Origin of the sequence: Paenibacillus sp. JCM 10914, from assembly GCF_001315105.1 — a bacterium.
Taxonomy (GTDB): domain Bacteria; phylum Bacillota; class Bacilli; order Paenibacillales; family Paenibacillaceae; genus Paenibacillus_AQ.
Window position 1 is genome coordinate 1 of the sequence record NZ_BAZR01000034.1, and the last position, 56,352, is coordinate 56,352.

Consider the following 56,352-nt stretch of genomic DNA (forward strand, 5'->3'; position numbering starts at 1 on the left):
ATATGCGCACAGATTTTCTGGATTATACTGCTTGGGCTTAGGTGATACTATACGACAGCATTATGAAATGGAGTTGCGAGTTGCCTGGATGTCCCAAAAGTTAATGGTAGACCAGGGTGGAATCGGGGATCCCCTCCATTATATAGAAGAAAACAGGCTGTTTTGTCTTTGCTGGGTAGACAGGGTGACGTATGGGATGGACCCTGATCAGACCTAGAAATAGGGGCAATTCAATCCTTGACAGCCTATGGGCCCTTTGCTAAGATGGCAATAATATATTTTTCTGAAAATAATGAAAATGCCGTCCGGTCCAGCGCCAGGCAGTTATTGTAGTCCGCAGGAAGACGACAAAAAGGAGGAATAACCCAGGTGTGGGAAGATAAGTTTAGCAAGGAAGGCTTCACCTTTGACGATGTTTTGTTGGTTCCTAGAAAATCCGAGGTACTTCCAAAGGAAGTGGATGTCAGCACCAAGTTAAGCGAGCAGGTAAAACTGAATATCCCTCTTATTAGCGCAGGAATGGACACGGTAACGGAGGCTCCTTTGGCCATTGCGATTGCCAGAGAAGGCGGAATCGGCATTATCCATAAAAATATGACGGTTGAACAACAAGCTGAAGAAGTCGATCGCGTAAAGCGCTCCGAAAGTGGTGTCATTACGAACCCGTTCTCGCTGCATGCGGGACACCTGGTCTCCGATGCTGAGAAACTGATGGGTAAATTCCGCATCTCTGGCGTACCGATCGTGGATGAAGATAACAAATTGATCGGCATCCTGACCAATCGCGATTTGCGTTTCATTCATGATTATAACACGGTGATTAGCGAAGTTATGACAAGTGAGAACTTGGTTACGGCTCCAGTAGGTACAACGCTTCAAGATGCCGAGACGATCCTTCAGAAGCATAAGATCGAGAAACTGCCACTGGTGGACGAGGATAACGTGTTGAAGGGGCTTATCACCATTAAGGATATTGAGAAAGCGATCCAATTCCCTAATGCTGCGAAAGACGCGCAAGGACGACTGCTCGTAGGTGCAGCTATCGGCATCTCCAAGGATACGTTCGAAAGAGCGGAAGCCTTGGTTAAAGCAGGCGTGGACGTGATTACGGTTGATTCGGCGCATGGTCATCACATCAATATCATTGATGCGGTTCGCAAGCTGCGCGAGCTCTATCCAGAACTGACCATCATTGCGGGCAACGTGGCGACGGGTGAAGGAACACGTGAACTGATTGAAGCTGGTGCGTCTGTCGTTAAGGTCGGAATTGGTCCTGGTTCGATTTGTACAACCCGTGTTATTGCAGGGATCGGGGTGCCACAGATTACGGCCATCTATGACTGCGCAACGGTTGCCAAGGAATATGGCATTCCGATCATTGCTGACGGTGGCATCAAGTATTCCGGTGAGATTACGAAGGCAATAGCTGCAGGTGCTAGCGCGGTTATGCTCGGCAGCATGTTTGCCGGTACGGAAGAGAGTCCGGGCGAAGCTGAAATCTACCAAGGACGTCGTTTCAAAGCATACCGGGGTATGGGATCCATGGCTGCTATGAAACAAGGAAGTAAAGATCGCTACTTCCAAGATGACGATAAAAAGTTGGTGCCTGAGGGCATCGAGGGTCGGGTAGCCTACAAAGGGCCGCTTGCGGATACGATTCACCAACTTATCGGCGGTTTGCGTTCGGGTATGGGTTATTGTGGCACAGCGAATCTGCATGAATTGCGTAACGAGACCCAGTTTATCAAAATCTCAGGAGCCGGTCTCCGCGAGAGTCACCCGCATGATATTCAGATTACGAAAGAAGCGCCAAACTATTCTTTGTAAACTTACTTTGGCCAAGCAATTCAGGATTAATTAAAATTTATGGTTCTGCGAAAGACAAGCGAGAGTAAATTACTCCCGCTTGTCTTTTTTTGATACCCCCCTATGATAGAATAGAACAAGTTAATGACTTATTGAGAATTAGAGGGGAGTAATTCCATTGAAAGAGAAGTCCAACAAGAAGAATAAGCGCCAACGTTTGCAGCGTACGCTTGCATCGGTGATGCTGTTTAATATATTGTGTTTATCTACCCTGCCGGCAGCAGCAGCACCTTACACGCTAGCTACAGCAGAGACTCCGGCAACGACTGAAGATACCGAGAATCAAGGGACTGCAACGCCTGGTAAGGCAGACAAGGTTCCTTCTATTGAGAACTTGGGCTTGGTTGTAGAATCGGCGGTTCTGCTTGAGCCTTCGACAGGACAAGTTCTACTGGATATTAATTCCGCTGAAGCTTTACCTCCTGCCAGTATGGCCAAGATGATGACGGAGTATCTCGTAGCGGAGCAAGTGAAGCAGGGCGAACTCTCATGGGATACTATGGTAACCGTAAGAGAAAATGCATCCAAGGCTGTCGGATCTAGAATTTTCCTTGCTGAAGGAGATCAACATACGGTTAGAGATCTTTACATAGCCATGGCCGTGGGTTCAGCGAATGATGCTTCCATAGCGCTTGCTGAGCACATCGCTGGCTCTGAAGCCGAATTCGTTATCATGATGAATGAGACGGCTAAGCGGATGGGCATGGAGACGGCTCATTTTATTAATTCAACGGGTCTTAGCCGCGCGGACATGCCAGAGAAATACCGCCCCACTGAAGATCGTGAGACTTTAATGTCGGCGATGGACGCAGCGATTCTGGCGATGAACATCGTAGAAGATCATCCAGACTTCGCTGATGTTACGGCAATGCAAGAATATAAATTCCGCGAACGTGACAAGGATCCGATCGTTAATTTGAACTGGATGTTGGAGGCGAATAAGGACATTACCAACTTCCGTGCGTATGCTTATGAAGGACTAGATGGCTTGAAGACGGGACATACCAGTGCGGCGGGATACTGCTTTGCCGGAACGGCTGAGCGCGATGGCGTTCGTCTGATCAGCGTTGTTATGGGTACCAAAAGCAATGCTGATCGTTTCAAAGAGACCCGCAAAGTCTTAGACTACGGTTTTGAGAACTTTGAAGTGAAGGAAATCCTTCCTGCGAGCACAACGGTGGAGGGACTGGAAACGGTAGGTGTCAAAAAGGGGAAAGAGAAGCAAACCGCTCTGGTTACCGATAGACCGGTTACGTTCGTTGTGCCTAAAGGATCCGATGGCAGTAACGTGACTTTCGCAGGAGCCCTAGAGAGCGAGACGTTGACGGCTCCAGTTGCTACCAACACCAAAGCAGGGACCGTTACTTATGAATACAAGATTGAGGGCCTCAAGGAAGTACAAAAGAAGACCGTTAATCTCGTGACTTCGGAAGAAGTCGAGAAGGCTGGTTGGTTCAAGTTGTTCCTACGAGCAATCGGAGAGTTCTTCTCCGACCTATTCGATTCTATTAAGAATCTTTTTTAGAAAAATATAAATCCGAGTAAATGGGTTGCCTATTTACATTTCATACGGTAAAATATCGAGTTAGATTCAATGATGATTGAGCATTTTTTGACTAAATCTGTCGTGATAGAAACTTATAGATCGATATGATACAACATAAACAATTGGGAGGCTGGGGGACATGGAAACAGGAACATCTACTGTAAAAAGAGGTATGGCAGAAATGCAAAAGGGCGGCGTCATCATGGACGTCATGAATGCGGAACAAGCGAAAATTGCTGAGGCTGCTGGTGCGACGGCGGTTATGGCATTGGAGCGTGTGCCTTCCGATATTCGTGCTGCCGGGGGAGTAGCGCGCATGGCTGATCCGACCATTGTGGAGGAAGTTATGAAAGTTGTCTCCATTCCGGTTATGGCTAAAGCACGTATCGGCCATTATGTGGAAGCAAAGGTACTGGAATCGCTTGGCGTAGATTACCTTGATGAGAGTGAAGTGTTGACACCAGCGGATGAAGTGTATCATATCGACAAATGGGACTTCACGGTTCCATTCGTATGTGGTGCCAAGGATATCGGCGAAGCTTGCGTCGTATCGGTGAAGGCGCATCTATGATCCGGACGAAGGGTGAGCCTGGAACAGGGAACATCGTCGAAGCTGTTCGTCACATGCGCCTTATTAACAGCCAAATTCGTAAAGTACAGAATATGTCGAAAGACGAGCTGTATGCCGAGGCGAAGAATCTGGGCGTTTCCTACGACCTGCTAAAAGGTGTACACGAGACCGGTAAGCTTCCTGTCGTTAACTTTGCAGCTGGCGGCGTGGCGACTCCTGCTGATGCGGCACTGATGATGCATTTGGGCGCAGACGGCGTGTTTGTTGGATCCGGTATTTTCAAATCGGACAGCCCGGAGAAATTTGCGCGTGCGATTGTCGAAGCAACTACGCACTATAACGATTATAAACTGATCGCTGAGGTATCCAAGAACCTGGGTGCTCCGATGAAAGGCATCGAGATTTCCAAGCTGAGCCCGTCTGAGCGCATGCAGGATCGCGGTTTGTAAGAGAGAAGGGATAAGTATGAAGATCGGCGTACTGGCGCTTCAGGGTGCCGTAGCAGAGCATATACGCAGTATTACCCGTGCTGGTGCAGAGGGAGTTCCGATTAAGAAAGTGGAGGAGCTTGCCACTATCGATGGCCTGATTATTCCAGGCGGCGAGAGCACAACCATCGGCAAGCTGATGCGTAAATACGATTTCATGGAAGCGATCCGTGATTTCTCCGCGCAAAGCAAGCCAATCTTCGGCACTTGTGCTGGACTAATCGTGCTGGCAGAACGGATTCAAGGGGACGAAGAGGCCCATTTGAAGCTTATGGATATTACTGTGGCACGCAATGCGTTCGGTCGTCAGCGCGAAAGCTTCGAAACGGATTTGAGCGTTGTCGGCATTGAGGAGACGATCCGTGCCGTGTTCATTCGCGCACCTTTGATACTAAGCGTAGGTGCGGGTGTGGAGATTCTATCGACTTATAAGGATGAGATCGTGACAGCCAGACAAGGTCATCTTCTGGTGGCGTCCTATCATCCTGAATTGACGGACGATTATCGTCTGCATGCCTACTTTGTAGACATGGTAAGAGAACAGGCGAGCAGCTTCAAGAATAGTTACAGCAGAAGACATCTTGACTCTGAAGCAACATAGAGTCAAGTTGTCTTTTTCGCTGAAATGCAATAAGATTGTAACGTATGAATTATGAAGGAATTTAGTTGCTGGTCAAGGTTAATCTTGATTTAGCAGCTGTTTAGATATACCTTGTGGATGTTTTACTTTAGGAGGGTTCCCCGTGTTAGACGTAAAAATATTGCGCAACGAATACAGCCGTGTCGAAGAATCGCTGAAGAATCGCGGCAAATCCCTTGATTTGATCGCTGATTTTCCGAAGCTTGACGCCCGGCGGCGCGAGTTGCTGCAAGAGAGCGAAAGTCTGAAGAACCGACGCAATACCGTATCGGCTGAAGTAGCGAAACTGAAGAAGAACCGTGAGAATGCAGACGAGCTGATTCTGGAGATGCGTGAAGTTTCAGATCAGATTAAGGCGATGGACGAAGAAGTACGTGAGCTGGAAGCTAGTATTTCCGAGCTGACGCTGGCCATCCCGAATATTCCTCATGAGAGCGTGCCTGTGGGCGCATCCGAGGAAGAGAATGTAGAGCTGCGGCGGTGGGCGGAGCCGAGAGCGTTTGATTTTGAACCGAAAGCGCACTGGGAACTGGCTCAGAATCTGAATATATTGGACTTCGAGGCGGGTGCCAAGGTAACAGGTTCCCGGTTTACGTTCTATAAGGGACTCGGTGCGCGACTGGAGCGTGCTCTGATTAGTTTCATGATGGATCTGCACAGCGATAAGCACGGTTACGAAGAGATGCTGCCTCCATATATCGTCAATCGGGACAGCCTGTACGGTACAGGCCAGCTTCCTAAATTCGAAGAGGATTTGTTTAAGATTAGTGATACCGAGTACTACTTGATTCCAACAGCGGAAGTTCCGGTCACGAACTATCATCGTGAAGAAATCCTGAATGTAGAGGATTTACCGAAACATTACGTGGCTTACAGCTCGTGTTTCCGTTCCGAGGCAGGTGCTGCAGGCCGGGATACGCGTGGTTTGATTCGCCAGCATCAATTCAACAAGGTCGAGATGGTAAAAATCGTTCAACCGGAGACTTCCTTTGACGAGCTTGAGAAAATGACGGCTGACGCCGAGCGTGTACTCCAATTGCTGAACTTGCCATATCGTATTATGACCTTATGCACAGGGGATATGGGTTTTGGCTCGATGAAGACATATGATCTGGAAGTGTGGCTTCCAGAGAGTGGAGTGTATCGGGAAATCTCATCTTGCTCGAATATCGGAGACTTCCAGGCCCGCCGAGCGAATATTCGCTACCGTCCGGAGCCTAAGAGCAAGCCGGAGTTTGTGCATACATTGAATGGTTCTGGTCTAGCGGTCGGTCGCACGGTGGCTGCGATATTAGAGAATTATCAACAGGAAGATGGCACGGTTGTTATTCCGGAAGTGCTACGACCATATATGGGTAATGTGAGCGTTATTGAACAGAAGAAATAAATGAGTTGCTTAAATATATTGTCCTGTGGTATAATGATTTTTGCACGTGATTAATCGTTGTGCAAAGCATTTTTCCACCTGGAGAGGTACCGAAGCGGTCATAACGGGGCGGTCTTGAAAACCGTTAGGGGGCAACTCCACATGGGTTCGAATCCCATCCTCTCCGCCATACACCATCTACAATAACCGTTCCTAAGGGAGCGGTTTTTTTGCGTTCATAATTTTAAAAGATTTTGGCTACGTCCCATGCTCTTCTGTATAAAACATCCCTTATATTCGCAATTTATAATGTAGGGGAGGTGTGATAATGAGTTCACAAATAAATGTGGATCAGACAACATTGGTAAACGCTTGGCAAGAAAGATTACCTACCATCCTCAAGCCGGGTGATCATGCCGAAGTGGCAGCCGACGAGGGAAATTCTAACGCGTTACGCATTCATATCGGTGCAGCTGGACGTCAGGAGTACTCTTTTGATTTTCAATGCACTTATGTGGATTCAAGGGAAGTCCGTGTGGATTTGGTGGATGTCGAGCGAGATGGCGCAACGACCGATGAGCGCAGTGAGAACATTCAGGGCATGGTTGGTGATTATACGAGGCACATTCATGAGTGTGCACAGGCCTTGCAGCAGCTCACGCATCATTAACATTCACCGGTAACGGTATACAGGCTATGGCTAAGCTATCCGATTGCTCTAAGGGGAAGTACTGAACGAAACAGTTATGATTTCCCCACAGAGGATCCCTACATTCATGAATCAGGAGGTCTGCATGATGAGTAAGCCCAAAGCGATTCCGGTTCCAGAAGCCCAGGATCAACCCAAGCGGCACAAAGAGCATGATAAAAGCCAACAGGAACCGTTATCAGGTTCCCATAAGGCAAAGATTCATAAGCAAGACGGCCACTTTAATCCGGAAGGTTAATGCGAGTGGTTCCTGGCTTGATTGAGAGTTGCGAGCGTGAATAAGATCAATGACAAAGAACCGCCTGTCTGTCGATGAGCGGTTCTTTTCTCATTTCATGAAACCTTTTCATAAATATTCCGTATTAGACTACAAGTGTTATAACATTGGGCCCCAATCTAACAAGGCAAAATTAGAAATTCAAGAAGTTTAAGGTTAAGATGACTGGAAAAAGTAAGGGAATAAAATTACAGTAAATGTTCCAGAAAGTGTTTCTCATTTCAAAGAAATGGTTTATGATTAGAAGGTCTGTTATTTTTTCTGATGTTTGAGGGGAGAGAGATTTAGAATGAACAAGAAGTTTGCGACGATTATGCTGACATTACTGCTTACAGTAATGGTAGTGCTGTCGGGTTGCGCGAAGACCGAAGAACCTAAGGCAGCGATGACGAATGCTGCAAAGAATGCCATGCAAATGACGTCTTATGAGATGAAGAGCAAATTCGTGATCGAGGATCTTCAAATTAACATACCTGACGTTACTGGCGATCCAGGTGTTACACAAGCGATGACCATGCTAAAGAATGCTGAATTAACGGTTGATGGTATTTACCAGTCCGAGCCTCAGCAGATGGAAATGAACATGGGTGTTCATCTCAAGGGCGACATGGCAATGTCCATTAACGTAGACATGGTAATGACGCAAGAGAAGATTTACATCAAGATCCCAAGCATTCCAATGATTCCATTCCCAGAGGATGTTGTTGGTAAATTCCTGGTCATGGATCTGCAGGAGCTGGCCGAGCAATCTGGCGAGACCTTTAGTCCAGAATCTATGGATACTGAGAAGTCCCAGAAGTTCGTAAATGAAGTTCTGGAAGCATTGCTAAGCGAGTACGATCAAGCGAAATACTTCAAGGAGATTCCTGTGAAGGATGCAGGTCTTCCAGAAGGAGTAGAAGCGAAGCAAGTCGTACAATTTTTTGTAACCAACGACACCTTGGGTGAAGCATTAGAAATTATGGTAAACAACGTAGCACCGAAGGTTGTAGACATCGCAGGCAAGCCGGAGTATCGTGAATTGCTTGGTCTGACCGAAGCAGATATCGATGAAGCTAAAGCTGCGGTAGCTGAAGTAAACCAAGAAGAATTCCAAGCAGGACTTGAGGATATGAAGAAAGCAGTATCGATCAATACGTTCAACGTCAATACAGCCATCGATAAGAATGATTTCCCTGCTTATCAAGATGTAGTGATGAATGTTGATTTCAACGATCCGGAATCAAGTGAGAACGTGAAGCTGGCTATCAAAGGCAGCACGCAGTATATGAATATCAATGCGAAGCAAGAATTCAAGATTGGTATTCCTACAGACGAGAACGTGATCACGATGGAACAATTCGAAGAATCAATGAACCAGATGAGCACTTATTAATCATACGAATTCAGCACAAAACCCGGCCATCAATGGCCGGGTTTTGTGCTAGATGATGCTTTATTTACCTCGCAAGCGGCGGAAAAACTGAGTCAAAAGGCTGGCACATTCCTCCTGCAGCACACCGTGCGTCACAGAGGTTCTGTGATTAAAACGAGGCTCCTGCAGTAAGTTCATTAACGTACCCGCACAGCCAGCCTTCGGATCAATTGTGCCATAGATCAGTTCAGGCAGGCGCGACTGTACAATCGCGCCTGCACACATAGGGCACGGCTCGAGTGTGACATACAGTCGACAATCCAGCAAGCGCCATGCCCCGAGATGCTCGCTTGCCTCGCGAATAGCAATCATTTCGGCATGCGCGGTTGAATCATAAGTGGTTTCGCGTAGATTATATCCATGGCCAATGATTTTATTATCGTGTACAATAACAGCGCCAATGGGGACCTCTCCGAGTTCTTCCGCCTTTCTTGCTTGAGCGATCGCTTCACGCATCCAGAATTCGTGATTCAAGTTATCCACATTCGGTGGGTGTACATCATTCGTAAACAATAGTAGTTCTCCTTCAAAATGAGCAATATTTTAGGGGATATGGGGTCATTCACGGCTTATTTTCCTGGTATGGTTAGTTTTGATCCTCGTTGTGCAACGAACATTTATTCGTTTGTTAACATGTTGTGGACAATATTGTGGATATCTTTCTTTTTATGCACAAAGTTATGCACATTATCCCCAATGTGAGTGTGTATTTGTGCGCAACTTGTGGATATTATTTGTTGTGTAACCAAGATGACCTCTTTTATTGTAAAGTTTCCGTATTGCAATAGCAATCCATGATACGCTAAGTGGTTTGGGGTAGTAGGCTTGTCTTTTCAAACGTTCGTGATCAAGGTATCATGAGGATAACTAGATCTGTACATAGTCGATGTGATTAGCAGAAAGGTGAAGATGCTACTTGTCGATCAAGACGAAATTATCGTTGATCATGTCCATATCGGTCTTGTTTATTCTTCTGCTTAACATTACATTGAACTATTACACCACACAGGAAAATCTGCAGCAGGATAGTGAAACCAAGATGGTGATGACGGCGACTCAGATTGCCATTACGGTACAGCAGACTGAATTTAGCTCCGGTTATATGGATGAGATATTCGGAGATATGCTTAAGGTTGCTTCCATTAATGCAGCTAAAGAGCTCGATCCAGATATTCGAAATATTACGAATAAGCAGCTCGCAGAGCTGAGCCAAGAGATAGGCGTTACCCATATCTCATTGTTGGTCCGAACGTTAGATGATGTTGTGGTTGCCCGTTCTTCAGCGGCGGAGGAGATAGGCCTCTCCACTAAAGACTGGGGTTATTGGCACACGGCATTTCTTGAATTGTTCGAATATGAAAACGTCCAGTCCGTGCAGGAGGGACAACGTGGTAAGCATTTCTGGTCCGGTCCGTTTGAATTCTCTACGTCGAGTCCGGAGTCTATAGATAAATGGGGTTATTATTATGATGGGAAACGTAACTACATTATTGACCCTTACATAAGAAGTTCCGATATTAAGGATTTCATGAAGGTAACCAGTCCTGATACGGTGGTTGAAGAAACGTTAAAATCCAATCCCCGGATATTGGAAGTCACGGGCATTAACCCCGATACATTCGGTAATGATTATATGAGAGAGGATGGCAAGGATGCTATCCACTATAAGCTCGGCAATCGTCCGATCACATTCGGAACGTATCATTACGGAAGCCTTCAGGAGGACAAGAAGGCTGTTAGGCAGTCCATCGAAACGAATGATCATGTCGTGTTCGTAAGTACGATTCAGAATAAAAAGGTGCTGAAAAGCTTTATTCCGGTTACGTATGATGACAAACCTACCCAGGTCATTAGCGTGGTTATGGACTATGAGCCATATCGTCGGTCATGCGGGAACAGATGATCAGTCTTGTAGCGATATCGCTAGTGTTGCTTGAAATTGTAATTTTCGGAAGCTATATCGTTGCCGGTTATTTTACGAAGCCGATTCAAGCCATCTTAGGGACCGTTAACGACGTGGCTGATGGTCATTTCGACCGAAGGCTTGAAGTGAGCAGCAGAGATGAGCTGGGGCAGCTTGCAGGTCGCATTAATGCTATGACCCGCAATTTAGGCCATTACACGAGTCAGTTGAAGCAGATGGTAGATGAGAATCAATCGGTGAAAGAATATTTGGAATCGGTTATCAATCAGACGGCCGATGCTATTCATACAACAGATAATTATGGTCGAATCATCAGTGTCAATAAAGCGTTCGAGCAGTTGTATGGCTGGAAGTCACATGAAGTAGTCGGACGAATACCTGCTTTAGTGCCGTCAGAGATGGTGGAGGAAGAGGCCCAGCGGATTAAGAGGCTGCGGGATGGCGAGCGTCTGCCGCCGATTGAGACCATCCGGCTAGGGAAGGACGGCCATCCGATCGAAGTTAGCATCAGCACCTCGCTCGTACGGGACGAGCAGGGCGACATTACAACCATGATTAGCGTGTCCCGTGATGTAACTGAGCGGAATCGGATTGAGGAGCTGCTGCGCCGCTCTGAGAAGCTGAACACGGTTGGTCAACTGGCAGCGGGGGTTGCTCATGAAATACGTAATCCACTGACTACCTTGAGGGGATTCTTGCAACTACAGGGTCAGACACACCAGATAAATCTCGATCATATTCACCTGATGTTATCGGAGTTGGATCGGATCAACTTGATCGTTAGTGAGTTTCTAATTCTTGCGAAACCGCAAGCTATTCGGTTTCAAGTCCGAGACGTAAGGATGATTCTCGGAGATGTCATCTCCTTCTTGGACAGTCAAGCCCATCTGTATGGAATTGAGTTTAAGTTGAACTTTAATTCCGAGCCAACGCTGGTGCATTGTGAAGAGAATCAGCTTAAGCAAGTATTTATCAATCTGCTGAAGAATGCCATTGAAGCTATGCCGGACGGAGGTGTTATTCATATCGAGCTTGCGTTGACACAGATGGAGGAGGTTGAAATCATAATTCAGGATGAAGGACAGGGAATTCCAGACGAACTTATGCCGCATCTCGGCGAACCATTTATTACGAACAAAGAGACTGGAACAGGACTCGGACTCATGGTCAGTCAGCGTATCATTCAAGGTCACAGAGGAATGATGGACATTCAGAGTCAAGTTGATGTTGGAACAAAGGTTCGGATGATCCTCCCGGCAGTGAAGCAGGATGCAATCGAGACAGGAGAAGAATGACGACAGATAAGGGGATGGCAGACTTTGCGTATTAACAAGTTTATTAGTGAGACAGGCTACTGCTCCAGACGTGAAGCGGACCGGCTTGTGGAGAGTGGAAAAGTAACGATTAACGGTGTGGTGGCCGTGCTTGGAAGTCAAGCTGAAGAAGGAGACGATGTACGGGTTAACGGGAAGCCGCTGCAAGAGAAGAAAGGCCATGTCTACATCGCACTTCATAAACCGGTTGGCATTACCAGTACAACAGAACCTCAGATCAAAGGCAATATTGTTGATTTTGTAGGCCATTCCGAACGGATTTTTCCGATTGGACGATTGGACAAAGATTCTGAAGGGCTGATACTGTTAACGAATGATGGGGATGTCGTAAACAAGATTCTGCGTGCGGAAGGCAAGCACGAGAAAGAATATATTGTAACAGTGGATCGACCTGTAACAGAATCGTTTTTGAAAGGAATGGCAAGCGGTGTTAAAATCTTGGGTGAAGTGACGCTTCCTTGCGTGGTTACACGCATGTCAGAAAGAGTGTTCAGGATGATTCTGACGGAAGGCAAGAACCGTCAAATCCGCAGAATGTGCAGTGCATTCGGTTATGAGGTGCGCAAGCTGCAGCGAATTCGTATTATGAACATCCGTTTGGGTGACCAGCGCAAGGGATCATGGCGGGACCTAAATCAGCAAGAGAAGGAGGAGCTTGGACGTCTTCTAAATTACAGATTAGAGTAAGTAAGCATAAAAAAAACAACCGAACATCTGTCAGGGCAGAAGCTCGGTTGTTCTTATGCTCGTGCTGTATCCGTCTTGGGGCGACTAGTTCCCCTTGTCTACGTTGGTGAACGTTGCACTATCTTGGTATTTCCGTATAATAGATACTTCGACTCGGCGATTCTTGGCACGACCTGCAGCGGTCTTGTTGTCCGCTATCGGATGGTATTCACCGTAACCGATCGGCATGAAGCGTTTCGGGTCCAGAGCCGAGTTGGCCAGCAGTATTTTCATGAATTGAAGGGCACGATCCGAACTCAGATCCCAGTTGGATGGATATCTATAGTTCGAGATGGGGACGTTGTCCGTATGCCCTGATACGATAATCTCATAGTCAGGGAACTGCTGCAGCATTTGTGAGATCGCTTGCGCCAACTTCTGAGCCTCTGGCTTCACCACCGCCTCACCCGAAGGAAACAACGCGTTATCCCGAATGGTGATGACGAGCTGGGAGAGATTAAGCTTCGTATTTAGCTCTGTGGTTAGACCGTTGTTCTTAATGTATTCATCGAGCTGCTTCTTCAGCTTCTCCAGATCTTCCTGTTCCTGCTTCATCAACTCTGCCCGGCGCTGGTCAGGTGTTGAAGGAACGGGAGGGGTGGAGGCCTTATGATCTTTCAGAGTCGGTGGTTGATCGCTTGGTAGCGTCTTACTGTACTCCATTACACCAGTTCCACCGGTCAGAGCCATGTTGAACGCCTCACTCATTTCCTGAAATTTGCGTGCATCCGTCGCACTCATGGCGTAGAGCACGAGGAAGAGGGCCAGCAATAGCGTTAGCAAATCGGCGTAAGGGAGGAGCCATGATTCATCGGCATGCTCCTCATGGGGCTCGTGTCTAGTCTTTCTGCTCACTAGCACCAGCCTCCCTCTCATTGATCACAGCCCGCTCGGATGGTGTCAGGAATACCGAGAGTTTCTGATTAATCGCAATGGTCGACACACCAGATTGAATGGACAGCAAGCCTTCGACCATCATCAGGCGAATTTCAACTTCGCGTTTGGATAACCGCTTTAATTTGTTGGCAATTGGATGACAGATTACGTATCCGACAAAGATACCTAGCAGTGTAGCAATAAACGCTGCACCGATGGCAGATGCTAGTTCGCCCATATCTTCCATGTGGCTCAGTGCTGCGATCAGACCGATAACGGCGCCGAGTACCCCGAGCGAAGGTGCATACATGCCTGCTTGGGAGAAGATCAAAGCACCGGAGCGATGGCGCTCCTCTGTCGCGTGGATATCTTCCATCAGTACATCGCGTACGAACTCCTGGTCATTGCCGTCAATGATCATCCGCATACCGTTTCGAAGAAAGCTGTCATTGATCTCTTCGACTTTGGTCTCAAGGGCAAGCAACCCTTCGCGACGAGTGATGGATGCCCATTCCATGAACAGCTTGATCATGTCTGCCTTGTCCATCAGGTTCTGTTTAACAAAGGTCATCTTGACCAGCTTAGGGATCTTCTTCAACTCGGATAACGGAAATCCGATGAACAGGGTTGCAGCCGTACCGCCTAGAATGATTAGATAGGCTGCAGGGTTATACAAAGCGACAAGGGAGGCACCCTTGAGCAGCATGCCTACCAGTACCGCGACGATACCGATAATTAAGCCTATGATTGTTGAAATTTCCATACCACACCTCATCCGTGAGTAATAAAATAACGAATCCATTCGTCAGAACGGCTCATATCCTGAGCCTGGCGCCTTTTGTGGGGCGTTATCCTATTTATCGTCAGGTCGGGCTTTTTTTTTTAGTTGTAATTTCCGGTATAATAGTAAGCAGCGAGAAGTGAAGCATAGAGGCGGCAAGGAAAGGAGTAATCATAATGGGCGTAAAGCATGGTAGGGATTACGGAGATATACTGAAGGAACTAACCGAAGCCGTAGGTCGTATTTCGGATAGCTACGTTTTTTTGAGATGGATCCTGAGGACTGGGACAGGCTGGGTGGACTCTGAGAAGAACGAGGTACACGAGGCATTGGCCGAGGATTTATTCTATGCACTGGGCACAGAGCCAGTTATTACGGTGGGTAGCGGCGTCGTTATGCACGATCAGGCTAATCACCGGATACATATCTTGATTGGCGAAGAGGAGTTGGCATTTGTGCCACTTGTGTAGCCTCAGAGTTATTAACAGGTTGAAAGCAGAATAGAATATATGGCAGGGATGCTGATGTGGCATCCATCATATTATGAAAGGTTTTTTGGGGAGGAATATAGAGATGCTTTATACGCAGCAGGAAGTAGAAGCTCATCTGGAAAAGCTTGAAGGCTGGGAATTCGAACAAGGGAGATGGATCGTTAGGAAGTACACCTTCTCCTCCTTCATGAAAGGAATCGCTTTTGTTGATGAAGTGGCGGCTATTTCAGAGGCTTTTGGACATCACCCCTACATCACGATAGATTATAAAGTCGTTACTCTTCGTCTAACTTCATGGGATGACGGAGGCATAACGGCTGTGGATATTAAGGAAGCGCAGCAATTTAACGAGACTTACGAGAAGAGGCGTTCCAACGATCATAAGAACGGAGCTTTATAAGGTAAGCTTCGTTCACTAAACATAAGCTTCAATAAAAAACACGCTTGACCTGGAGGGTATCCGGGAGCAAGCGTGTTTTGCTTATTAGCGGTTCTTATTTGTGGTCAGCTAGGTAAAGTGCGATGTTTGCGATTTCTTCATCGGTCAGTTGACCCTTGAATGCTGGCATAATGCCTTTACCATTCGATACGATCTTGTAGATCGCCTCGACATCCATATGTCCGCCAACCTGATCCAAAGCCGGTCCAGCGCCGCCCTGAAGCTGGTCGCCATGACAACTTATGCAACTAGCCTTCACCATGGCATCTGCTGCTGCCGCATCCATCGTTACTTCCGGCATAGACGGTTTCTCTTCATGAGCTACCTCTTCCTTGCCCGGGAGCGTAAACATCAGCGCAATAGCCAACGCACATGCGACGAAGAACAACCCGCTCATGATCCATTTTTGCATCGTCATATCGTCCCTTCTATGTATACTGCACTTTTGCACTTGTCTCCATTATAAACCAACATCCTTACACATCATAGCCAGTTGTGACAAAAAAAGCAACGAGCCGGGTACACGCTTCATAAAAAGTACACAAAATTGTGCTTTTTTTCATAGTGCTTATTTTATCGGTACGATTACTATTCCTCATTTGCCTGCGGCTCATACACCATACAGTGGAATAACGCCATCCCATCAGGGGTTAGCCGCTCATAGGTATCGGTAATGCGGAATCCTACATAACGATAAGTGCGAATCGCCCGCTCATTCCAGGTCAACACCTCAAGGTCAATTTCATGGTGAGGATGCCTTAATCGGGTCTCATCCACAATCGTCTGCATAAACCGTTTACCCATTCCGCGTCCGCACCAATCAGGCCGCATGCCGAGTCCCAGACGCATAACGCCCACCATGGGAAAGAGTTGTGCGAAGCCCCAAAGCCGTTCATGTTCATCGACGATAGATATATACTGCTGTTTACGGATATCAGGGTCACCGAATTCAATTTCAAGGGCCTTCATCTGTTCCCAGGGCAGAAATCCATAAATATCATACGGAGCGGGATAGACCCATGTGCAGATTTCAGAAGCATGGTCTTCGTGCATGACTTGGGCGGATAAAGATTCAGGTACCATGTCAAATGCCCCCTAAGAAAAACCCGCTTGAAACGAGGAGGAAGTTCCTCTTCAAGCGGGTTTGTGTAGTATTCAACATAAAGCTTATCAGCATTAGGATGTTTCACCAGCGGCTTCCTCATACTTTGCATCGTTCATAATCCGCTTGGAACCCACATAACGCTGAGCATAATAATCCTCGGTTAGTCGATTAATAACAACCCCGCGGCTGGATGAGGAGTGGGCGAATTTATCATCGCCAATATAAATACCGACATGGGAAATGCCGCGACCCGATGTATTGAAGAATACGAGGTCGCCTGGTCTTAGATCTTTGCGCGTAACGCTCGAGCCCATTTGGAATTGGGAGCCGGATTGGTGCGGAAGCTTGAGCCCTAGTTGGGCGAACACGTACATCGTGAAACCAGAGCAGTCGAACCCACTAGGGGTGTTACCGCCATAGCTATATCTTGTACCCAGCAATTGGTCGATTTCTTGTTCCATTGGGCTATGTGCAAGAGCACTGCCGGTTCCCATTGTAAACAGAAGAGCTGTACTAAGAATGGCGACTGTTAGTTTCTTCTTCAGCATAAGGACTCCTTTCCAATGTCTGAAATATGGCTCACAATCTATATAATAAAGCACTTACATTAATGACAAAGTTGTTACTGAGATTATTCTAGCAGACCGTTAGCGAGATTGGCAATTACTTCTTTTCCGTCATTTCGCTAATTTTCATTAGCATCAGCTGTCGAGTCGTGGGACTAACCATGCCCTATACAGAAAAACGTGTTTGGAGAAGAATACACAAGGGTAATAAAAATTAAGAAAATGATAAGAAATATTTGGATCTAGGGAAACCTTTTTGGATTTCGATACGTTATAGAAGTATAGAAACAACACAACAAAAAAAGCCCGGGGCTGAGATCGGCATAATCTCTAACCCAAGGCTTCTTGAATGAAATATATAATGACAGAAATACGGCTGAACGATTTAGTTATAATTAGCTGCTACTGACTTGTACGTAGATTGACTCATAACTCTCTTAGCGCCCACATAACGCTGCGCGTAGTAGCTCTGGCTCAGTGGACTGACAATCACACCGCGCGAAGATGAAGAATGAGCGAACTTTCCGTCCCCGACATATATACCCACATGTGATACACCGCGACCGGAGGTATTGAAGAATACGAGGTCTCCTGCCTTCAAATTGCTCTTGGCTACAGCCGTACCTACTTTGTATTGGGCTGCAGACGTACGAGGGATGTTAAGGCCAAGCTTCTTGTAGATATAGCTGGTGAAGCCAGAGCAGTCAAATCCGTTCGTTGTAGTACCGCCAGTTTTATAAGAGACACCGATCGTTGGTTTAATGGTTGAATTTAATTTGGAATCCGCAAAAGCGCTTCCAGTCCCTATTGTGAGTGCGAGGGCAAGGCCGAGAGAAACGGCCGCTAATTTCTTTTTCAAAACAAAAGCTCCTTCCAATGCCTGCGAGGTTAGCTTAAGGGTTCGGTGGAAGGTCACCTATGATCCCTCTCTTGCGAGATCAATTCACCCAAAACGGATCCCCCGCTCCCCATGAAATCTTGGGAATTCGGCTCCTTAAGAATGTTGATGAACCATTTACAGGACGTCTGACGTTCCAACGTGTTAGCTACTTGCTTCGTTACAGCATTAAAAGTTACAGCAAAAATGACAAAGTTGTTACTAACCTATTCGTTATTTTAGCAGAGTATTAACATTTTGGCAAACGAGGAAAGTATATTTTTATACAAAAAACCCGTCCCCCAATTAGGGAAACAGGTTTTTTTTGCGATGAGTTCATCATAATTTGTTATAATCCGCCGTTAGCCGAAGCTTATCTATGCTCGGAGACCGATGCCTTCCATAAATGATATTGGGAAGAGATAATCCATATTTGAAATAGGCCGCTTAGAAAATATGAAGCTTGCTGAACGATCAACCCGATAAAACCAGCCCAGTATAGGGATGCCGAGCCAAGGAGAAGCATAATAACCATAGTAGAGCCGCCAACTGTAATGGAGATCAGAACAGCCGTACCCAGTCGCCGGAATAGGGCAAGAGCAGAAGTCAACAAGCTGGTGTTGCCCGTGCGTCCGAATTGCATATACATCAGGATCATCCGGATCAGATAAGCGTATAAGAGCCAGGCAGCTACATAGGGCAGAGCGTGGAGGAGAACAGTCGGCGCCTGGATGGAGCTAAGCAGGATCGGAAGCAGCTTCGGTATAAGCCAATATCCTGGAATAAAGGTAAGAACTAGCTCGATGATATAAAACACGGTTACCGATTTCCACAACTTCTGCATGCCGGTGAAGAAGAATAGTCCGCGTTGTCCACTTGATTCTTGATGAAGGTTATAGAATATCCCTGCTCGAATGAGTGGTGTTAATACCATTCGAATGAGCAGCAAACCTGCGAGAAGCCATCCGAACGTATGCACCGTGTCGTCGAGGGTCAGGCTCATCTCTCCTTCGAAAAAGAATAGCAGGCGACTGAGCTCATTAGGGGCGGAGTCCGGATAACGAACGAGAAGCGGAACAACGGCTGATTTGACAAGCCGGTACAGGCAATAGCCCCATAACAGACGGTATAAGAACAGTAGGATTGAGACGTACAACTGGTCTTTTACACTGATCCAACCTTGGCCAGCATAGCTTTTCATGTGCTCCCCCCTTACCATGACAGGCTGCCGAACAGCATCTCGACGAGTTTGGTTATGCTGAGATTCCAGCGTGTAACCACTTTCGGGTCCATATCGGCCTTCAAATAGTTGTTGATGTGTTTGTTCTCGAGCACCATTGAATATTTTGGATCGACCATCGCCCAGGAAAGAGGCGCGTTGTACTTTAAGGTATAGGTAACCTTGCCATCCTGGCCGCTCCAGTTGCGCTCAAGAAGCTTGCCGTCTTCGAAGGCGAAGAGGATGGGTACATCGGTGACGTCTCCATTTTTGCTCGTTATTTTGACTGTCGATTCATATTTCGGAATGTCTGGGGTGCCGATGTTTTTGGTATTAATGAGATCAATAGCCACATCCGCCATTTGATTGCCGTACACGTACTGGTCAAAATAAGCTTGCCACGATTGTTTGGTTACCTGCTCCACGACCTGCTGGAAGTCTGTCGTTGTGGGATGCTTGAAGCGGAACTTGTTAGCATAAGTGAATAGGATTTTATTCATGGTCTTTAGTCCGACCTGGCGTTCGATGCCTTGTAGCACAAGTTTCCCTCTCGTATAGACGTTCAGGGCATAGTGCTCATGGGAGTCGTATTTCCAGGATTCCAACTTTAGCGGGGCTGGTGATGTAATGGAAGCCCCTTGCGCCGCTGTGTTCGAGGTAATACCATACTCTTTCTCCATCACTTTCTCTTCGGCATAAGTGGCGAATGCTTCATCGAGCCAAGCTTCCTCGAATTCATTGTTGGCAATCATCCCGTAAAAGTATTGGTGGGCAATCTCGTGGATGACGGTTCGTTCCAGTTCATATCCTGGCGAATCGTTCTTGGCGCCGAAAGCGGTCACAAGGGTCGGATATTCCATTCCACCCGCGCCGTTGCCTGATTCGGGAGGAACCACAATCGACAAGGTAGAGTATGGATACGTGCCATACCATTTCCCGAAGTTGGCGAGTGCCGAACGGGCAGCATCGAAATAACGTTCCTTCAAATCTTTATGAAGCGGGTCCAGATATAATTTGATGCGTACTCCTGGCACTCCCGGTGCAGAGAAAGCTTCCTCGGCTGTAACGAAGTCGGGTGAGGCGGACCAGGCAAAATCGTGTACATCATCGGCATAGAATTGATACACTTTTTCTCCATCTGCTTTCTGAGCCGGCTTAGTTGGGAAACCGGTGGCAGCCACGATATAGTTCTCAGGCACCCGAATTCTTACGCTATATATTCCGAAGTTGGAATAAAATTCGGAATTGCCGTGATATTGATGCAGATTCCAACCTTCATCTTCTCTTCCACGAAGACCAGCGGGCTCATATACCGATATTTTGGGGAACCATTGACCTGCCATGACAAAGTTGTCGGTAGAACCCATGCGCGCAAAGATTTTGGGAAGCTCGACTTCGAACTCCATATGAACGGTGATGCTCTCGCCGCCCTTGATGGGTCGCTGCAATCTTAATTTGGCTAAACTGTGATCCTTGATGTTGCCGTCATCAGGCTGAACAAACTGAAGTCGGTGGGTGAGTGATACCCCTTCCGTTGTTTTAACATCCGTAATGGTCATAGAGCCGAAGCCATTGTCCGGCATGGGGTCAGAACGAAGTCGTCCACCGGATTCCTTCATAAATGTAGTATCACTGGAAGCGAAGGCATTAGGATATAGATGGAAATACAATTCATTAACGCTTTTCTTGCCTGGATGCGTCCAGGTGAGCGTCTGTTTGCCTATTAGTTTATTTTCTTGGGGCTCGTACCTCACATCCATGTGATACTCCACCAGGCGGTCGCTCAAGGCAGGAGCCGGTATGTCGGGCTGAACTTTTGGAGGTGACAGAGGGGCCTTCTCCACAGCGGAGATGGAGGGCTTGCTCCCATTCGGGTCAAGCGTAGCCGCAGATAGCCCTTGATTCTGGAGAAATATCGGCATCGATCCTGCAAGCAAACCCAGGGCGAGCAAGATGATAGAAAGACTTTGGCACGTGGTGGGACCATATTGAACAACCTCCCGTTGACAAGCATCTACAGCATGTATATGTTTGCTTTTGGGGGATTATTAGTTAAAATAAAATTATTCGGACATGTTTATTGAATCGTTAGCTAATCGTTAGATCAGCTCTTATATAGGAGGTAACACCATAATGGAGAATGAGAAGCAAGGGCAAGGGATGAAGAAGCAGATTGCACTTAATATTGTAAATAGCAAGAGCAAACATAAAGGATTCGGTTCAGGTTCCATTGATCTGAACAGCCTGTCTCCTGTTATTATCGATGCCGGCGAGGCGCGAGTGGACATCGGCGCAATGCATGCCAAGAGTAAGGTAGAGAAGGGCATTCGTTTCTCGATGAATCGCGAGGAAGTGGTCAACGGTCGTCAGGTATGGATCGTATGGGTGGCTGTAGACCGTACGGCAGAAGGTCAACACTATGCGGGCATGACGGCTTGTGAGATGTGGATCGATCAGGATGCGCGCCGTGGATGGAAGATCCTCGCGGATCACGTGAACAAGATGGACGCAGCGATGAAGCGCAAGATCATTCTGGATGGGCTTGGCGATGTAGAGAAGAAGGTTCTGCGCGAGCTGCTGATTTCTCGTAATGAGGAGTGGTGGAACGCATCACCAGATGAGTTCAGGAACGCGCTGCAGACAGCTGAATAAGCATGATTTACAGAAAAGACCGACAGGACTGATGAAGTGCACCCCTTAGAATGGACATTGGAATAAACCCCTGGTTTATCCGATGAAATTCTAGGGGGTGCATTTTTGTATGGCCATTAAAGGACAAAAGTTTAAAACGTATTCGGAAAAGATTAAAAAAAGAGGGGTTCGTCTGCATGTTATCGAGGGATGGACTTACCGGAAGATTAATGAACACTTGGGGATTAACGACCCCCAACGGATGAAAAAATGGATGCGGAAATACCGGGAACAGGGCGAGTTTGGACTGATGGATCAGCGAGGTCGACGGGAAGTATACAGCGACCAAGACCGGTATGTTCAAAAGCTTAGGCGGGAAAATGAAATGCTAAAAAAGTGCTTGGAAATCTGGATGCAGGAGGTAAAGAACAAAGGTATAAAGCCATTGAAGTAGCTGCCTCAAGCTATCCTGTCAGCAGCTTATGCAAACTCTTCAAGGTCTCTCGTAGCGGATACTACGCCTATCTGAAGCGTAAAAATGTGGACCGGGATAAGGAAGCTGCATTGCTCATTAGTCAGGTGTATGCGCGCTATGAAGGGAAATACGGCTACCGCCAGATCCAACTGTTCTTGTGGCATGACGATGGCGTATGGATGAATCACAAGAAGGTGCTGCGCCTCATGCAGAAGCTTGGCATTCAAGCCGAAATTCGTAGAAAGCGTCGCGTTAACATGACCTACCAAGCGGGTGAACGTGTAGCCGAGAACTTGCTCAACCGAAACTTTACGGCGGAGAAGCCGAACCAGAAATGGGTGACCGACGTTACGCAATACCGAGTTGGTGAGCGCTGGCTGTATCTTTCAGCGGTGAAAGACTTGTTTAACAACTAGATTGTCGCTTACCAAATCGGGGAACGAAACGATAATGAGCTTGTATTACAAACCTTTACCAAAGCGTTTACCAAGCAAAAGGACGTGACTGGACTGGTCGTTCACAGCGACCAGGCTTCCAGTACACGTCCCATGCTTACCATAACATGCTGCCTAAGGTTGGCGCCCAAATCAGCATGTCTCGCCGGGGCAATTGTTTAGACAATGCCTCCATGGAGAGCTTCTTCTCGCATCTCAAAACGGAAGGGCTCTATCCTTATGATATCCGAAAGCTGCCGGAGGCACAAAGCCGAATCGAGCAATACATTCGATTTTATAACCAAAGACGACCACAGCGCAAATTAAACAAACTGACGCCGGTTGAGTACCGACGCCAGTTTGCAGTTTAGGTGTTTTTTTTAATGTCCACTAAATGGGGGCTTGACCATTTTGCCAGCAGGGTTGATTGCTTGGGAATCTTGTTGTCCTGGATTAAGACCCGATACCGGCCTTCATGAATATGGGGCTCGCCATAGAAGTTAATGATATCAGCGGCGTACGTGCTGCTGTTGATCTGTCGAGCTTGGACGCTGAGAATATCCACATTTTCCATTTGTATCCGACCAGCCTGGGTTGGAATGCTTCCTGCTTCCCCCATAAAGAGCGTTCCCTTGTCCAGGTTCAGCCAGAATAACATGTTCCCTGCGGAAGCAAACGTATATCCGCTGGCAAAGTTGAGGGTCGTGGATAAACCGGATGCAGCGCTATATTTGAATTTCGCCCCGAAAGCCTTCGTGAGCAGGCTGGCAGGAACGTAAGTTACTCCTTTTTTCACGACAGGCGCGGCTTCAAGTTTAAGTATGTTACCCTTGGCATCAATAGCTTTCGACTGTCCAATGGTTACGCGCACCGATTGGCTCGGACCATGAATATATAACTGATTCTTGGCAGGGAACGTTAATTGCACATACAAACCTTGAGCTACTTCTCGAAGCGGGACAAATAACACGCCATTTTGTTTATAGGGCTTGTTCACCGTATCCAGAGGATGCCATATCGGGCTGGACTGAGTCGAGGCAGCGGCATGAGCCGTCGTGGCTGACAATGGGGCTGAAAGAAGCAGGGACACGGTGATCATGGCTGCGCCTGCGAATTTTATAAGCTTCATATGGTTTCCTCCTTCAGGTCTTTAATACTGAAAATGTAAGTTCACCTTTAAAGACGCACCGTTTTGGAAAATTTTTCATGAAATGAAAAAAGGAAGCTCAATTTCTTGAAGAAATTGAGCTTCCTCTCTTGTAATCGTTAAGCCTGCTCTTTGTCAGTCTTGTAGACTGGCACTGGCAGCGCGCTTTTATCTTTGCCGAGCAACACGGTTAAGCCTAGAAGAGTCACAACAATCGTGGCTCCCATATCGGAAATAATGGCAATCCAGAGTGTGAGCCATCCGGGAATCGTAAGCAAGAGTGCGATAGCCTTCAAGGACAAGGAGATCGCGATATTCCATTTAATAATCTGGTTTACCCGTCTAGCCGTTCGAATCGCTCCGGGAAGCTTGCCAAGATGATCTTGCATCAGCACGACATCCGCTGTCTCGATAGCACTGTCCGTGCCTTTGCCCATGGCAATTCCGAGGTCAGCCGCCGCCAAAGCTGGCGCGTCATTGATACCATCGCCCACCATACCGGTTCGCTTCCGAGCGGACAGCTCCTTAATCTTAGCCACCTTATGTTCGGGCAATAAGCTTGCAAATACGCGTCCAACCCCCGATTGCTTGGCAATGGCTTGAGCGGATTGTTCATGATCCCCGGTTAACATAATGGTATCCGCAATACCGGCTTCATGAAGTTGGCGGATCACTTCAGCTGATTCGGGTCTAATCTCATCGGCAAGACCGAATTGACCGAGCACGCGCTCTTCACTCACGGCCGCTACAATCGTGTAGCCCTGTGCCTTCAATCTCTGAATATCTGCCGTTACGGCGTGAAGATGTTCCTGCTGTCCGCGAACATGCTTCAGCACTTCTTCACTGCCAACCCAGAATGTGGAGCCTCCTATATCAGCCTGTATGCCCTCCCCTGGCAGAACCGTTACTTGCTGTGCTTCCGAGAACGTGCATTGCGGTTTCTTGATCTCCAGATGTCTCATGACGGCCTTGGCCAATGGATGAAGGGAAGACTGTTCCAATGCGCCAACCACTTGGTAGAATTTCGTCTCGTCATAGACCGTTTCTGCAAAAACAGCCGGTTCGCCCTTCGTCAAAGTACCGGTCTTGTCAAAAGCAATGGCCTCTAATCGTCCGAGCTGTTCCAGATGCACGCCGCCTTTAATCAGAATACCGGATCTGGCAGCTCGCGTCATTCCGCTCACGAGAGCGATGGGTGAGGAGAGGATGAGTGAGCAAGGACAACCAACAATGAGAATTGCAAGCCCTTGATAGATCCAGTCCGTCCACGGCAGATCCAGTAATAGAGGCGGAATCAGTGTTACGCCTAATGCAATGATCATGATGGCAGGCGTATAATATTTCGCGAATTTATCGATAAATAGCTCGGTCGGTGTCTTGCTGTCTTGTGCTTCTTGTACAAGATGCATGATCTTGGCGAGTGAAGAATCTTCGTACGCTTGGTAATTGTAATATGAAGTACGCCATCGGTACTCACGCTGCCACCGTATACCGATTCCCCGTTCCGTTTGGTTAAGGGAACCGATTCGCCTGTGATCGCAGCTTCATTGACAGCGCCTGTTCCCTGCGTAACGATGCCATCCGACGGAATTTTCTCACCGGGCCTTACCCGTACGATATCCCCTACCGATAGGCTCTCAATGGGCACACGCACCGTCTCGCCGCCGCGAATGACCTCGGCTTCTTTCGGGGCGGCGGCAAGCAGAGCCTCCATGGACTGCCTGGCTCGGTTCATACCGTAACCCTCCAGCAGCTCATTCAGTCCGAACAGAATCGCGACCAATGTGGCTTCGCGCCATTCCCCTATAATAACGGCTCCTATAAGGGCAACGGTCATCAAGGTATCCATATTGAACTTCAGACGAGTCAGGTTCCGCAATCCACGCAAGAACGTAGTATAACCGCTAAGCACCATGGCCGAGGCATACAGAACAATAATAAACGTCTCGGGAGCTCTGCCTTCTAATATGAAGGTCAGCAAATAAAAGATAGCGGAGACGCTCAGCAGCCATTTCATCTTCTGCTCGGCGCCCTGCCCATGGCTATGGCCATGATGATGTCCATGCCCGTCAGCGTGGGTATGTGAAGGTGATGCTTCATTGGGAGAGTTATGACCAGCGGAGCCTGCCAAAGGTACAATATGCGCTCCATCTCGTTTTAGAATGCCCTCCACGCGTGTCAAATCAACCTGGGGAGATATCAATAGCTTCCCGCTGTTGTAGTTCAGACGGGCACTCTTTCCGTGGTCGAGCCGTTGAATCTCATCTTGCATCTCACGCGTACAATTGGGACAAGACAAGCCCTGTACCCGGTATTCTGCCTGCTCGTTATGAAGCGACTTCGAAGATGGATTCGAGGATTGGGACGGTTCAGTTCGCATCTACATCTTCTCCTTCTGATGCTCCAGCGTCATGTGAAGCAGTGTGCGGATATGGTCGTCTTTCAACGAATAGTACACGTTCTTGCCATCTTTACGGGACTTGGCGATATCCTTATTCTTCAGGGTGCGAAGATGATGAGAGGCGGTTGCGGTCGAACTGCCCAGCACCTCAGCCACATCGCACACGCATAGCTCTCCTCCGCGATCCAGCATATAGGCTACTTTAACGCGGGTAGGATCCGCGAGAGCTTTGAAGATTTCGGCCATACCCAACATGTCATCATTAGATATGGTTGATTTAAGTGTGGCGACTTGTTCGGAAGAAGAGCAGGTAACTTCACACACCTCGGTGCTCGTATCGTTCGTTATAGTTCGTGTATTCATGTTTGGCAACCTCCTTGAAGAGACAAATAAGTTCGGCTTAATTATCATTATATTCAAACATTCATTTGATTGTTATTAAATATAATACCCGATTTTCTCATAATATTCAAACCAATATTTGATTGTTATGTGAATCGTGCAAGAAAATCCTTCCATTGAAGAGCGGGTCAACTTATACTAATAGAAAAAAATGTGAATTCCTCTTGTGTAACCTCAATTAAATACATGCTTGATATCACGTCATTCACACCACAAGGAGGCAGCATCATGGCTTGTCCGATATGTCGATATGAAATTATGGAAGGCAAGTATTGCCGAAAGTGCGGAGCGCGGCTAATCACGGAGGAATCGTTGATGAATGCAGCGATGCAAGAGCAGGCAGCTACCTATGAAATTAACAGATCTCACTATAAGACTAGTCCCGCAGCAAGAGTGGCACAAACACATGAGGCGGAAGCAACGCCGTCGACCCTCTACACTCCGCCTGATCCAGTGCTTGAGCTTGCTGGCCGTGAGCAATTCAAGGAAGAAGCCCAGCCGAATCCCTATTGGCGAGGAATCCAATTGTACAGTCAGATTTACGGTGATTTCTTCCTCAAGGCATTCAAGCATCCCATTGGCACGGCTGCTGTAACGGACAGCTCGCAGTTCCTGAACGCGCTCGTCACCATGCTGCTGCATGTTCTTCTCCTCCCCATGACCGTATATTTGGCTCTTCAATATGAGTTCAGAGGGCTGCCGGAAGGGGCGTTTACGGAACTTCTGCTAAAGCCGGTGTTATGGCTTGCTTTGTTTATGTTTCTACTGAACGTCTACACGTATGCTGCGGTCAGACTATCCTCAAGCTCAACGGCTAAATTGAAGGAAGTCATGACAAGGTTTGGTGTTCTGATGATTCCATTCCTGGCGTTATATCTGATCTTTCTGCTGTTTCTCATCCTGAATGGTAACATCGCTAAGATCGTTTTGATATTATCTGTATTTACGATGATCATGGCGGTTCCGGTACTTGTTCTGACCAGTTATAAAAGAAGGCTACCAGGCGGCTTGGATCCGTTCTACGCCATTCTGGCCATTTACGTAGCTACGCTGTTGACCGTCATGATACTTGGCGATTCCATCCTTCAATACATTTATGGATTATAACCACGAACAGAGGTTGCACAACGCCTTAAACACCAATAACAGCAAGCCCGTCCGGTGTTGACCCGGTCCCGTGGCTTGCTGTTGTGTTATTCCCAGCTTGAATTATTCTACCCACCAGCGCTTGAAATCCTGCCACCAGGAATGTTCCTCTTGCTTCTCGGAAGTTTCCGCAGGCTCAGCCTTCTTCGATGGTTCACCATGATTATGTTCATCGCAGTATTCGGTAGGTTCGGTTCCCTTCACAAAGACTTCCAACGTTTTGTCCGGACAGTCGCTACCGGCAAGCTTGCCGCTTTTCGGATCGATATAGGTACTAATGACATCGTCTGGGATCGGAAAAATTTTTGGCGGTACGTTCTCCAGTGCTTTCTCTGTATATTCTGCAAAGATCGGCGCGGCCCTTCGGCCATCTACCTTGGTAATCGCCCGTCCTTTGTCATATCCAACCCAAACGGCTGTTGCCAGTTCCGGTGTATAACCGACCAGCCAGGCATCGGTGTCGGTCGTCCCCGTTTTACCAGCCACCGGACGCTTCATGATAGAGGAGACGCGGTTTCCTGTTCCGCCGGTCTCAAACACCCCCTCCATCATCCGAGTAAGCACATAAGCGGCCGCAGGCTCGACTACCTGCTCGCCCGCAGGGGCTGGTGCCGTGTACAATCTTCTTCCGGCGGCATCAGTAATACTTAATACGGCAATCGGTGCTACCCGTACTCCGTTATTTGCCAGGACGGCATAGGCGGATGCCATCTCCATCGGACTGACGGGCGAAGTGCCTAGGGCTAGCGAGGGCACCGGTTCAAGGGGACTGGTGATCCCCATGTTTTTGGCCATGCCCGCAACTTTCTCTGGGCCGATCTGCATAATGGTATTCACGGCATAGATATTGTCCGAGGCGGCAATCGCTTCTCGCATGGGGATCTCCCCTAAGTATTTGTCCCCGAAATTGCTGGGCTGATAGGTTTTGCGATTGTCATCATAATGAAACAGCGTCGGTTGGCTGTTAAATACGCTGCGGCTCGTCATTTCTTTGGAAGCGATGGCGGTTAGATACATGATCGGCTTGAAAGCTGACCCAGGCTGCCTCGTTGTAGCCAGCACATGATTAAATTGACTATGGCGATAGTTCTTACCGCCGACCATGGCTTTGATATGCCCGTTACGCGGATCGATGGATACAAGACCCGTCTCCAGTTCACTGGTGATGTCCATCCCTGCAGCGACGGCCTCTTCTGCAGCTTGCTGGGCTCGTGGGTCGAGTGTTGTATAAATATTGAGGCCACCTTGTTCCAGCTGCTTCTCTGTAATGTTAAGCTCCTTCATCACAAGCCCGCGAACGTAGTCGCGGAAGTAGGAAGCGATGATTTTGTTCTCTTGACGATCCTGTGGTAGAATCGCAAGTTTGGCAGAGGTGGCTTTATCTGCTTCTGCCTGAGTGATGAAACCGGTCTCCACCATGGCATTCAATACAAGTCGCTGTCTTTTGACCGCGTTGTCCATGTGGTTGTAAGGAGAATAATAGGTGGGGCCTTTAGGAATTCCGGCAAGCATGGCGCTTTCGGCCAGGGTGAGGTTCTTGGCTGACTTTCCGAAATAGAGCAATGAAGCGGATTCGATACCATAAGCCCCATGCCCATAATAAATTTCATTTAAGTACATCTCGAGAATCTGTTCTTTCGTGTATTTCATCTCCAATTGAGCAGTGAATTTGGCTTCCTTGAGTTTTCGGGTCCATGTCTTCTCATGAGATAAATACAGGTTACGCGCCAGTTGCTGCGTCAACGTACTTGCTCCTTGCGTTCGATCCATATTACGTAGGTTGACAAGCAAAGCTCTGGCCATGCCTTTGATGTCAAAGCCGGGATGGTCATAAAATTTTCGATCTTCTACCGACAATGTCGCTTCGACCAGAAGGGGTGAAATATCCGCTAGATTAACTTGTTCGGACATATGCCCGTTCGTCGAAAAGGTGGCGATCAGATCGCCTTGACTGTCAAGTAGGCGCGAGTAGCGGGATGTTTCCGCAACGGGCAGAGGTGTTATAAATAAATAGACGAGCAGAATGCCGCCGGCGATAAGGGTTACGCCGAGAAGGGCGAACAGTAATGAAGCAAGCCGGACGAAACGCCGTTTGCGTTTGGCTGAGGGTGGTTGATGTCCCGGCATAATGGTTCTCCTTCCAGATGACGGATCTTTTTCTATACTAGTATGGGGCGGAATTGGCAGGATATTCATGGGACGGATTGCTGATTCGGACGTTTGTGACGAGGGGCCTTAACTTTTGGTTGCAATTTGGGCTTGATTTAATATAATCTAATTTGTTTGGTACAATAGGAAAAGTGTGAAACTGTAAGCTAAAGGCATCTGCCCCGAATAAAGTTTTACGGCTTGGATCTGGACGGCTGAACATTATTCTAGCGGAAAGAAGGTAGAGACGATGGAATTATGGTACACGGAGAAGCAGACCCCCACTTTTGGCATCACGGCTAAGATCCGGGAGACGTTTGTGCATGAGAAGACGGAGTTTCAACAATTGGATATGATCGATACCGAGGAATTTGGGCGCATGCTCGTTCTGGATGGCATGGTTATGACTACAATTAAAGATGAATTCGTCTATCATGAGATGGTTGCTCACCCCGCGCTAAACACGCATCCAAATCCGAAGAAGGTTCTTGTCGTCGGCGGCGGAGACGGTGGTGTCATCCGTGAAGTGATCAAGCATCCGGGCGTAGAGAAGGCTGTCCTAGTTGAAATTGATGGTAAAGTTATTGAATATTCGAAGCAGTACCTACCTGAGATCGCTGGCAAGTTGGACGATCCGAAGGTTGAAGTGCTGGTTAACGATGGATATATGCATATTATCGAACACAAGAACGAGTACGACGTGATTATGGTGGATTCCACCGAGCCTGTCGGCCCGGCTGCGCCATTGTTTGAGCGCGGGTTCTATCAAGGGATCTATGAAGCGCTGAAGGAGGACGGTATTTTCGTCGCCCAGACGGACAACCCTTGGTTCAAAGCTGACCTGATTCAACAGGTCAACAAGGACGTAAAGGAAATCTTCCCGATTGTACGCGTATACGGCGCGAACATTCCGACTTATCCAAGTGGTCTGTGGACGTTCACGATGGGCAGCAAAACGCACGATCCGCTTGAGGTGGACGAGTCCACGATCGATGAGATGGATACGAAGTATTATTCGCCTCGTCTGCACAAAGCCGCTTTCGTGCTGCCGAAATTCGTGGAAGACCTGGTGAAATAGGGAGGAGCATATAAGCGAATGAAATTGGAACAAGGTTATTCCGGCAACGTATTTATTCTGAGCTCCGACGATTACGAAAATTCCAAGGCTGTCATTTATGGCATGCCGATGGACTTTACGGTTAGTTATCGTCCCGGCTCCCGTTTTGGCCCGGCTCGTATTCGCCAAGCTTCGGTAGGCTTGGAGGAGTATAGCCCTTACCTGGATAAGAGCATCGAAGATATGACGTATTTCGATGCAGGTGACTTGATGCTGCCTTTCGGCAACGCCGGCCGCAGTCTTGATGTGATTGGCGAATACGTTGGCAAGCTGCTAGATGACGGGAAATTCCCGATTGGTCTTGGCGGGGAGCATCTCGTATCGTGGCCGATCATTCAGAAGGTATACGAGAAGTATCCAGATCTCATCCTGATCCATATCGATGCGCATGCCGATCTGCGTGAGCACTATGAGGGTGAGCCGTTGTCCCACTCCACGCCGGTACGTAAGGCGGCTGGCATCATGGGCGGCAAGAACATTTATCAGTTCGGTATCCGTTCCGGTTCCCGTGAGGAGTTCCAGTATGGACGCGAGAACATTAACTTCTATCCGTTCGAGGTAGCTGCGCCTCTTAAGGAAGCTTTGCCTTCCATGGGTAACCGTCCGGTCTATGTGACGATTGATATCGATGTGCTTGATCCATCGGCCGCACCGGGCACCGGTACAGCTGAAGCGGGCGGCATCACATCGAAAGAGCTGCTGGAAGCCGTACATCTAATTGCGGGTTCCGGCGTGAATGTCGTAGGCTGTGATCTGGTGGAAGTGGCGCCGATCTATGATCCGACGGAGCAGACTCAGATCGTGGCAGCGAAGCTGATTCGTGAGATGCTGCTGGGTTTTGTGAAGTAATTCCACCCACCCAAACCCTCCCTGCGAGGGAGGGCCCCAAGGGCGCTGCCCTCTGGACACCCGGAAAATGGGTGTCCGGCGTTGGTGCGCGGAGTGGAGGGGGCTGGTGCTTGTGCCCGGCCATCCTCGGGTCTTGCCCTTGGGGGCAAGCACCTCATGGCCTCTAGTGCGACCATGTGACAGCCGGGTTTGTGCGCCCCGGCTGGAACTGCTGTAGAAAAAGCAAGCTTCCCCTGTCTAAGCCTAGCGGCTATCGGGGTTGCTTGCTTTTTCGCATTGGTGGGATGGCCCCTCGAATTTCTGCCCTTTGGGCTTGCTTTAGGGCCCGCCAGGGGTGTTCGAGCAGCCGCGACTTCGTTTCCCGGCTGGATTATAGAAAAAGCAAGCTTCCCCTGTCTAAGCCTAGCGGCTATCGGGGTTGCTTGCTTTTTGGTTTTTATATTGACTAAACATTCAGTCAATGTTTAAACGCTTAATTTTGCAAGGATTAACGTACAACCTTTTCAATTTAATGGGGCAAGTGGATGATTCAGCTGAGGGCGACGTTCGTCCAATCATCTCGATTGAGCAATTGAGAAGAAATCATTCGCAGTTCTATGTTATAAACTCAAGAGAGCTTGGTAATGGTGTAGATTCATATTTTTCGTGAGAGGTTTTAACGCCAATAAGGAGGAATTTATGATGGAAAATACGTCCAGCAAGAAACGAATAGACTCGGCCTCAAGAGTTATTATGGCAACACCCCGGACTATCTATCAGGCTTTCATTAATTCAGAGGCCCTGGCCTCGTGGCTTCCACCGGAGGGGATGTCGGGTCAGATTGACACGTTTGATGCCCGCGAAGGCGGGAATTATCGCATGACACTTACTTATATCGGAGCGGACCAGATTAGCGCCGGTAAGTCCTCGGAGAACACGGACGTTGTCCAAGGGAAATTCCTGACGTTGGTTCCAGATGAGCGGGTTGTGCAGTTAATTGAATTCGAATCTGAAGACCCTGCTTACGCGGGTCTAATGACCATGACATGGACACTGACGTCACTTCCGGAAGGCACGGATGTTACCGTCGTTTGCGAGAACGTGCCTGAAGGGATACGGCAGGAGGATCACGAAGAGGGACTGAATTCCACGCTTGAGAATCTCGCTAGCTTTAAGGAACGACAACAATAACGCGCTCCTAGCAAGTAAACAAAGCAAGCTTCCCCTAGCCAATGTCTAATGGCTGTTGGGGTTGCTTGCTTTTTCATGTTTAGTTCAAGTCGATCAGGAATGCAGAGTTGGAGGCCCCGGCAAATACGATGGTGCCGTTCTCCGGTAAGGTGACGGTATTCTCGCCGCTGGCTACGGTGAAGTTCACGCATATGCCTTGCTCGTTGTACACCGCGAATGCGCCGTGGAACGGCATCTTGACGGTCATCGTTTTACCCGCTGCTGCTTCCGGTACCGTGTACCATTTAGCATGGCCATTCGGCTGGAGGGTTACGACCGATTTTTTGCCGGCATACAGTGGGGTCACGCTGTCTTCGCTTACGAAGAGGCTTCCCGCCGCTTCCAGATACTCCTGTCCGTCTTGGTTATAGAATTTGAATACGGACGTATCACGGCTACCTGTACCAGGAACTTGATGATCGCTGAAAGCCGTGTTCGGGTCAATGAGTTTTTTATCCAGCATATAGCCTTCGAGGCCCGCTGCGGTGTTGATCTCTAACACAGGTTTTTGAATAAGGTACATCAGAGAAGTGTATTTTTCATTCAGCGGATAGAAGGTTTTTCCTTCACGTGCCACCCATGCCGCTTTTGTCTCTCCCGTTATTTCATGACTTGCAAGCTTCTCTCCAATATATTGCGAGATCGCCAGCTGTCCCAATTCCGGAATGGCTACATACTGTCTCGCCCACATGTAGGTGCGTTCATTCTTCTCTGTGACGAAGCTAATCTTGATACTGCCATCCTCACTGACAAATGTTCCGTCTTTCGTGTAAACATATTTCTCTGCCGGATATTCGGGCACAATCGGTACAGTAATCAGCAATTCGCCTTCCTCGGTAATATCGGCTTTCATCTGTTGATTTGTAGCCCCGTAGTATCCCGCGTGCTTGGACACATCGCTCGGCATATCAGCCTTAACAGGGGTACCGAACGATTTTTCCGGCAGGAATTCATCAATCGTACCGTTGTCTTTCAGTGCGTGTAACAGCAGCTCATTGGCGAGTAGCTGGTTGGTGGCGCTTGAACCCCCGGAAGACAGTACAGCCGCCGCCATGTTTTGCTCTGGCAGCACGACCAAGGAAGCATGATACAGAATGGTATCGCCGCCTTTTGTTACGGCTTTTATATCATATTGATTGAACGGGAACAATTTCACACTATCCCAGCCCAGGCCATAATCAAGAGAGTTGTCGGCATCTTCCGGCCATATTCCTTTTTTGTACTCATCTTGCTCCATGGCCTTTATGGACTTCTCCGAGAGAATGCCTGTCGCTTCTCCGGTAAAGATGGTGGAGAATTTCAACAAGTCCTCCGCAGTGGAGTAGATCCCGCCTGTGCCGATGACGTTAATCACTTCATTAGGTAGTTGTGCTGGACTTGTCGGGAAATAAAGCCCTGGCAACTTGCTCGCGTCCAGCTTTTCTTGCGATGTTTTGGTGTTGTTCATTTCGAGCGGTTTTGTAATGGATTGATGGATGAATGCGGTGTAACTCATGCCGCTTACACGTTCAACCAGTATCTCGGCAAGCGTAAAGGAATCATTGCTATAAACCGAGTATGCACCTGGATCAGCTTTTAGATTTTGCGTCGACAACTGCGCTAACAGTGAATCGTGTGCATAGGTATCATTATCCTCAAATAGGAAGGCGTTGCGAAGACTCGAGCCTTGAAGACCGGAGGAATGGTTGAGCAGCATGCGCGGCGTAATCTTGGTGTACCGCTCATCCTTCATTTTGAAATCGGGTATGTACGAAACGAGAGGCGTATCGAGATCGATCTTCCCGTCATCTACCAATTTCATAACGGCTACAGCGGTGAACACCTTGCTCGTAGAACCGATGCCGTATAGGGTATCTTTAGTCAACGGCTTGGTGCCTTCGGCATCGTTCACACCGGCTTGACCCGACAGTTTCACGGTTCCGTTATCGATGAGGGCGTATTGGACGCTGGTTGTACCATAAGTTCCGGTTAATAAGGCAGCTTTCTCAGCGGCGATCTTCTCCAGATTTCCGCCGACTGTACCCGTCTTGCTGTCATCGGCTGCCATAACCCCGGCAGGAATGAGCATCGAGACCGTGAGCAGAGAAACCAGTAAACGCGATAGTCTTTTCTTCAATGAATACCTCCTTAAAGATGAATGTCTTACTTAGTACGATTTACCAGCCGAAAAGGTTCAAAAAATATGACAAATTTGAAATTATTATTGAATTTCGTCCATAAAACAATAAAGCACGCCCGATATATCAACCATTCGGCTGACACTATCAGACGTGCTATTGGGGCTTGTTGAATATCTAACTTAGTGCAATGATCAGACCAGAAGTGGTACCGATTAAACAGCCGGCCAAACAATCGGAGGGATAATGAAAGCCAAGAGAAATTCTTGAGAAGGCAACGGTAAGTGCAATAAATATCAATAGCACGGACAGCCAGGGCATAATGAACAGAAATGGCGTGATGATAGAAAATATGGCTGTTGAATGACCGGAAGGGAAAGAGTGATCCTTCATCGGTTTTTTCTCGAATCGCACTTGCTCCAGCGCAAGGTATGGGCGAATCCGCCGCATCTTTCGCTTAATAAGGGCGGTTATGATGAAGCTAAGGACCAGTGCGGCAAAGCTCTGCCATCCCATCACATTCCAAGGCTCTGGTGCGAATAACGCTATTGAAAGTGTTAGCACAATGGTAAAGGTAGCTCCCCCCATATGGGTGACCAGCGAGAGCAAGAAATCCACCGTTTTGTTGCTGATCTTCCGATTGCACCAGCGGAACAGAAGGCGGTCATGCTGCTGAAGCCAATCCATCGAACGAGTTAACATTGTGAACAGAACACCTCACATTATATTTTTGTATACTTGCGGGCCTGTCGTAAGGATATAAACCGAATATCTGTGTCGTGGGCACCTTGTCGCAGGACAAGATGCTTACATACGACAGTATACAGGAGATTTGTTAAGTGTGGGTACGAAATGGGAGTAAAATTTCATGAAATCGTATGTTTGTAAGCAAAATGATCATCCATAGTGGCATTTTCACAAATGAAACGGGATGACAGGTCGACTCGTCAAACCATTACTCCCGTGAATGTTTCCATGTAATCGCGGCACGGAATCCGATATAATGAGAACATCTCACTTTTTAAGGAGGGTCTAGATGAAATTTCGCGTATCTGCTGTGCAGTATCATCTGCATACGATTCAATCCTTTGAAGATTTTGCCCACCAGGTGGAGCATTATATACGGACTGCAGCTGAATTTGAGACCGACTTTGTATTATTTCCGGAATTCTTCACCACGCAGCTTATGTCGGTTGGAGACAAGACAGGCAAGGCATTAACGATCAATGATCTACCGGACTTTACGGACCGTTACCGCGAGCTGTTTCAAGGCTTGGCGAAGACATATAGCATTCATATTGTAGGAGGGACCCACGTCATACGCCGTGAACAAAAGTTGTACAATGTGGCACATCTTTTCTACCCCGATGGTCGTATCGCGGAGCAAGCCAAGATCCACATTACCCCTGCGGAGATTACAGGATGGAATATGGGCGCAGGTGAAGGACTAGCGGTGTTCGAGACGGAATTTGGCACCATTGCTATGTTGACTTGTTATGATATTGAATTTCCGGAGATCGTCCGGATGGCCAAGGCCAAAGGAGCCGATGTGATCTTTTGCCCTTCCTGCACAGATGACCGCCATGGCTTTCATCGCGTACGTTATACAAGTCATGCCCGTGCGATCGAGAATCAGGTCTATGTTGTACTGACCGGAACCGTCGGTTCCTTGCCGACAGTGGATCTGATGCGGGCTAACTTTGGCCAAGCGGCCATCATTACACCCAACGACATTCCCTTCCCGCCGCAAGGCTTACTGGCCGAAGGTGAGCTTAATAACGATATGATCATTACGGCCGATCTCGATCTGGAGTTATTGTATCAGGTAAGGGAGAAGGGCTCGGTCACGACATGGAGAGATCGACGCACGGATTTATATCCGGATTGGCAATAATGGGATACAAGTAAAAAAATATCATGTCAGGAGGTACAAGCTCATATGGCAGGATATCACCAGCCTTTCTATGTTTATGACGGCACCGAGCCGGTGTCGGCCGTCATTCGCAGGTATACACCGGACGACTTTGAAGAACTCATCGTTATCCAATCCGAGACCTTTCCACCCCCATATCCTTCGGAGCAATGGTGGAACACCGAGCAGTTGAGTCAGCACGTGAGTCGGTTTCCCGCAGGAGCCTTATGCGTGGAAGTCAATGGTGTCCTGGCAGGCTCGATTACCTCGCTAATCGTTAATTATAATCCTGCTGAACCTGCCCATTCCTGGGCGGATACAACCGATAACGGCTATATTCGCACACATCAGCCAGACGGAAATACGCTCTATATTGCCGATATATGTGTCAGACCACGCTTTCGCAAGCTGGGTCTTGGCAAATGGCTCATTCAGGCGCTCTATCATGTGACCGTTGAGCTCGGTCTTGAACGGCTGCTCGGAGGCGGAAGAATGCCGGGTTACCACCTTCATGCAGCTAAGATGACAGCTGAGGAATATTTAGATGCCGTTGTAAGGGGGAAGCTTAAGGATCCGGTCATAACCTTCCTTCTGCGCTGCGGACGAACCCCAGTCGGCGTTGCAGCGCATTATCTGGATGATGAGGAGTCCTGCCATTATGGGGCTTTGATGGAGTGGAGAAATCCGTTCAAAGGAGAAGGATCTATTATATCATGAAGGGGAGTTACCCATGGAATATATTCGTATTACAAGCATAGACGATCCGTTGTTTCTCAAAATGCACAACTTGATGAAGGAAGTATTCCCGCCGGAAGAGGTGCTGGAGTACGGTTTATGGAGAGAACCGCTGGAAGATCCGGGCATTCGGGTATTTGTTGCCTTGTATGACGGTGAAGTCGTAGGGACAACGGAATACCGGTATTACGAGGATTGGAATGTGGCGATGACCGACTTTACGATCATTGGACGGGAAGGGCTGGGCATTGGACGATTCCTGGCGCAGCATCGCCTGCAGGATCTGCATGCACTGGCTGCAGCGAACGGCAAAGTGCTATTCGGCATGTTCGCCGAAATTTATGATCCTTATCGGGTTCAGGACCATGCGTTCGGCGGGGTAAAGCCGATGGATCCGTTCGTTCGTCGCGAAGTATTGTCGCACCTTGGTTACAAACGCACAGATATTCGCTATGTGCATCCGTCCTGGAACAATGACGGCGAAGCGGTGAGCGGACTGGATTTCTGTTTTATGCCGGGCGACGATACGGTGACTGAGTTGCCGGCAGAGCTGATCGTAAACTTCCTGAAGCGATATTACGCCGTACTGCCCGAGAAACCGCAAGCTTGGAACGAGATGGTGGCGAAGCTGGAAACACAGCAGAGCGTACCACTGCTGCCGCTGTAAGTTTACGTTTCATTCATGTCTGATTCATAGGGAATCAGGCATGTTTTTTCCTTATAACGTTCCATGGCGACAAGGATTGAGATCCTATGGTAACGGTCAGAAGTATGATCGGAGGGCAATATTATGGCGAGAAGGAACGTGGCGTTTGGGGTAGGCATCAGTGTAGTCTTGATTATCCTGCTTACATTCATATCGTTTAGCCTGCGTTCGGATCAACCGATGTCTGGTGAGCAGAAGATCGCGGCCAATTACGTGGAAGCACGCGGTTACAAGATAGTGAGCAGTCCGAGTGAGCCCTTCACTTACACTTTAGAGAAAGCTCTTCTTAATCCTGACAACGGCCAATTACCTTATATTCAGATATGGGGCGTGCAATCCATCGATCCGGCAGCCTACTTCGGTAAAGAGATTACGTCTCATTCCTTTATCGTCTCCGGCCATCCGTTGGATGCTATGTACGGCACGCATACAGCCCTGCAGGTGATGATGGCGGAGGGGAAGGTAATAGGGGGCACTTCTTTCCCTGATCGCGATGATTTAGCCGGCGCCCCCTATGCTCTAGATGGGAGAACGCTGGAGGATGTTATAGGGATAAGTTTCAGTGAGTGGCGCAAGCAATGGGCAGAGAAATACGACGAATGATTTTGAAATAATTTGACCTTTGCCCCAATCCTCATTTGAATTGCAAGGCTATACTGGATATAGTAATACAATAGGTAAGGAAAAGAGGAACGAGCATGAACGACCGACAACAAGTGAGCATCCGTCTTCATAGCCTTCACGCGGGAGAGAATACGGTGCAGGAGCTGCCTGCAGAGGCGTTCGCCAAAGGGAATGCGCTGTATATTCGCTATACGGAACCTGCGCTTGGTCCGCATCAAGGAGAGACCCGGGCGATGCTCAAGCTGACGGAGGACGAGCTTAAGCTGATCCGTCACGGCGAAGTTGAATCCGAGCAGGCATTTCAGCTGGGCCAGCGCTTGCCGGGGTACTATCGCTCCCCGTTCACTTCATTTAAACTGTCTACGCACACCCAGCGACTGGAACTAGAGCTTGAGGGCATGTTCGGACGTGTGGCCTGGGCGTATGATTTATATGTGTTTGACGAGTTATCGGGACACTTTTCTATTAGTTTGACTATTCAGGAGGCACATGAATCATGACAATGAATCCATTAGATCACATTAACGGGCTGGTAGCTGAAGGGGTTGCGGACGCAGCTGTGGCTGCAGGGCTGGTCACCCGTGAGGAGCTGCCCGCCATTACGCTGGAAGTTCCCAAGGATAAGTCGCACGGCGACTTGGCCACGAATATCGCAATGCAGCTAACGCGCATTGCCAAGAAGAATCCGCGGCAGATCGCCGAGGATGTTCTGGCGCATCTCGACACGGAGAAAGCATCTATTGAACGAGCGGAAATTGCCGGACCCGGATTTATTAACTTTACCTTGAACAAGGGATACCTCTATCCAATCGTACCCTTGGTCCAGGAGCAAGGGGAGAACTACGGACGAATTGCGACCGGCAAGGGACAAAGGGTCCAAATGGAGTTTGTCAGCGCGAATCCGACGGGAAGCCTGCATCTGGGACACGCACGCGGGGCAGCCGTAGGCGATGCGCTGTGCAACGTATTGGATTACGCAGGCTACGAAGTGACGCGGGAATATTACATTAACGACGCGGGCAACCAAGTTGTGAATCTGATCAAGTCGCTGGAGGCTCGTTATCTGCAGGAGCTGGGCCAGGACGCCGACATGCCGGAAGACGGCTACCACGGCGAGGATATCAAAGGGTTCGCTAAGGAGCTGGTTGCCGAGAAGGGGGATTCGCTGCTGTCCATGGAACCGGGCGAGAGAACGGCGTTTTTCCGTCAGTTCGGGCTGGAGAAGGAATTGGGTAAGATCAAGCGCGATCTGAATCGGTTCCGCGTTCATTTTGACGAGTGGTTCAGCGAGACCTCCTTGTATGAGAACGGACTTGTTGAGAAGTCATTGGACGAGCTGAAAGCCAAGGGTGAAGCGTATGACAAGGACGATGCGGTGTGGCTGCGTACGACGGATTATGGCGATGATAAAGACCGCGTGCTTGTTAAGAATGATGGCACGTACACCTACCTGACTCCAGATATTGCTTATCATCGTAATAAATACGAGCGGGGTTATGATCGCATGCTCAACATTTGGGGTGCGGACCATCATGGCTATGTGCCGCGTATGAAGGCCGCGATGGAGGCGCTTGGGAATGATCCTGCGAAATTAACGGTGCTAATCGCCCAAATGGTCAGCTTGTTTCAGGACGGCGAGAAAGTGAAGATGTCCAAGCGTACCGGTAAAGCGGTCACGATGGAAGATCTGATGGATGAAGTGGGCGTGGATGCGATCCGTTATTTCTTTACCATGCGCAGCATGGATTCGCATCTGGATTTTGATATGGATTTGGCGGTATCCACGTCCAACGAGAACCCGGTGTTCTATGTGCAGTATGCTCACGCACGTATTTGCAGCGTATTCCGTCAAGCAGACGAGCAAGGCGTGAGCTTGTTGCCGCTGTCTGACGTGAACTTGAGCGTGCTTACGGCTGAGCATGAGTACGATATTCTGCGCAAAATGGGAGAACTCCCGCAAGAGGTGTCACTCGCTGCGGAGAACTATGCTCCGCACCGACTTATCCGTTATGTGTATGAGCTGGCCTCCCTATTCCACAGCTACTACAGAGCGGAGCGGGTCATTACGGAAGACGCAGAGCAAACGCAAGCCCGGCTTGCCCTTCTGGGCACTGTTCGCACGGTCATTGCCAACGTGTTGCGCCTTATGGGCGTGTCCGCTCCAGAGAAGATGTAGCGTTGTTCACAAGCCCACAACAGGCTACTATGGCCGCCTTCCAGATGGAGAGGCGGCTCTTCTATATCGTATAAGCTGAATTATAGCTTCATACCCTCACGTAAGAACTTAAGGGCGTTAATCTCACCATCCATGGTGCTGTATCCTTTTTTTAGCCTCAAGGGGGAGGACGTGCGGCGTAGAAGTGTTTTGATGGAGGCCAATTTCAGATCCGGTTTCTGGGCAAGCAGTAGAGCGATAGCTCCACTGACATGGGAAGTGGCCATTGAGGTACCGCTCATTTCATGGTACTTGTTATGAAGCCAGGCCGATACGATTTTGTCTCCGGGGGCATAAATATCCACGAATTGCCCACGATTACTGAAAGCCGGGATTCTGCGATTACGATCCGTTGCACCCACCGAGATGGTCTGAGGATAGCGGGCGGGGTAATCAGCCGTTCTGCGCTTGCCGTCATTGCCAGACGAAGCTACGATGATGACGCCGGCCTGGTTAGCCTTAGTGACGATATCAAGCAGAGTCCGGCTCCGGGTTTGCATGCCAAAACTCATATTAATGATGTCAATATCGGCACGGACACACCAGTCGATCGCCAGTATTATATCGGACACAAACGCTGACCCGTTTTGATCGAAGGCTTTGACGGGATAGACAATAGAGCGTGGTGCAACGCCTATCATACCTTGTGTGCTGTTGGCAGCTGCAATGGTACCTGAAATATGTGTGCCATGACCATTGTCGTCATGCGGGGGCATATTCCGATGAACGAGATTAATGCCGCGGGTTAACGAGTATTTCAGATCCGGATGAGTAAAATCGACGCCGGTGTCAATGACAGCAATCTTGATGCGGTGCCCTGTCGAGATTGACCAGGCTGGGGAGCTTTGATTTGTTTGATCCCCCATGGGATACCGGTTAACTTTCCGACACTGCCCTGTACAGCGTGAATATGAAGCTGGTGATCTTCCTCCACCATCAGATCGTGCCGAAATTCTTGTTCAAGCTTTGTGGTATGGGTGACTGGGGCAATGATGGTGTGGGTAAGCGGCGAGATACGGATCGAGCCCGGCAAAGACCCTCTCCCGGTAAGGCGACTCCATTCACTAATGCAATCCTGGTACAGATTAGGGTCGTGGAACGTAAGCAGCCGCCGCTTCTCTGCCCGAGCGTTCCGCATAGGGTTCGTCTCCGTAAGTAGTGATTGCATGATCCGGGTGTAGTCCATATGTGGCAATCTCCCTTCTCGATGAACCATTGCTTCAGTATTGTATGAGCTGGGGAGAGCGCCCGAATGGGATGTTGCCCTTTTTCCGGGAAATAGGCCCTGTTTCTCGTGTCAAAGCGGCATGGCGAACATAAGATACATGGAGAGAGCGTCAAGGTTCTCTTTTCTAACCCGTAAGGAGTCGATCCTTGGGGCGGGTACAGTCAGAAGGCGGAGAGGTGGTCTCCGTCTTTTTCTATTTCTGTTGCGGATGGGAATGGCTTGTTGCGGCGGCCATGGGCACACGTGTTTAACGAGTGGACAAGCGATGGATTAAAACTTGATTTTTATGTCTAAATAGGTTTTACTTAGGTTTGATAATGGATATGTTGAGGATATGAACGTGAAGATTGTGTGAGAGGAAGTGTGCGTTAGTGAGTAATCCGCTCAATTTAAAGATCGATCCAGAGAAGATTCAGGAAATCCCGATGGTGGACCTGGCTTTCATGGTTCTGAAGGCGGCGAATACGCCGTATTACTACCGTGACCTGATGAACGAGGTGGCTAAGCTTCGTGGCTTTACAGAAGAGGAAATTAACGAAACGATTGCCCAGTTATATACAGAGATCAATATAGACGGGCGCTTTGCGTGCGTTGGAACGAATCTGTGGGGGTTGAAGCGCTGGTACCCGCTTGAGAAGTCAGAAGATCCGATTGCGAACGCCAAGCGTCCGCGGATCATCAATGATGAAGATGACGATGATGATGACTTCACGGATGAAGAGGAAACCTACAGTGCCGATGACACGGAAGAGGATTACGATAATCTGAATGAAGATGAGGATCATGATGATGATCTGTATTCCGAAGATGATGACACCGAAGAAGAAGTGGATGAAGATGTCGTTATCGATGATGACGATATGGATGATGAGGATTCGGAAGAAGAAGAGGAAGAAGAGGAAGAAGATTTCGACGAGGACGAGCGGAATTAATTACAACCTGCTGTCGTCTTGTTAGCCTGTCGGCATAACTTATCGGCTGTGATATTACCTGACCGTAAATTGGGGGATTTTGAGGTTTGTTCTTCTCTTGACAAGCGGACAAGGCACAGAGTAAACTATTGCTTGGGCTTATGATTGTGGATTAAATATGTTTAATATAAAAGCGCCCCGTTATTTATTCGGGGCACTTTTTTTTGTTTATATGAGCCGTGTTGGAGGCGACCAGGCCTGCTTGGCATGATACTTCGACAAGCTCTTAGTGAAGCATCAGCTTTTTACGTTTGTTTATAGTGCTTTGAGGTCAGCTCGCTCACCATTAAGGGTGGCGAGCGATGCTTTTTTGTTGGTCCCTCTGATGAATCAGGGGAAAACGGGTTAGGATAAACATCATATGTCGCCTGAAGTTATGGAGATTATATAGGAGGGTTTTTAACAGTGACAAAGTATATTTTTGTAACAGGCGGGGTCGTGTCATCTCTCGGGAAAGGGATTACCGCCGCTTCGCTCGGCAGATTGCTCAAGAACAGAGGGCTCAAGGTAACGATACAGAAATTCGATCCGTATATTAATATCGATCCGGGAACCATGAGTCCTTACCAACATGGCGAAGTGTTCGTTACAGATGACGGAGCTGAGACGGACCTTGATCTGGGTCATTACGAGCGGTTTATTGATATCAATCTGTCGAAGAATAGCAACGTGACAACAGGCAAAGTATACTCTTCTGTCATCAGTAAAGAGCGTCGCGGTGAATATTTGGGCGGTACGGTCCAAGTTATTCCCCACATCACGAACGAAATCAAGGAACGCGTATTCCGTGCAGGCCGGGAGGCGGGTTCGGATGTCGTCATTACGGAAATTGGCGGCACGGTAGGGGATATCGAGAGCCTTCCATTCCTTGAAGCGATTCGTCAAATCAAGAGCGATGTCGGTCGTGAGAACGTCATGTACATCCACGTAACCCTCATTCCATATATTAAGGCAGCTGGTGAAGTGAAGACCAAGCCGACCCAGCATAGTGTTAAAGAACTCCGCAGCATCGGTATTCAGCCTAATGTAATCGTATGCCGCACAGAACACGAGCTTTCAACCGAGATGAAAGCGAAGATCGCGCTCTTCTGCGACATCGATCCGAATGCCGTCGTTGAATGCCGTGATGCTTCTTCTCTCTATGAAGTTCCGCTTAATCTGCGTGAGGAAGGTCTGGACGAGATTGTAGTAAATCATTTGAAGCTGACGACACCAGCGCCAGACATGAGCGAATGGGAAGACCTCGTTGCGCGCGTGACCAAGCTTACGAATACGGTTGAAATCGCGATCGTCGGCAAGTACGTTGCGCTGCACGATGCATACCTTAGCGTTGTAGAGTCATTGTCCCATGCAGGATTTGACGCTAATACGGAGGTCAAGATCCGCTGGGTGAATGCCGAGGAAATCACGCCGGACAATGTAGAGGACCTGCTGCAAGGGATTGGAGGTATTCTTGTCCCAGGCGGCTTTGGCGATCGTGGTATCGAAGGTAAGATCAGTGCAATTCGTTATGCCCGTGAACGCAACATTCCGTTCTTTGGAATCTGCCTTGGCATGCAGGTTTCCGTCATTGAATATGCTCGTTCCATTGTCGGCTTGAGCGGAGCGAATAGTTCCGAGATTGACCCGGCTACGGAATACCCCGTCATTGATCTTCTGCCTGAACAGAAGGATATCGAGGATCTGGGTGGCACGATGCGTCTTGGACTCTATCCATGCAAACTCGTTCCAGGCTCCCTCGCCGAAGCTTGTTATCAGGACGAACTCGTCTATGAAAGACATCGTCATCGGTATGAGTTCAATAACCAATACCGCGAAGATATTGAAAAAGCAGGTTTACGTATTTCCGGTACCTCGCCGGACGGACGTCTGGTTGAGATTGTGGAGCTTCCTGAGCACCCTTGGTTCCTGGCCGTGCAATTCCATCCGGAATTCACCTCCAGACCGAACCGTCCGCAGCCGCTTTTCCGTGAATTTGTGAAAGCTTCTATTCAACATTTGGCCTAACCCATCGATATATAAGAACCCGAGAGAGCAAATCTCTCGGGTTTTTTTGTCATGAAAGAGTAAGTTGCATGCTAAGGACAGGCCTCTCTAGCCGGATTTCATCTTTTTTCCCTACTTTTTTTATGTGAGGAAGGAATTCGACATCTGCAGGCGAATACAGATAATGGTCGGTTTATGGTATCGATAGGAAATTTTGAGTTTGCGTACTCATTGCACGATAAGTGTCGGGAGGGTAAAAGGATGAGCAAACAGAGCAAACACAAGGTGCTGATTGTGGATGACCAGAATGGAATTCGCATTCTTCTTGTAGAAGTGTTTAGCAGTGAAGGATATGAGACATTTCAGGCGGCGAATGGTAAGGCTGCCCTTGAGATTGTGAAGTTGCATGTGCCAGATTTAGTGCTGCTCGATATGAAAATTCCTGGAATGGACGGGCTCGAGATTTTGAAGCATATTAAGCAGATGAACCCGGAGATCAAAGTCATTATGATGACCGCCTACGGCGAGCTTGATATGATCAAAGAAGCTACCGATCTTGGGGCTCTAATGCATTTTACCAAACCGTTCGATATTGACGAGATGCGTCAGGCGGTCAATATGCAATTGAAAGGAACCGCCAACAACCTTGGCTAAACGATGAATTCTGCTCACGGGGCGGAATTCTTTTTTTTGCCAATATAGTCTGGAGAGGCACTCTATTCTAGGAAATGCTTGTTTAGTATTTATGACGCGTTGTGGTATAATAAATCCGTATGCAATAACGGATAGAATTTATAGACAAACCAAGCATCTTTAGGAGGATGAAACCATGCCATTAGTATCAATGACAGACATGCTCAACAAAGCACTTCAAGGTAAATATGCTGTTGGTCAATACAACATCAACAATCTGGAGTGGACCTATGCAATTCTTGAAGCCGCTGAACAAGAGAAATCACCGGTAATTCTGGGTGTTTCCGAAGGCGCTGCACGTTACATGGGCGGATTCAGCACCGTCGTTCATATGGTGAAAGGTCTGATGGAGGATCTGAAGATTACAGTTCCTGTCGCTATCCACCTCGACCATGGTTCAAGTATAGAGAAATGTAAAGAAGCAATCGATGCTGGGTTTACTTCTGTCATGATTGACGACTCTCACAGCCCGATTGATACCAATATCGAAACAACGAAACAAGTCGTTGCCTATGCTCATGCCAAAGGCGTTTCCGTTGAGGCTGAGGTAGGCATGGTCGGCGGACAGGAAGATGACGTAATTGGTGACGTTATGTACGCGAAGCTTGATGATTGCGTGCGCATTGTGAACGAGACAGGTATCGATACGTTGGCTCCTGCCCTCGGATCTGTACACGGTCCATACAAGGGTGAACCTAACCTTGGATTCAAAGAAATGGAAGAGATTCGCAATGCGGTTAGTCTTCCGCTGGTTCTTCACGGCGGTACAGGCATTCCTACCCACGATATCAAAAAGGCCATTTCCCTTGGTACTTCCAAGATCAATGTAAATACCGAGAATCAAATTTCGTTCACGAAAGTGGTTCGTGAAGTGCTGGATGCTAAACCGGAAGCTTACGATCCTCGTACGTTCCTTAAACCTGGTCGTGAAGCAATCAAAGAAACGGTAGTTGGCAAGATGCGCGAGTTCGGCTCGAGCAATCAAGCTTAATTCCCACATCGCTTGGCGCACCTAAGAAGATATCTTAGGATGCCTTATGTTCTTGAAGATGAAATGGAAAGTACACCGCATAGCCGGTGTTTTTCCATTTCATTTACTAAGATGTCAGATACGATGAGCGATGGTGAACTTCGCGACCTGATATCACCCAAGTAAATAAACTGATAGATGCGGTCTGTCATCCTTGAGTAACGTCGAAATTCAGACGTTTTTCTTATAATGACCGCCGTTAGAACCATTTCCGGCGTGAAGTGATGTAGGGGGACCCGAAAGCTTATGGAAAAATTGATGATCAGCGGTGGACGACCACTGCGTGGCACGGTTACGATCAGCGGTGCCAAGAACAGTGCCATTGCGTTAATTCCTGCCGCAATTCTGGCAGAGTCGGAAGTCGTACTCGATAACTTGCCGCTACTCAGTGACGTAGCTGTTTATGCTGAGATTTTAGAGGAATTGGGTGGCCAAGTTTCATGGGAAGGCAATCAGATGAGAATTGACCCGTCTGATATCAAATCTATTCCGATGCCGAACGGACCTGTTAAGAAACTGCGTGCGTCCTATTATATGATGGGCGCAATGCTGGGAAGATTTAAAGAAGCTGTTATCGGCCTGCCGGGCGGCTGCAACTTTGAACCGCGTCCCATTGATCAGCACATCAAGGGTTTTGAAGCGCTGGGCGCTACCGTCACGAATGAACACGGGGCGATTCATCTTCAAGCCAAAGAGCTTCGCGGTGCGAAGATTTATCTGGATGTCAGCAGTGTGGGTGCGACGATTAACATTATGCTGGCGGCTGCTAAGGCCAAAGGCTCTACCATTATCGAAAATGCGGCAAAAGAGCCTGAAATTATAGATGTAGCAACGTTACTTAATTCGATGGGAGCTATCATTAAAGGTGCTGGTACCGAGACAATCCGGATTGAGGGCGTCAGTGAGATGCACGGCTGTCGCCATTCCATCATTCCTGACCGGATCCAGGCTGGAACCTACATGATAGCAGCTGCTGCAACACGCGGCGATGTATTGATTGACAACGTCATTCCCAAGCACCTTGAAGCTCTAACGGCGAAGTTAATTGAGATGGGCGTAGGTATTGAGGAACTGGATGAGAGTATTCGCGTCATCGGTAAAGAACGCTATAATCATGTTGATGTGAAGGCGCTCATATATCCTGGATTTGCCACAGATCTTCAGTCCCCGATGACCATTCTCTTAACGCAGGCGGAGGGAGTCAGCGTGCTTAGTGATTTTGTATATAGCAATCGGTTTAAGCATGTGCCCGAACTGGTGCGCATGAATGCGAAGATCCGCGTGGAAGGGCGCTCTGCCATTATTGAGGGAGGGCCGCTGAACGCGGCCAAGGTCAAGGCAACGGACCTGCGGGCAGGTGCCGCGCTTGTGATTGCCGGCCTTACGGTTCCCGAAGGGGTAACGGAGGTTAGCGGAGTAGAATTCATCGACCGAGGATATGACCATCTAGTCACCAATCTGCGTCTGCTAGGTGCAGATGTGTGGCGGGAGACAGAGGAAGAATGACTTTTTTATAGTTCAAACGGGGGATTATGCGGGCTAGACTGCATATCTCCCTTTGATTTGGGTAATGCTCCTAGTAGTGTCCTCATAGAATAATAGACTTCAAGATCAGCATAGGATTGCTGTGACAGAAACAAAAAATTGAATAGGTGGTTATTTAATGGATTTGCAAATTTCCGATTTGGAAGGCATGAAGCTGACGGATCTGTATAAGCTGGCCAAGAAGCATCAGATTCCTTATTATGGTCAGTTGAAGAAGAAAGAATTAATATTCGCTATTCTCCGGGCGCAGGCAGAACAGAGCGGCTTAATGTTCATGGAGGGCGTGCTGGAGATTTTGCCAGAGGGATATGGGTTTCTTCGACCGATTAATTATCTTCCCAGCACCGAGGATATTTACATCTCGGCATCCCAGATACGAAAATTCGATCTGCGAACTGGAGATCTCGTATCAGGCAAATGCCGAACACCGAAAGAAAATGAACGCTATTTTGGGTTACTGCAAGTAAATGCCGTCAATGGTGAGAATCCATCTGTGGCAGCGGAACGTTTACACTTCCCAGCCCTGACTCCTCTTTATCCGCAAGAAAAGCTAGTTCTGGAAACATCCCCTAATCACTTATCAACTCGCATCATGGATTTGCTGGCCCCAGTAGGCTTAGGACAACGCGGTTTGATTGTAGCACCGCCGAAAGCAGGAAAGACGCTCCTCTTAAAAGAAATTGCCAACAGTATTTCAACCAATCATCCAGAAATTGAACTGTTTGTACTACTTATAGACGAACGCCCTGAAGAGGTTACCGATATGCAGCGATCTGTTAAGGGAGAAGTTGTGGCTTCTACGTTCGATGAGCTTCCGGAGAATCATATCAAGGTAGCGGAACTGGTGCTTGAGCGGGCGTTGCGTTTAGTTGAGCATAAGAAGGATGTTGTTATTCTGCTGGATAGTATCACGCGTCTGGCCCGTGCGTATAATCTGGTCATTCCTCCATCAGGCAGAACGCTTAGCGGCGGTATCGACCCTGCGGCATTCCATCGCCCGAAGCGCTTCTTCGGTTCTGCCCGTAATGTGGAAGAGGGAGGAAGCCTGACGATTCTGGCTACAGCCTAGTTGAGACGGGGTCGAGAATGGACGATATCATCTATGAAGAATTTAAAGGTACGGGTAATATGGAGCTGCATTTGGATCGGCGTTTTGCGGAACGTCGCATTTTCCCAGCGATTGATATCCGACGTTCAGGTACCCGGCGTGAAGAGGTGCTCTTGAAGAAGGATGAGCTGGATACCATCTGGGCGATCCGTAAGAATATGAATGATTCGGCTGATTTTGTAGAAGGCTTTCTCAAAAAAATGCGCGACAGCAAGACTAACGCCGAGTTCTTGGCTGCTTTTGATGTGAATGCTGCCAGCACCTCATCAGGAAGCCAGAGCCAAGCAGCCAGACGGCCATCGCGCCCTTCCGCAGCGACGGCTCCACAGAGCTAAGCAGATCATACAGCGGAGAATAGGAGATCAACATGTATTTGGTTTATGCAGATGAACAAGGCAACGTATATGACCATACCGAGCTGTTCGGGCTTGCCCGCAGTGGGGATATGATTGTTGAAATATTGGAAGACGAATTAATACCGCTGCCGGAGGGGGCGACGCTTGTCGGATTGCCGAGCACGCGTGCGGTCGGCATGGATCCGGATACAGGTGAGATGATGCCGCTTGAGCGTGGTTATACCGCAGTTGGAGCGCTGCTGCCCCAAGGCTATACCCGACTGGGATTGCCCGGTTATGTCAAGTCGGATAAAGACTACAAGCTGCCACTCTTTGGTTATTCAGCGGTGGTATGGAAAGAGGGTTCTTTTTATACAACAGCTCGCTTAACCGATGATCCGGAGAAGTGGAATCCAGTCAATTGTGACCTGAATGATCTGGAGCTTGGGGTGAAGCGATTAACGGAGAAGTATCCGGAGAACCGGCTTTACGAGCATTTATCGAATTGTGCCCTTGGGTATGAATGCTTAACGGCCTCCAATACGTTTTTGAACCGCTGGGAAGGAGCCGTACCGGTCTCTTATTCCTGTAACGCAGGGTGCTTCGGATGTATTTCCGAACAACCGGATGATAGCGGCTTCGTAGCGCCTCAGACCCGTATGAACTTTAAGCCAAGAGTAGATGAGTTGGTACAGATTATGCTGGAGCACCTGAAGACGCCCGAATCGATCATCAGTTTTGGCCAAGGTTGCGAGGGAGAACCTTCCACCCAGGCGAAGATTATCATTGAAGCTATGCGAGAAGTGCGTTCTCAGACGGATATGGGATACATTAACATCAATACAAACGCGGGGCTGACCGATTTTATCCGTGGTATCGTCGATGTCGGTCTTGACCTTATGAGGGTCAGCACGATCAGCGCACTTGATGATCACTATAATGCGTACTATAAGCCGCGCGGATATACACTCGCGAACGTTGAGAAATCGCTTCGTTATGCTACAGATCAAGGGGTATACACCTCTATCAACTATCTGATCTTCCCAGGAGTGACCGATCGCGAGGAGGAGTTGGAAGCGATGATCGAATTTGCTCGCCGTACGGGACTCAAGCTCATTCAGCTCCGTAACTTGAACATTGATCCTGAAAGTTATCTGGGTCTGATTCCTCCGGCCCAGGGCGAGATCCTGGGGATGAAGCAGGCGATCGAGATCATGCAGGAAGAGCTGCCCGATGTTGTCATCGGCTCCTATACTCACGTTCCGCCTGCAGGTCAGGCAAGACCGAAGAAGAAGCCGTTGATTCTATAATAGAACGTAGCAAGATCGTGCTGGTGATTTAGGCATAGCTCTTGCGCAAATACCATACGCGTGCTATACTCCACTTGTATGTCCACATAACTCTGGGTCCGCATGAGGCTCAGGGCGAAAAAGAGGTGAAAGGTACAATGAATCAACAAATTCAACCGAAATATCACGTGACTACAGTGACTTGCGCTTGCGGTAATACGTTCGAGACAGGTTCTGTAAAACCAGATCTTCGTGTAGAGATTTGCTCGAATTGCCATCCATTCTTCACAGGTAAGCAGAAATTCCTGGACGCTGGCGGTCGTGTTGATAGATTTAAGAAGAAATACGGTATCTAATACAACGAACCTTTCTGCCTATGGCGGGAGGGTTTTTTTGTTATAGGAATGTCCTTGTTGCAGGGCACTTGTTTCGTTAAGTTGCAATTTTGATAGCCATGCGATATACTAAAGTTCGCCGTGCTAGACGGGGAGGTAGCGGTGCCCTGTAACTCGCAATCCGCTGTAGCGAGGTTGAATTCCTGTTAGAGGTATTGTCGATGTGAGGCTGGTCCCTGCACATAATGTTGACGGTTGGGTCCTCCGCAATGAGCACTTGTGAACCTGGTCAGGTCCGGAAGGAAGCAGCCATAAGCAAGATCGCTTTTGTGCCGGAGGGGTGCCTAGCCCGAGTTGTTGTTCAGGATTGCCGCTCGGATCGCAATCATCAATAACAGGTGCACGGTATACATACATCACTTTGACACTTTTACCTTGAGGGTAAAGGTGTTTTTTATTTATCTGGATATAGATTTCCAGTGAAACGTTTTGCTAAGGCAGGGGAAAGTAGTATAAAATGTAGTATAATATAAACGTCAACTGACGCCTTTCTTGAATGGATGATGTAGAGGTTGAAAGAGGGTAAGTACAGTGGAACATATTGCGTTATATCGTGCATGGCGGCCGCAATCGTTTGGTGATATGGTGGGTCAACAGCATATTATCCAGACCTTGCAGAATGCGATTCGTGAGCAAAGGGTCTCCCATGCCTACCTGTTCAACGGTCCGCGTGGCACAGGTAAGACGAGTGCCGCTAAGATTTTGGCCAAGGCGGTGAACTGCGAGCAGGGACCTGCTGAGGAGCCGTGCAATGAATGTGAAGCCTGCCGGCGTATTACCGCTGGTGCGGTGATGGATGTGCAGGAGATTGATGCTGCATCCAACCGCGGCGTCGAAGAGATTCGCGACTTGCGGGATAAAGTCAAATACGCACCGACTGAAGTGCGCCGCAAGGTCTATATTATTGATGAAGTACACATGCTGACGACGGAAGCGTTCAACGCTCTTCTGAAGACGCTTGAAGAACCTCCGGCACATGTGATGTTTATACTGGCAACAACGGAGCCTCATCGACTACCGGCAACGATCATCTCTCGCTGTCAGCGGTTTGACTTCCGGCGCGTCTCGCTGGAGGAACAAACAGGCAGGCTAGAGCGTATTTGTGGAGAGGAAGGGATCACTGCCGAGCAGGGGGCCCTTCAGTACATCGCCCGTCTGTCGGATGGTGGTATGCGCGATGCGCTTAGTATTTTGGATCAGATTGCATCTTTTACCGGTGGCACGGTATCCTATCAACAGGTCCTAGAAATGACGGGCGGTATCGCCTCCGAGCAATTTGGACGACTGGCAGGCGCCTTGAAACAGGGGGATGCAGGGCTTGTGCTGCAGATGGTCGAACAGTTTATGCAAGAGGGTAAGAGCGCGGACAAGTGCATGGAGAATCTCCTGTACTACTTCCGTGATCTTCTGATGATCAAAATGGTGCCCCAAGCAGATAAACTGACAGACCGTGTACTAAATCCAGCTGAATTCCAAGAGATGGCGAATGCTTTCAGCCGAGATGAACTGTTCCAGATGATCGATACGCTGAATCGCTATCAGAGCGAGATGAAATATGCCTCACAGCCACAGACGTTGTTTGAAGTTGCGCTGCTTAAGCTGTCAGGTATTACGCAACCCTCTGCTGGAGCAGGCAATAATTCTGCTCAGAATGCAGTGGGAGCTGGAGAATTGGCCGAGTTGAAGCAGCATGTCGCCTCGCTTGAGCGGAAGTTGGAGCGTTTGATGCAGAATGGTGTGCCTGCGGGGAATCAACGAGAAGCGGCTAAGCCGACTCGAGCCCCAGCACCGAAAGTGGCATCAACGGCTAAAATTCCGCAGCACATGGACCAGTATGTTTCATCAAGATCCGGTGAGGATTTTACAACTATCACGAGGCAGTGGGCTCAAATCCTCCAGAATGTGAAAGAAGAGAAGGTCACTGTGCATGCTTGGTTGATGGACGGAGAGCCGGTATCGGTGTGGGAGGACAATGTCCTGGTTGCCTTTAAGAACAACATCCACCGTGAGACAACCGAGAAACCAGCCAATAAGCAGGTTATTGAAGGTGTGCTGGAGAGAGCCTTCTCGAGGCCCTACCGATTGGTTACCATGATGCTTCGGGATTGGAGCGATGCCGTCGAAGGCGCGGGCAAGCCGCAAGCGGAGGAACTCCAGCTGGAACATGAGGAACCGGATGCAGCAACCGGTGATAAGAAACCCTGGATTGATGAGGCGATCCAGTTATTTGGTGAAGACCTCGTTGTCATAAAAGACTAGCGCGTATATACGTGCACTCTATTATAAGGAGAGATCACTCATGAACAATATGAACCAAATGATGAAGCAAGTGAAGAAGATGCAGGAGCAAATGCTGAAGGCCCAAGAAGAGCTCGCAACCAAAACCGTTGAAGGTTCATCCGGCGGCGGCGTGGTTACCGTTGAAGTAAGCGGCCATAAACAAATCCTGTCCATTAACATTAAACCGGAAGCCGTAGACCCGGACGATGTTGAGATGCTTCAAGATCTGATTATGACAGCGGTGAATGATGCACTCGCCAAAGCCGAGGAGATTGCGAACGCTGATATGGGTAAATTTACAGGCGGCATGAAAATCCCGGGCTTGTTCTAATCTAATCTAGAAGGAGTAGTTACATTTGTACTATCCTGAACCGATCGCGAAGCTCATTGACGCCTTTACGCGACTGCCGGGTGTGGGGCCAAAGACGGCCGCCCGCCTGGCTTTTCATGTTCTGAACATGAAGGAAGACGATGTTATTGATTTTGCTAAAGCTTTAGTTAGTGTCAAAAGAAATCTGCATTTCTGCTCCATCTGCTGCAATATTACCGACACCGATCCCTGCCGTGTATGTCAGGACAAGACCCGTGACGCATCTGTGATCTGCGTCGTTCAGGATGCGAAGGATCTGGTCGCCATGGAGCGTACCAAGGAGTTTGACGGTTATTATCATGTCCTGCACGGGGCGATTTCGCCAATGGAAGGAGTCGGACCGGATGAAATCCGTCTGAAGGAGCTGCTCACTCGTCTAAGTGATGAGCGAGTGAAGGAGCTGATTCTGGCGACGAATCCGAACATTGAAGGTGAAGCTACCGCGATGTACATATCGCGCCTTGTTCGTCCCTTTGATATTAAAGTGACCCGGATTGCGCACGGGCTGCCTGTAGGCGGCGACTTGGAGTATGCGGATGAGGTAACCTTGTCCAAGGCGCTTGAAGGACGACGGGAATTGAACTGATTCATTACATGTAATTGGAATGACCAACGAGTCTTCGGAGGCAACTCTGACGGCTCGTTTTTTTGTGCTTATCATATGCCGATGGTAGAAAGAAAAAGATCAGGTTCTAAGTTTGTCCTCTTCTCGATATGAATGATACAGACAGTCTTATAGACGGTGTCATTCAATAGATGGGGGCGTGAAGGGAATATGAGAATCTGGCGCAAAAAAGCGAATAAGAAGGAACAAGAAGTGTATATCACTTCGGAAGAACAGGAGCAGATGTGGTCGGTCTATATGGATGTACAGCGATCCCAAATGGAATGGGAGAGAGCGCATCTACTGTTTCAAGAGGCAAGGGGGCAGGATCAGATCGACTATGCCATATATATGTTGGAGGCTGCCGAGCGTAAATATCAGATGAATTTGAAACAAGCGAAGCAGCTTAATCTGGACGGAGCCCATATGCAATATTTAGAGAATAAGCGAGAGAGCAGTTGATTGGATGAAAGAAAGTAGAGTTCTAGGTAAGGAGGAGAGTAAATGAAATTAATCGTTATGGGCGTTCTGTGTATCTCACTCATGTTGCTTGTCTATGTGGTCTTCAGAAGAAAACTGGGCTTTGGCTGGCTGACTGTGTTCGGTGCTCATTTAGCGCTTTCGGCGCTTGCGATTTATGTTGTGAATTATACGGGGATAGCGGCAGAAACATACATCCCTTTAAATCCAATGACCATAGGTACCGTTATGGTGTTGGGGTTACCTGGTGTTGCACTATTGGTTGGATTGAAAATAACTCTGCTAGGGTAGTTGACTTGGAGCTATATTATATGATACATTAATGTTCGCCCGTTTGATTGAGGGCAGTCAGATTTACGAATTCAAGCAGTTTAATAGTTGAAAAATTAATCAAAAAAACTTCTTGACCGATGACAAGACGATATGATATATTATTAAAGTCGCCGCTGAGATGCGGATGACAAAAATAATATGATTGATCTTTGAAAACTGAACAACGAGTGAGTTAAGCGAAATCAAGAATGTACAAGCCTTGGCTTGTTACTTGGTGGAGCA

General features: G+C 48.3%; 50 protein-coding genes, 1 tRNA gene, 1 other RNA gene, 6 pseudogenes and 1 riboswitch. Of the genes and pseudogenes, 42 read left to right on the forward strand and 16 right to left on the reverse strand.

What is annotated here, in order from left to right; genetic code table 11:
* Positions 1 to 369: 369 nt before the first annotated feature.
* From guaB to JCM10914_RS24270, 9 genes and pseudogenes are all read left to right on the forward strand, one after another.
* On the forward strand, positions 370 to 1,827 hold the full coding sequence (gene guaB, locus JCM10914_RS24230) for an IMP dehydrogenase (protein WP_023965803.1): 1,458 nt from the start codon (positions 370 to 372) through the stop codon (positions 1,825 to 1,827).
* 157 nt (positions 1,828 to 1,984) lie between these two features.
* Complete coding sequence (locus JCM10914_RS24235) at positions 1,985 to 3,391, forward strand: D-alanyl-D-alanine carboxypeptidase family protein (RefSeq protein ID WP_023965804.1); 1,407 nt, start codon at positions 1,985 to 1,987, stop codon at positions 3,389 to 3,391.
* A 160-nt stretch (positions 3,392 to 3,551) separates the two neighbouring features.
* Positions 3,552 to 4,432, forward strand: a pseudogene (gene pdxS, locus JCM10914_RS24240) (pyridoxal 5'-phosphate synthase lyase subunit PdxS).
* A gap of 16 nt (positions 4,433 to 4,448) precedes the next feature.
* Complete coding sequence (pdxT, locus tag JCM10914_RS24245; RefSeq protein WP_023965810.1) at positions 4,449 to 5,072, forward strand: pyridoxal 5'-phosphate synthase glutaminase subunit PdxT; 624 nt, start codon at positions 4,449 to 4,451, stop codon at positions 5,070 to 5,072.
* 142 nt (positions 5,073 to 5,214) lie between these two features.
* A complete protein-coding gene (gene serS / locus JCM10914_RS24250; protein ID WP_023965812.1) occupies positions 5,215 to 6,498 on the forward strand; it encodes a serine--tRNA ligase in 1,284 nt (427 codons plus the stop codon).
* Between the two features lie 80 nt (positions 6,499 to 6,578).
* A tRNA-Ser gene (locus tag JCM10914_RS24255) sits at positions 6,579 to 6,667 on the forward strand.
* Between the two features lie 138 nt (positions 6,668 to 6,805).
* Positions 6,806 to 7,147, forward strand: a complete 342-nt coding sequence (locus JCM10914_RS24260) for a hypothetical protein (protein ID WP_023965814.1) — start codon at positions 6,806 to 6,808, stop codon at positions 7,145 to 7,147.
* A gap of 127 nt (positions 7,148 to 7,274) precedes the next feature.
* Positions 7,275 to 7,424: a hypothetical protein gene (locus JCM10914_RS24265; RefSeq protein ID WP_036719979.1), complete on the forward strand. Its 150-nt coding sequence runs from the start codon at positions 7,275 to 7,277 to the stop codon at positions 7,422 to 7,424.
* Between the two features lie 328 nt (positions 7,425 to 7,752).
* Complete coding sequence (locus tag JCM10914_RS24270) at positions 7,753 to 8,838, forward strand: hypothetical protein (RefSeq protein ID WP_023965816.1); 1,086 nt, start codon at positions 7,753 to 7,755, stop codon at positions 8,836 to 8,838.
* Between the two features lie 60 nt (positions 8,839 to 8,898).
* On the opposite strand, the gene tadA is transcribed toward JCM10914_RS24270, so the two are convergent.
* Complete coding sequence (gene tadA / locus JCM10914_RS24275) at positions 8,899 to 9,390, reverse strand: tRNA adenosine(34) deaminase TadA (RefSeq protein WP_023965818.1); 492 nt, start codon at positions 9,388 to 9,390, stop codon at positions 8,899 to 8,901.
* Between the two features lie 403 nt (positions 9,391 to 9,793).
* Here tadA and JCM10914_RS30970 point away from each other — a divergent pair, with 403 nt between their 5' ends.
* From JCM10914_RS30970 to rluF, 3 genes are read left to right on the forward strand one after another with little or no spacing between them, the layout of a single operon-like run.
* Positions 9,794 to 10,780, forward strand: a complete 987-nt coding sequence (locus JCM10914_RS30970) for a hypothetical protein (RefSeq protein WP_023965820.1) — start codon at positions 9,794 to 9,796, stop codon at positions 10,778 to 10,780.
* Complete coding sequence (locus tag JCM10914_RS30975) at positions 10,777 to 12,096, forward strand: HAMP domain-containing sensor histidine kinase (protein WP_023965822.1); 1,320 nt, start codon at positions 10,777 to 10,779, stop codon at positions 12,094 to 12,096. The genes JCM10914_RS30970 and JCM10914_RS30975 overlap by 4 nt, the downstream gene beginning before the upstream one ends.
* Before the next feature lie 24 nt (positions 12,097 to 12,120).
* Positions 12,121 to 12,822: a 23S rRNA pseudouridine(2604) synthase RluF gene (gene rluF / locus JCM10914_RS24285; RefSeq protein WP_023965824.1), complete on the forward strand. Its 702-nt coding sequence runs from the start codon at positions 12,121 to 12,123 to the stop codon at positions 12,820 to 12,822.
* 84 nt (positions 12,823 to 12,906) lie between these two features.
* On the opposite strand, the gene motB is transcribed toward rluF, so the two are convergent.
* Positions 12,907 to 13,716 (reverse strand): flagellar motor protein MotB, encoded by an 810-nt coding sequence (gene motB / locus JCM10914_RS24290; RefSeq protein WP_023965826.1) that lies wholly within the window; start codon positions 13,714 to 13,716, stop codon positions 12,907 to 12,909.
* Complete coding sequence (gene motA / locus JCM10914_RS24295) at positions 13,700 to 14,500, reverse strand: flagellar motor stator protein MotA (RefSeq protein WP_023965828.1); 801 nt, start codon at positions 14,498 to 14,500, stop codon at positions 13,700 to 13,702. Before motA ends, motB begins: the two co-directional genes overlap by 17 nt.
* 194 nt (positions 14,501 to 14,694) lie before the next feature.
* Here motA and JCM10914_RS24300 point away from each other — a divergent pair.
* Positions 14,695 to 14,988, forward strand: a pseudogene (locus JCM10914_RS24300) (hypothetical protein).
* A gap of 103 nt (positions 14,989 to 15,091) precedes the next feature.
* On the forward strand, positions 15,092 to 15,409 hold the full coding sequence (locus tag JCM10914_RS24305; RefSeq protein ID WP_023965832.1) for a 4a-hydroxytetrahydrobiopterin dehydratase: 318 nt from the start codon (positions 15,092 to 15,094) through the stop codon (positions 15,407 to 15,409).
* A gap of 94 nt (positions 15,410 to 15,503) precedes the next feature.
* Here JCM10914_RS24305 and JCM10914_RS24310 read toward each other — a convergent pair whose 3' ends face one another.
* The 6 genes and pseudogenes from JCM10914_RS24310 to JCM10914_RS24340 form a co-directional block, all read right to left on the reverse strand.
* Complete coding sequence (locus JCM10914_RS24310) at positions 15,504 to 15,860, reverse strand: cytochrome c (RefSeq protein ID WP_036719990.1); 357 nt, start codon at positions 15,858 to 15,860, stop codon at positions 15,504 to 15,506.
* Between the two features lie 176 nt (positions 15,861 to 16,036).
* Positions 16,037 to 16,531, reverse strand: a complete 495-nt coding sequence (locus tag JCM10914_RS24315; RefSeq protein WP_023965836.1) for an N-acetyltransferase — start codon at positions 16,529 to 16,531, stop codon at positions 16,037 to 16,039.
* A 93-nt stretch (positions 16,532 to 16,624) separates the two neighbouring features.
* Entirely contained in the window at positions 16,625 to 17,098 is a 474-nt protein-coding gene (locus JCM10914_RS24320; protein ID WP_036719991.1) for a C40 family peptidase, read from the reverse strand.
* Between the two features lie 406 nt (positions 17,099 to 17,504).
* Positions 17,505 to 17,978: a C40 family peptidase gene (locus tag JCM10914_RS24325; RefSeq protein WP_023965840.1), complete on the reverse strand. Its 474-nt coding sequence runs from the start codon at positions 17,976 to 17,978 to the stop codon at positions 17,505 to 17,507.
* Positions 17,979 to 17,981: 3 nt separating this feature from the next.
* Positions 17,982 to 18,121, reverse strand: a riboswitch (cyclic di-AMP (ydaO/yuaA leader).
* A 248-nt stretch (positions 18,122 to 18,369) separates the two neighbouring features.
* Positions 18,370 to 19,197 carry a hypothetical protein gene (locus JCM10914_RS24335; RefSeq protein ID WP_023965842.1) on the reverse strand — a complete coding sequence of 276 codons (828 nt, stop codon included), beginning with the start codon at positions 19,195 to 19,197 and terminating at the stop codon, positions 18,370 to 18,372.
* An 11-nt stretch (positions 19,198 to 19,208) separates the two neighbouring features.
* Positions 19,209 to 21,202: pseudogene (locus tag JCM10914_RS24340) on the reverse strand (M1 family metallopeptidase).
* Positions 21,203 to 21,348: 146 nt separating this feature from the next.
* Between JCM10914_RS24340 and JCM10914_RS24345 the strand changes: the two are divergent.
* The 4 genes from JCM10914_RS24345 (at position 21,349) to JCM10914_RS32025 (ending at position 23,126) form a co-directional block, all read left to right on the forward strand.
* Positions 21,349 to 21,867: a YwhD family protein gene (locus JCM10914_RS24345; protein ID WP_023965846.1), complete on the forward strand. Its 519-nt coding sequence runs from the start codon at positions 21,349 to 21,351 to the stop codon at positions 21,865 to 21,867.
* 109 nt (positions 21,868 to 21,976) lie between these two features.
* Complete coding sequence (locus JCM10914_RS24350; RefSeq protein WP_023965848.1) at positions 21,977 to 22,300, forward strand: helix-turn-helix domain-containing protein; 324 nt, start codon at positions 21,977 to 21,979, stop codon at positions 22,298 to 22,300.
* Entirely contained in the window at positions 22,243 to 22,737 is a 495-nt protein-coding gene (locus JCM10914_RS29055) for an IS3 family transposase (protein ID WP_148300255.1), read from the forward strand. The genes JCM10914_RS24350 and JCM10914_RS29055 overlap by 58 nt, the downstream gene beginning before the upstream one ends.
* Positions 22,738 to 22,949: 212 nt before the next feature.
* Positions 22,950 to 23,126, forward strand: coding sequence for an IS3 family transposase (locus tag JCM10914_RS32025; RefSeq protein ID WP_023965851.1), 177 nt, complete (start codon positions 22,950 to 22,952; stop codon positions 23,124 to 23,126).
* Here JCM10914_RS32025 and JCM10914_RS24360 read toward each other — a convergent pair.
* The 3 genes and pseudogenes from JCM10914_RS24360 to JCM10914_RS24370 all read right to left on the reverse strand — a co-directional run bounded on the left by JCM10914_RS24360 (position 23,123) and on the right by JCM10914_RS24370 (position 26,666).
* On the reverse strand, positions 23,123 to 23,884 hold the full coding sequence (locus JCM10914_RS24360) for a copper amine oxidase N-terminal domain-containing protein (protein WP_023965853.1): 762 nt from the start codon (positions 23,882 to 23,884) through the stop codon (positions 23,123 to 23,125). The two genes, JCM10914_RS32025 and JCM10914_RS24360, sit on opposite strands and share 4 nt — an antisense overlap.
* A gap of 137 nt (positions 23,885 to 24,021) precedes the next feature.
* Positions 24,022 to 26,174: pseudogene (locus JCM10914_RS24365) on the reverse strand (heavy metal translocating P-type ATPase).
* A gap of 108 nt (positions 26,175 to 26,282) precedes the next feature.
* Positions 26,283 to 26,666 (reverse strand): metalloregulator ArsR/SmtB family transcription factor, encoded by a 384-nt coding sequence (locus JCM10914_RS24370; RefSeq protein WP_036719985.1) that lies wholly within the window; start codon positions 26,664 to 26,666, stop codon positions 26,283 to 26,285.
* Between the two features lie 267 nt (positions 26,667 to 26,933).
* On the opposite strand from JCM10914_RS24370, the gene JCM10914_RS24375 reads away from it, so the two are divergent.
* Positions 26,934 to 27,812, forward strand: coding sequence for a hypothetical protein (locus JCM10914_RS24375; RefSeq protein WP_023965861.1), 879 nt, complete (start codon positions 26,934 to 26,936; stop codon positions 27,810 to 27,812).
* Between the two features lie 102 nt (positions 27,813 to 27,914).
* Here JCM10914_RS24375 and JCM10914_RS24380 read toward each other — a convergent pair whose 3' ends face one another.
* Positions 27,915 to 29,978 carry a transglycosylase domain-containing protein gene (locus JCM10914_RS24380; RefSeq protein WP_023965863.1) on the reverse strand — a complete coding sequence of 688 codons (2,064 nt, stop codon included), beginning with the start codon at positions 29,976 to 29,978 and terminating at the stop codon, positions 27,915 to 27,917.
* 271 nt (positions 29,979 to 30,249) lie between these two features.
* Between JCM10914_RS24380 and speE the strand changes: the two genes are divergently transcribed.
* The 3 genes from speE (at position 30,250) to JCM10914_RS24395 (ending at position 33,135) form a co-directional block, all read left to right on the forward strand.
* Positions 30,250 to 31,077 carry a polyamine aminopropyltransferase gene (gene speE / locus JCM10914_RS24385; RefSeq protein ID WP_023965865.1) on the forward strand — a complete coding sequence of 276 codons (828 nt, stop codon included), beginning with the start codon at positions 30,250 to 30,252 and terminating at the stop codon, positions 31,075 to 31,077.
* Positions 31,078 to 31,095: 18 nt separating this feature from the next.
* Positions 31,096 to 31,965 (forward strand): agmatinase, encoded by an 870-nt coding sequence (gene speB, locus JCM10914_RS24390; protein WP_023965867.1) that lies wholly within the window; start codon positions 31,096 to 31,098, stop codon positions 31,963 to 31,965.
* 678 nt (positions 31,966 to 32,643) lie between these two features.
* Complete coding sequence (locus JCM10914_RS24395) at positions 32,644 to 33,135, forward strand: SRPBCC family protein (RefSeq protein ID WP_023965868.1); 492 nt, start codon at positions 32,644 to 32,646, stop codon at positions 33,133 to 33,135.
* Between the two features lie 79 nt (positions 33,136 to 33,214).
* Here the strand turns inward: JCM10914_RS24395 and JCM10914_RS24400 are convergent, their stop codons facing one another.
* Together JCM10914_RS24400 and JCM10914_RS24405 are read right to left on the reverse strand one after the other, a co-directional pair.
* Entirely contained in the window at positions 33,215 to 35,290 is a 2,076-nt protein-coding gene (locus JCM10914_RS24400) for a serine hydrolase (protein WP_023965870.1), read from the reverse strand.
* A 178-nt stretch (positions 35,291 to 35,468) separates the two neighbouring features.
* Positions 35,469 to 35,993, reverse strand: coding sequence for a phosphatase PAP2 family protein (locus JCM10914_RS24405; RefSeq protein ID WP_023965872.1), 525 nt, complete (start codon positions 35,991 to 35,993; stop codon positions 35,469 to 35,471).
* 334 nt (positions 35,994 to 36,327) lie between these two features.
* Here JCM10914_RS24405 and JCM10914_RS24410 point away from each other — a divergent pair, with 334 nt between their 5' ends.
* The 6 genes from JCM10914_RS24410 (at position 36,328) to argS (ending at position 41,444) form a co-directional block, all read left to right on the forward strand.
* Positions 36,328 to 37,185, forward strand: a complete 858-nt coding sequence (locus JCM10914_RS24410) for a carbon-nitrogen hydrolase family protein (protein ID WP_023965874.1) — start codon at positions 36,328 to 36,330, stop codon at positions 37,183 to 37,185.
* Positions 37,186 to 37,230: 45 nt separating this feature from the next.
* The gene (locus JCM10914_RS24415; RefSeq protein WP_023965876.1) at positions 37,231 to 37,920 is read left to right on the forward strand and encodes a GNAT family N-acetyltransferase; all 690 of its coding nucleotides are present in this window, start codon (positions 37,231 to 37,233) and stop codon (positions 37,918 to 37,920) included.
* A gap of 13 nt (positions 37,921 to 37,933) precedes the next feature.
* Positions 37,934 to 38,605, forward strand: a complete 672-nt coding sequence (locus JCM10914_RS24420) for a GNAT family N-acetyltransferase (RefSeq protein WP_023965878.1) — start codon at positions 37,934 to 37,936, stop codon at positions 38,603 to 38,605.
* A gap of 123 nt (positions 38,606 to 38,728) precedes the next feature.
* Positions 38,729 to 39,247 carry a hypothetical protein gene (locus JCM10914_RS24425; protein WP_023965880.1) on the forward strand — a complete coding sequence of 173 codons (519 nt, stop codon included), beginning with the start codon at positions 38,729 to 38,731 and terminating at the stop codon, positions 39,245 to 39,247.
* Positions 39,248 to 39,342: 95 nt separating this feature from the next.
* On the forward strand, positions 39,343 to 39,768 hold the full coding sequence (locus JCM10914_RS24430) for a DUF1934 domain-containing protein (protein ID WP_023965882.1): 426 nt from the start codon (positions 39,343 to 39,345) through the stop codon (positions 39,766 to 39,768).
* Entirely contained in the window at positions 39,765 to 41,444 is a 1,680-nt protein-coding gene (gene argS / locus JCM10914_RS24435) for an arginine--tRNA ligase (protein WP_023965884.1), read from the forward strand. The genes JCM10914_RS24430 and argS overlap by 4 nt, the downstream gene beginning before the upstream one ends.
* A gap of 80 nt (positions 41,445 to 41,524) precedes the next feature.
* On the opposite strand, the pseudogene JCM10914_RS24440 reads toward argS, so the two are convergent.
* A pseudogene (locus JCM10914_RS24440) lies at positions 41,525 to 42,669 on the reverse strand (S8 family serine peptidase).
* 413 nt (positions 42,670 to 43,082) lie between these two features.
* On the opposite strand from JCM10914_RS24440, the gene rpoE reads away from it, so the two are divergent.
* The 14 genes and pseudogenes from rpoE to JCM10914_RS24505 all read left to right on the forward strand — a co-directional run bounded on the left by rpoE (position 43,083) and on the right by JCM10914_RS24505 (position 56,088).
* Positions 43,083 to 43,643 (forward strand): DNA-directed RNA polymerase subunit delta, encoded by a 561-nt coding sequence (gene rpoE / locus JCM10914_RS24445; RefSeq protein WP_023965888.1) that lies wholly within the window; start codon positions 43,083 to 43,085, stop codon positions 43,641 to 43,643.
* 444 nt (positions 43,644 to 44,087) lie between these two features.
* Positions 44,088 to 45,689: a CTP synthase gene (locus tag JCM10914_RS24450; RefSeq protein WP_023965890.1), complete on the forward strand. Its 1,602-nt coding sequence runs from the start codon at positions 44,088 to 44,090 to the stop codon at positions 45,687 to 45,689.
* Between the two features lie 240 nt (positions 45,690 to 45,929).
* Positions 45,930 to 46,322, forward strand: coding sequence for a response regulator (locus JCM10914_RS24455; RefSeq protein WP_023965892.1), 393 nt, complete (start codon positions 45,930 to 45,932; stop codon positions 46,320 to 46,322).
* A gap of 175 nt (positions 46,323 to 46,497) precedes the next feature.
* Entirely contained in the window at positions 46,498 to 47,352 is an 855-nt protein-coding gene (gene fba / locus JCM10914_RS24460) for a class II fructose-1,6-bisphosphate aldolase (protein ID WP_023965894.1), read from the forward strand.
* A gap of 285 nt (positions 47,353 to 47,637) precedes the next feature.
* On the forward strand, positions 47,638 to 48,897 hold the full coding sequence (locus tag JCM10914_RS24465; RefSeq protein WP_023965896.1) for a UDP-N-acetylglucosamine 1-carboxyvinyltransferase: 1,260 nt from the start codon (positions 47,638 to 47,640) through the stop codon (positions 48,895 to 48,897).
* Positions 48,898 to 49,054: 157 nt separating this feature from the next.
* A pseudogene (gene rho, locus JCM10914_RS24470) lies at positions 49,055 to 50,379 on the forward strand (transcription termination factor Rho).
* A 32-nt stretch (positions 50,380 to 50,411) separates the two neighbouring features.
* The gene (locus JCM10914_RS24475) at positions 50,412 to 51,689 is read left to right on the forward strand and encodes a radical SAM protein (protein ID WP_023965902.1); all 1,278 of its coding nucleotides are present in this window, start codon (positions 50,412 to 50,414) and stop codon (positions 51,687 to 51,689) included.
* Positions 51,690 to 51,826: 137 nt separating this feature from the next.
* Positions 51,827 to 52,024: a 50S ribosomal protein L31 gene (gene rpmE, locus JCM10914_RS24480; protein WP_023965904.1), complete on the forward strand. Its 198-nt coding sequence runs from the start codon at positions 51,827 to 51,829 to the stop codon at positions 52,022 to 52,024.
* A 118-nt stretch (positions 52,025 to 52,142) separates the two neighbouring features.
* Positions 52,143 to 52,409, forward strand: an RNA gene (ffs, locus tag JCM10914_RS28630) — signal recognition particle sRNA large type.
* Positions 52,410 to 52,594: 185 nt separating this feature from the next.
* The gene (dnaX, locus tag JCM10914_RS24485) at positions 52,595 to 54,322 is read left to right on the forward strand and encodes a DNA polymerase III subunit gamma/tau (RefSeq protein ID WP_023965906.1); all 1,728 of its coding nucleotides are present in this window, start codon (positions 52,595 to 52,597) and stop codon (positions 54,320 to 54,322) included.
* Positions 54,323 to 54,362: 40 nt separating this feature from the next.
* Positions 54,363 to 54,674, forward strand: a complete 312-nt coding sequence (locus JCM10914_RS24490; protein ID WP_023965908.1) for a YbaB/EbfC family nucleoid-associated protein — start codon at positions 54,363 to 54,365, stop codon at positions 54,672 to 54,674.
* Between the two features lie 25 nt (positions 54,675 to 54,699).
* Positions 54,700 to 55,299 carry a recombination mediator RecR gene (gene recR, locus JCM10914_RS24495; protein WP_023965910.1) on the forward strand — a complete coding sequence of 200 codons (600 nt, stop codon included), beginning with the start codon at positions 54,700 to 54,702 and terminating at the stop codon, positions 55,297 to 55,299.
* A 189-nt stretch (positions 55,300 to 55,488) separates the two neighbouring features.
* Positions 55,489 to 55,779 carry a hypothetical protein gene (locus JCM10914_RS24500; protein WP_023965912.1) on the forward strand — a complete coding sequence of 97 codons (291 nt, stop codon included), beginning with the start codon at positions 55,489 to 55,491 and terminating at the stop codon, positions 55,777 to 55,779.
* Positions 55,780 to 55,821: 42 nt separating this feature from the next.
* Entirely contained in the window at positions 55,822 to 56,088 is a 267-nt protein-coding gene (locus JCM10914_RS24505; protein ID WP_023965914.1) for a pro-sigmaK processing inhibitor BofA family protein, read from the forward strand.
* The last annotated feature ends 264 nt before the right edge of the window (positions 56,089 to 56,352 follow it).

What these genes read in the sequence shown, in the direction of transcription:
- JCM10914_RS24260 (WP_023965814.1), top strand. Translation starts at nt 6,806, where the DNA reads ATGAGTTCACAAATAAATGTGGATCAGACAACATTGGTAAACGCTTGG.
- JCM10914_RS24405 (WP_023965872.1), bottom strand. Translation starts at nt 35,993, where the DNA reads ATGTTAACTCGTTCGATGGATTGGCTTCAGCAGCATGACCGCCTTCTG.
- JCM10914_RS30975 (WP_023965822.1), top strand. Translation starts at nt 10,777, where the DNA reads ATGATCAGTCTTGTAGCGATATCGCTAGTGTTGCTTGAAATTGTAATT.
- speB (WP_023965867.1), top strand. Translation starts at nt 31,096, where the DNA reads ATGAAATTGGAACAAGGTTATTCCGGCAACGTATTTATTCTGAGCTCC.
- JCM10914_RS24270 (WP_023965816.1), top strand. Translation starts at nt 7,753, where the DNA reads ATGAACAAGAAGTTTGCGACGATTATGCTGACATTACTGCTTACAGTA.
- JCM10914_RS24305 (WP_023965832.1), top strand. Translation starts at nt 15,092, where the DNA reads ATGCTTTATACGCAGCAGGAAGTAGAAGCTCATCTGGAAAAGCTTGAA.
- JCM10914_RS24425 (WP_023965880.1), top strand. Translation starts at nt 38,729, where the DNA reads ATGGCGAGAAGGAACGTGGCGTTTGGGGTAGGCATCAGTGTAGTCTTG.
- JCM10914_RS24335 (WP_023965842.1), bottom strand. Translation starts at nt 19,197, where the DNA reads ATGAAAAGCTATGCTGGCCAAGGTTGGATCAGTGTAAAAGACCAGTTG.
- pdxT (WP_023965810.1), top strand. Translation starts at nt 4,449, where the DNA reads ATGAAGATCGGCGTACTGGCGCTTCAGGGTGCCGTAGCAGAGCATATA.
- motA (WP_023965828.1), bottom strand. Translation starts at nt 14,500, where the DNA reads ATGGAAATTTCAACAATCATAGGCTTAATTATCGGTATCGTCGCGGTA.
- fba (WP_023965894.1), top strand. Translation starts at nt 46,498, where the DNA reads ATGCCATTAGTATCAATGACAGACATGCTCAACAAAGCACTTCAAGGT.
- JCM10914_RS24370 (WP_036719985.1), bottom strand. Translation starts at nt 26,666, where the DNA reads ATGAATACACGAACTATAACGAACGATACGAGCACCGAGGTGTGTGAA.
- JCM10914_RS24500 (WP_023965912.1), top strand. Translation starts at nt 55,489, where the DNA reads ATGAGAATCTGGCGCAAAAAAGCGAATAAGAAGGAACAAGAAGTGTAT.
- JCM10914_RS24315 (WP_023965836.1), bottom strand. Translation starts at nt 16,531, where the DNA reads ATGGTACCTGAATCTTTATCCGCCCAAGTCATGCACGAAGACCATGCT.
- JCM10914_RS24395 (WP_023965868.1), top strand. Translation starts at nt 32,644, where the DNA reads ATGATGGAAAATACGTCCAGCAAGAAACGAATAGACTCGGCCTCAAGA.
- JCM10914_RS24475 (WP_023965902.1), top strand. Translation starts at nt 50,412, where the DNA reads ATGTATTTGGTTTATGCAGATGAACAAGGCAACGTATATGACCATACC.
- JCM10914_RS24375 (WP_023965861.1), top strand. Translation starts at nt 26,934, where the DNA reads ATGGCTTGTCCGATATGTCGATATGAAATTATGGAAGGCAAGTATTGC.
- JCM10914_RS32025 (WP_023965851.1), top strand. Translation starts at nt 22,950, where the DNA reads ATGGAGAGCTTCTTCTCGCATCTCAAAACGGAAGGGCTCTATCCTTAT.
- JCM10914_RS24455 (WP_023965892.1), top strand. Translation starts at nt 45,930, where the DNA reads ATGAGCAAACAGAGCAAACACAAGGTGCTGATTGTGGATGACCAGAAT.
- JCM10914_RS24380 (WP_023965863.1), bottom strand. Translation starts at nt 29,978, where the DNA reads ATGCCGGGACATCAACCACCCTCAGCCAAACGCAAACGGCGTTTCGTC.
- JCM10914_RS24350 (WP_023965848.1), top strand. Translation starts at nt 21,977, where the DNA reads ATGGCCATTAAAGGACAAAAGTTTAAAACGTATTCGGAAAAGATTAAA.
- speE (WP_023965865.1), top strand. Translation starts at nt 30,250, where the DNA reads ATGGAATTATGGTACACGGAGAAGCAGACCCCCACTTTTGGCATCACG.
- JCM10914_RS24430 (WP_023965882.1), top strand. Translation starts at nt 39,343, where the DNA reads ATGAACGACCGACAACAAGTGAGCATCCGTCTTCATAGCCTTCACGCG.
- JCM10914_RS24465 (WP_023965896.1), top strand. Translation starts at nt 47,638, where the DNA reads ATGGAAAAATTGATGATCAGCGGTGGACGACCACTGCGTGGCACGGTT.
- JCM10914_RS24505 (WP_023965914.1), top strand. Translation starts at nt 55,822, where the DNA reads ATGAAATTAATCGTTATGGGCGTTCTGTGTATCTCACTCATGTTGCTT.
- rpmE (WP_023965904.1), top strand. Translation starts at nt 51,827, where the DNA reads ATGAATCAACAAATTCAACCGAAATATCACGTGACTACAGTGACTTGC.
- JCM10914_RS24360 (WP_023965853.1), bottom strand. Translation starts at nt 23,884, where the DNA reads ATGAAGCTTATAAAATTCGCAGGCGCAGCCATGATCACCGTGTCCCTG.
- JCM10914_RS24410 (WP_023965874.1), top strand. Translation starts at nt 36,328, where the DNA reads ATGAAATTTCGCGTATCTGCTGTGCAGTATCATCTGCATACGATTCAA.
- JCM10914_RS24420 (WP_023965878.1), top strand. Translation starts at nt 37,934, where the DNA reads ATGGAATATATTCGTATTACAAGCATAGACGATCCGTTGTTTCTCAAA.
- JCM10914_RS24310 (WP_036719990.1), bottom strand. Translation starts at nt 15,860, where the DNA reads ATGCAAAAATGGATCATGAGCGGGTTGTTCTTCGTCGCATGTGCGTTG.
- JCM10914_RS24265 (WP_036719979.1), top strand. Translation starts at nt 7,275, where the DNA reads ATGAGTAAGCCCAAAGCGATTCCGGTTCCAGAAGCCCAGGATCAACCC.
- JCM10914_RS24415 (WP_023965876.1), top strand. Translation starts at nt 37,231, where the DNA reads ATGGCAGGATATCACCAGCCTTTCTATGTTTATGACGGCACCGAGCCG.
- argS (WP_023965884.1), top strand. Translation starts at nt 39,765, where the DNA reads ATGACAATGAATCCATTAGATCACATTAACGGGCTGGTAGCTGAAGGG.
- JCM10914_RS24490 (WP_023965908.1), top strand. Translation starts at nt 54,363, where the DNA reads ATGAACAATATGAACCAAATGATGAAGCAAGTGAAGAAGATGCAGGAG.
- JCM10914_RS24345 (WP_023965846.1), top strand. Translation starts at nt 21,349, where the DNA reads ATGGAGAATGAGAAGCAAGGGCAAGGGATGAAGAAGCAGATTGCACTT.